The 47,038-nt window shown below is 72.9% G+C and carries 39 protein-coding genes and 2 pseudogenes; 19 read left to right on the top strand and 22 right to left on the bottom strand.

What is annotated here, in order from left to right:
- Nucleotides 1–393 (top strand): IS5 family transposase (locus ACGFZL_RS31230; RefSeq protein ID WP_393696832.1); only part of this gene is annotated, 393 nt, incomplete at its 5' end.
- A 200-nt stretch (nucleotides 394–593) separates the two neighbouring features.
- Here ACGFZL_RS31230 and ACGFZL_RS31225 read toward each other — a convergent pair.
- Together ACGFZL_RS31225 and ACGFZL_RS31220 are read right to left on the bottom strand one after the other, a co-directional pair.
- A complete protein-coding gene (locus ACGFZL_RS31225) occupies nucleotides 594–779 on the bottom strand; it encodes a DUF397 domain-containing protein (RefSeq protein ID WP_393696830.1) in 186 nt (61 codons plus the stop codon).
- Nucleotides 780–787: 8 nt separating this feature from the next.
- Complete coding sequence (locus tag ACGFZL_RS31220) at nucleotides 788–1,618, bottom strand: helix-turn-helix domain-containing protein (protein WP_393696828.1); 831 nt, start codon at nucleotides 1,616–1,618, stop codon at nucleotides 788–790.
- 230 nt (nucleotides 1,619–1,848) lie between these two features.
- Here ACGFZL_RS31220 and ACGFZL_RS31215 point away from each other — a divergent pair, with 230 nt between their 5' ends.
- The gene (locus ACGFZL_RS31215; RefSeq protein ID WP_393696826.1) at nucleotides 1,849–2,265 is read left to right on the top strand and encodes an ATP-binding protein; all 417 of its coding nucleotides are present in this window, start codon (nucleotides 1,849–1,851) and stop codon (nucleotides 2,263–2,265) included.
- Between the two features lie 173 nt (nucleotides 2,266–2,438).
- Here the strand turns inward: ACGFZL_RS31215 and ACGFZL_RS31210 are convergent, their stop codons facing one another.
- From ACGFZL_RS31210 to ACGFZL_RS31200, 3 genes are all read right to left on the bottom strand, one after another.
- The gene (locus ACGFZL_RS31210) at nucleotides 2,439–3,269 is read right to left on the bottom strand and encodes a M55 family metallopeptidase (protein ID WP_393696824.1); all 831 of its coding nucleotides are present in this window, start codon (nucleotides 3,267–3,269) and stop codon (nucleotides 2,439–2,441) included.
- A gap of 82 nt (nucleotides 3,270–3,351) precedes the next feature.
- Entirely contained in the window at nucleotides 3,352–4,119 is a 768-nt protein-coding gene (locus ACGFZL_RS31205) for a class I SAM-dependent methyltransferase (protein WP_393696822.1), read from the bottom strand.
- A 34-nt stretch (nucleotides 4,120–4,153) separates the two neighbouring features.
- Nucleotides 4,154–5,482 carry a helix-turn-helix domain-containing protein gene (locus tag ACGFZL_RS31200; RefSeq protein WP_393696820.1) on the bottom strand — a complete coding sequence of 443 codons (1,329 nt, stop codon included), beginning with the start codon at nucleotides 5,480–5,482 and terminating at the stop codon, nucleotides 4,154–4,156.
- A gap of 255 nt (nucleotides 5,483–5,737) precedes the next feature.
- On the opposite strand from ACGFZL_RS31200, the gene ACGFZL_RS31195 reads away from it, so the two are divergent.
- The 6 genes from ACGFZL_RS31195 to rbsD all read left to right on the top strand — a co-directional run bounded on the left by ACGFZL_RS31195 (nucleotide 5,738) and on the right by rbsD (nucleotide 12,587).
- Nucleotides 5,738–6,499 (top strand): DUF4232 domain-containing protein, encoded by a 762-nt coding sequence (locus ACGFZL_RS31195; protein WP_393696818.1) that lies wholly within the window; start codon nucleotides 5,738–5,740, stop codon nucleotides 6,497–6,499.
- 143 nt (nucleotides 6,500–6,642) lie between these two features.
- Nucleotides 6,643–7,695: a LacI family DNA-binding transcriptional regulator gene (locus ACGFZL_RS31190; protein ID WP_393696816.1), complete on the top strand. Its 1,053-nt coding sequence runs from the start codon at nucleotides 6,643–6,645 to the stop codon at nucleotides 7,693–7,695.
- The gene (locus ACGFZL_RS31185) at nucleotides 7,692–9,248 is read left to right on the top strand and encodes a sugar ABC transporter ATP-binding protein (RefSeq protein ID WP_393696814.1); all 1,557 of its coding nucleotides are present in this window, start codon (nucleotides 7,692–7,694) and stop codon (nucleotides 9,246–9,248) included. Before ACGFZL_RS31190 ends, ACGFZL_RS31185 begins: the two co-directional genes overlap by 4 nt.
- Nucleotides 9,238–11,205, top strand: coding sequence for a substrate-binding domain-containing protein (locus ACGFZL_RS31180; protein WP_393696812.1), 1,968 nt, complete (start codon nucleotides 9,238–9,240; stop codon nucleotides 11,203–11,205). The genes ACGFZL_RS31185 and ACGFZL_RS31180 overlap by 11 nt, the downstream gene beginning before the upstream one ends.
- Nucleotides 11,206–11,298: 93 nt before the next feature.
- A complete protein-coding gene (locus tag ACGFZL_RS31175; protein WP_393696810.1) occupies nucleotides 11,299–12,201 on the top strand; it encodes a ribokinase in 903 nt (300 codons plus the stop codon).
- Entirely contained in the window at nucleotides 12,198–12,587 is a 390-nt protein-coding gene (gene rbsD / locus ACGFZL_RS31170; protein WP_393696808.1) for a D-ribose pyranase, read from the top strand. The genes ACGFZL_RS31175 and rbsD overlap by 4 nt, the downstream gene beginning before the upstream one ends.
- Nucleotides 12,588–12,691: 104 nt before the next feature.
- Here rbsD and ACGFZL_RS31165 read toward each other — a convergent pair whose 3' ends face one another.
- Genes ACGFZL_RS31165 through ACGFZL_RS31155 form a run of 3 tightly spaced genes read right to left on the bottom strand, consistent with a single transcriptional unit; the run spans nucleotide 12,692 to nucleotide 15,908 of the window.
- Nucleotides 12,692–13,573 carry a sugar phosphate isomerase/epimerase family protein gene (locus ACGFZL_RS31165; protein WP_393696836.1) on the bottom strand — a complete coding sequence of 294 codons (882 nt, stop codon included), beginning with the start codon at nucleotides 13,571–13,573 and terminating at the stop codon, nucleotides 12,692–12,694.
- Nucleotides 13,574–13,599: 26 nt separating this feature from the next.
- Entirely contained in the window at nucleotides 13,600–14,760 is a 1,161-nt protein-coding gene (locus ACGFZL_RS31160) for a dihydrodipicolinate synthase family protein (protein ID WP_393696806.1), read from the bottom strand.
- Nucleotides 14,757–15,908 (bottom strand): Gfo/Idh/MocA family protein, encoded by a 1,152-nt coding sequence (locus ACGFZL_RS31155; protein WP_393696804.1) that lies wholly within the window; start codon nucleotides 15,906–15,908, stop codon nucleotides 14,757–14,759. The genes ACGFZL_RS31160 and ACGFZL_RS31155 overlap by 4 nt, the downstream gene beginning before the upstream one ends.
- A gap of 129 nt (nucleotides 15,909–16,037) precedes the next feature.
- Between ACGFZL_RS31155 and ACGFZL_RS31150 the strand changes: the two genes are divergently transcribed.
- Both ACGFZL_RS31150 and ACGFZL_RS31145 read left to right on the top strand, forming a co-directional pair.
- A complete protein-coding gene (locus ACGFZL_RS31150; protein WP_355165716.1) occupies nucleotides 16,038–17,087 on the top strand; it encodes a LacI family DNA-binding transcriptional regulator in 1,050 nt (349 codons plus the stop codon).
- An 82-nt stretch (nucleotides 17,088–17,169) separates the two neighbouring features.
- Nucleotides 17,170–17,970 (top strand): sugar phosphate isomerase/epimerase family protein, encoded by an 801-nt coding sequence (locus ACGFZL_RS31145; RefSeq protein ID WP_393696801.1) that lies wholly within the window; start codon nucleotides 17,170–17,172, stop codon nucleotides 17,968–17,970.
- 17 nt (nucleotides 17,971–17,987) lie between these two features.
- Here the strand turns inward: ACGFZL_RS31145 and ACGFZL_RS31140 are convergent, their stop codons facing one another.
- A complete protein-coding gene (locus ACGFZL_RS31140; protein ID WP_393696799.1) occupies nucleotides 17,988–18,926 on the bottom strand; it encodes an EamA family transporter in 939 nt (312 codons plus the stop codon).
- Nucleotides 18,927–19,026: 100 nt separating this feature from the next.
- On the opposite strand from ACGFZL_RS31140, the gene ACGFZL_RS31135 reads away from it, so the two are divergent.
- The 4 genes from ACGFZL_RS31135 to ACGFZL_RS31120 all read left to right on the top strand — a co-directional run bounded on the left by ACGFZL_RS31135 (nucleotide 19,027) and on the right by ACGFZL_RS31120 (nucleotide 24,806).
- Nucleotides 19,027–19,971 (top strand): LysR family transcriptional regulator, encoded by a 945-nt coding sequence (locus ACGFZL_RS31135; RefSeq protein ID WP_393696797.1) that lies wholly within the window; start codon nucleotides 19,027–19,029, stop codon nucleotides 19,969–19,971.
- Nucleotides 19,972–19,980: 9 nt separating this feature from the next.
- Nucleotides 19,981–20,205 (top strand): hypothetical protein, encoded by a 225-nt coding sequence (locus tag ACGFZL_RS31130; protein WP_393696795.1) that lies wholly within the window; start codon nucleotides 19,981–19,983, stop codon nucleotides 20,203–20,205.
- A gap of 652 nt (nucleotides 20,206–20,857) precedes the next feature.
- The gene (locus ACGFZL_RS31125) at nucleotides 20,858–21,379 is read left to right on the top strand and encodes a hypothetical protein (RefSeq protein ID WP_393696793.1); all 522 of its coding nucleotides are present in this window, start codon (nucleotides 20,858–20,860) and stop codon (nucleotides 21,377–21,379) included.
- 157 nt (nucleotides 21,380–21,536) lie between these two features.
- On the top strand, nucleotides 21,537–24,806 hold the full coding sequence (locus ACGFZL_RS31120) for an RHS repeat-associated core domain-containing protein (protein WP_393696791.1): 3,270 nt from the start codon (nucleotides 21,537–21,539) through the stop codon (nucleotides 24,804–24,806).
- Nucleotides 24,807–25,284: 478 nt separating this feature from the next.
- On the opposite strand, the pseudogene ACGFZL_RS31115 reads toward ACGFZL_RS31120, so the two are convergent.
- Nucleotides 25,285–26,220, bottom strand: a pseudogene (locus tag ACGFZL_RS31115) (IS256 family transposase); the annotation flags it as partial.
- A 282-nt stretch (nucleotides 26,221–26,502) separates the two neighbouring features.
- Between ACGFZL_RS31115 and ACGFZL_RS31110 the strand changes: the two are divergent.
- Nucleotides 26,503–28,341, top strand: coding sequence for a glycoside hydrolase family 3 protein (locus ACGFZL_RS31110; protein ID WP_393696789.1), 1,839 nt, complete (start codon nucleotides 26,503–26,505; stop codon nucleotides 28,339–28,341).
- Nucleotides 28,342–28,395: 54 nt separating this feature from the next.
- On the opposite strand, the gene ACGFZL_RS31105 is transcribed toward ACGFZL_RS31110, so the two are convergent.
- The 7 genes from ACGFZL_RS31105 to ACGFZL_RS31075 all read right to left on the bottom strand — a co-directional run bounded on the left by ACGFZL_RS31105 (nucleotide 28,396) and on the right by ACGFZL_RS31075 (nucleotide 36,599).
- Entirely contained in the window at nucleotides 28,396–29,820 is a 1,425-nt protein-coding gene (locus ACGFZL_RS31105; RefSeq protein WP_393696787.1) for a S28 family serine protease, read from the bottom strand.
- Nucleotides 29,821–29,929: 109 nt separating this feature from the next.
- Nucleotides 29,930–30,331, bottom strand: coding sequence for a hypothetical protein (locus ACGFZL_RS31100; protein ID WP_393696785.1), 402 nt, complete (start codon nucleotides 30,329–30,331; stop codon nucleotides 29,930–29,932).
- Nucleotides 30,332–30,420: 89 nt separating this feature from the next.
- A complete protein-coding gene (locus tag ACGFZL_RS31095) occupies nucleotides 30,421–34,143 on the bottom strand; it encodes an ABC transporter ATP-binding protein (protein ID WP_393696834.1) in 3,723 nt (1,240 codons plus the stop codon).
- Between the two features lie 101 nt (nucleotides 34,144–34,244).
- Complete coding sequence (locus tag ACGFZL_RS31090; protein ID WP_393696783.1) at nucleotides 34,245–34,658, bottom strand: type II toxin-antitoxin system VapC family toxin; 414 nt, start codon at nucleotides 34,656–34,658, stop codon at nucleotides 34,245–34,247.
- Nucleotides 34,655–34,930: a CopG family transcriptional regulator gene (locus ACGFZL_RS31085; protein ID WP_393696781.1), complete on the bottom strand. Its 276-nt coding sequence runs from the start codon at nucleotides 34,928–34,930 to the stop codon at nucleotides 34,655–34,657. The genes ACGFZL_RS31090 and ACGFZL_RS31085 overlap by 4 nt, the downstream gene beginning before the upstream one ends.
- Nucleotides 34,931–34,960: 30 nt before the next feature.
- Nucleotides 34,961–35,821, bottom strand: coding sequence for an alpha/beta fold hydrolase (locus ACGFZL_RS31080; RefSeq protein WP_393696779.1), 861 nt, complete (start codon nucleotides 35,819–35,821; stop codon nucleotides 34,961–34,963).
- Between the two features lie 19 nt (nucleotides 35,822–35,840).
- Complete coding sequence (locus tag ACGFZL_RS31075; protein ID WP_393696777.1) at nucleotides 35,841–36,599, bottom strand: GntR family transcriptional regulator; 759 nt, start codon at nucleotides 36,597–36,599, stop codon at nucleotides 35,841–35,843.
- A gap of 145 nt (nucleotides 36,600–36,744) precedes the next feature.
- Here ACGFZL_RS31075 and ACGFZL_RS31070 point away from each other — a divergent pair, with 145 nt between their 5' ends.
- Nucleotides 36,745–37,185 carry an ATP-binding protein gene (locus tag ACGFZL_RS31070; RefSeq protein WP_393696775.1) on the top strand — a complete coding sequence of 147 codons (441 nt, stop codon included), beginning with the start codon at nucleotides 36,745–36,747 and terminating at the stop codon, nucleotides 37,183–37,185.
- Nucleotides 37,186–37,206: 21 nt separating this feature from the next.
- Here the strand turns inward: ACGFZL_RS31070 and ACGFZL_RS31065 are convergent, their stop codons facing one another.
- Genes ACGFZL_RS31065 through ACGFZL_RS31055 form a run of 3 tightly spaced genes read right to left on the bottom strand, consistent with a single transcriptional unit; the run spans nucleotide 37,207 to nucleotide 41,397 of the window.
- Nucleotides 37,207–38,892, bottom strand: coding sequence for a thiamine pyrophosphate-binding protein (locus ACGFZL_RS31065; RefSeq protein WP_393696773.1), 1,686 nt, complete (start codon nucleotides 38,890–38,892; stop codon nucleotides 37,207–37,209).
- Nucleotides 38,889–39,863: an agmatinase gene (gene speB / locus ACGFZL_RS31060; protein WP_393696771.1), complete on the bottom strand. Its 975-nt coding sequence runs from the start codon at nucleotides 39,861–39,863 to the stop codon at nucleotides 38,889–38,891. The genes ACGFZL_RS31065 and speB overlap by 4 nt, the downstream gene beginning before the upstream one ends.
- Nucleotides 39,864–39,918: 55 nt before the next feature.
- The gene (locus ACGFZL_RS31055) at nucleotides 39,919–41,397 is read right to left on the bottom strand and encodes a sodium:solute symporter (RefSeq protein ID WP_393696769.1); all 1,479 of its coding nucleotides are present in this window, start codon (nucleotides 41,395–41,397) and stop codon (nucleotides 39,919–39,921) included.
- 119 nt (nucleotides 41,398–41,516) lie between these two features.
- On the opposite strand from ACGFZL_RS31055, the gene ACGFZL_RS31050 reads away from it, so the two are divergent.
- Both ACGFZL_RS31050 and ACGFZL_RS31045 read left to right on the top strand, forming a co-directional pair.
- Nucleotides 41,517–43,820, top strand: a complete 2,304-nt coding sequence (locus ACGFZL_RS31050; protein WP_393696767.1) for a helix-turn-helix domain-containing protein — start codon at nucleotides 41,517–41,519, stop codon at nucleotides 43,818–43,820.
- A 78-nt stretch (nucleotides 43,821–43,898) separates the two neighbouring features.
- Nucleotides 43,899–44,687: a phosphatase gene (locus ACGFZL_RS31045; protein WP_393696765.1), complete on the top strand. Its 789-nt coding sequence runs from the start codon at nucleotides 43,899–43,901 to the stop codon at nucleotides 44,685–44,687.
- A 39-nt stretch (nucleotides 44,688–44,726) separates the two neighbouring features.
- Here the strand turns inward: ACGFZL_RS31045 and ACGFZL_RS31040 are convergent, their stop codons facing one another.
- Nucleotides 44,727–45,578: a hypothetical protein gene (locus tag ACGFZL_RS31040; RefSeq protein ID WP_393696763.1), complete on the bottom strand. Its 852-nt coding sequence runs from the start codon at nucleotides 45,576–45,578 to the stop codon at nucleotides 44,727–44,729.
- Nucleotides 45,579–45,766: 188 nt separating this feature from the next.
- Here ACGFZL_RS31040 and ACGFZL_RS31035 point away from each other — a divergent pair, with 188 nt between their 5' ends.
- A complete protein-coding gene (locus ACGFZL_RS31035; RefSeq protein WP_393696761.1) occupies nucleotides 45,767–46,060 on the top strand; it encodes a hypothetical protein in 294 nt (97 codons plus the stop codon).
- A gap of 302 nt (nucleotides 46,061–46,362) precedes the next feature.
- On the opposite strand, the pseudogene ACGFZL_RS31030 reads toward ACGFZL_RS31035, so the two are convergent.
- A pseudogene (locus ACGFZL_RS31030) lies at nucleotides 46,363–46,950 on the bottom strand (cation diffusion facilitator family transporter); the annotation flags it as partial.
- Between the last annotated feature and the right edge of the window lie 88 nt (nucleotides 46,951–47,038).

Raw genomic sequence — 47,038 nt, 5'->3', positions numbered from 1 at the left:
CTCACCGGCGGCAACCGCAATGACTGCACCCAGGCCGAAGCCGTCATCGACGCGATCCGCGTCGCCCGGTCGGGGCCCGGACGGCCACGGGTCCGACCGGACCGGGTCGTGGCCGACAAGGGCTACTCGGCCCGCTCGTTCCGTGCCTACCTGCGCAGACGCGGAATCAAGGCGACCATCCCCGAACGCGCCGACCAACTAGCCGGCCGGGCACGACGCGGCGAACGCCGGTGCGGCTTCGACAAGACCGTCTACCGGCGCCGCAACGTCGTCGAACGCTGCTTCCACCGCCTCAAACAATGGCGCGGCATCGCCACCCGCTACGACAAACACCCCGACCGCTACCAGGCCGCAATCACCCTCGCCAGCACACTCATCTGGCTCGACACATGATCGAAAAGACGCCCCCTAGGGCCGTGTGCTGGCTGTCTGCCGTCGGATCAGCGAATGACAGTTCCACGCCGGAGGACACCCCGAGGCGAGACATCCGGGAGGAGTCCGGACTGACGGTGGCGCTGCCGCTGTGCCCCGGACCGTGTCCTTGCGCGTCGCCTTCAGATACTCGCGCCCTCCCGAGCGACAGCAACGGCTACCTATGAGCGCTTCAGGGCTTCAAGGAAGCAAGTGAAGCCGAGAGTCGGGAAAGTGAGGGTGGCTCGGGTGGGGGCCTTGGAGTCGCGGACGGCGGTTTGGGTGGGGGTGGTGGCGATCTCCACGCACTCGTTGCCGTCGCCGTCGCCCGAGTAGGACGACTTCCGCCAGGTGTGCGAGGTGGTCATGGTGGGACTTACAGCTCCTTCGTCAGCTCGCGGATGAAGTCGCGGGACCGGTCAGGCTCGAGTGATACCGCCTTCACCTTACGGAAGCGCAGTCGGTAGGCGTTGAGCTGGGCTTCGGAATCGAGGAAGACCGAGCCGTGGGGCAGATCCCGCACCACGGTGTCCAGCTTGGGCAGCCGGCCGCCCACGTAGGTCATGGAGCTGGACGCCCAGGCGAACCCGTCCAGGTTGAGGGGGATGACGCGCAGAGTGACGTGGTCCGCCTCGCTCAGTTCCAGGAGCTTGGTGAGCTGCGCCCGGGCGGAGCCGCGGTCACCCACCCGAATACGCAGAGCCGACTCGTGTACGACCAGTTCGTACGGAACGGTCAGACGCTGGCCCGCGATTCGGTGACGCACCCGCATCTCCAGTTCCTCCGGCTCCAGTTCGGGAAGTCTGGCCGAGAAGACCGCACGAGCATATGCCTCCGTCTGAAGCAGACCGGGCACGTAGAGGATCGCTACGTCACGGCGGAAAGAGGCATGGTGGTTCAGCTCGGAGAGGTCCAGGAAGGACGTGGGGAGCAGACCCCGGAACTCCTCCCACCACCCGCGTGAGCGGTCGGTGGCCATCGCCACCAGCGCGTCGATGAACTCCTCGTCCGTGCATGAGTAGTGGGAGGCAAGGCGACGGAGGCGCTGCTCGCTCACACCGGCGAGGGCGGACTCGATATGGGTGATCTGGGTCGGGCTCACTCCGAGCAGGGCCGCCGCCTGACGGGAGTTGAGGCCCGCCGCCTCGCGCAGTCTGCGCAGTTCAGAGGCCAGTCGCAGCTGCTGTGCCGTTGGTTCGCGCCTCAAGGATCTCGTCCACTCCCCGCTCAACGCGCCCTCGGACGCGACCCGTTCGGGGGTCAGATTACGCGACTCGCTTGCGGCGTCTCTATATTTAGATCTACCGTCGGTGACGCGACGCACACCGTGCGAAACCCGGGGCACCGGAAGCGCACCGCTCCGCCCTGCCGTGGCGGGCGCGGCAATGACACCCGCCCCCTCGCTCGACTCCCCCCTTCACCGAACGGAGTTCCCGCATGCCCGAAACCGCACCGGAGCCGGAGCCGTGGGAGTACTGCCTCCACCTCCCCCACGACCTCCGCGCCGTCACCGTCAGCCGCCGGACCCTCCGCCTCATCCTGACCATGCACGGCCTGATCCGCCTCGTCGACGTCGCCGAGCTGCTCGCGACCGAGCTGGTCTCCAACGCCGTACGGCACACCGGGGGCCCCGCCGCGCTGCGCGTGCGCTGGTCGCCGCCGGGGACGCTGCGGATCGGGGCGTGGGACGCGGACCCGCAGCCGCCGGAGCCGCCCGCGGCCTTCGGGGAGGTCGAGGAGGCCGGGCGGGGGCTGGCGTTGGTGCGGGCCTGCGCGGACGTGTGGGGGTGGCATCCGCTGTCTCGGCAGGGGAATCGAGGCAAAATGGTGTGGTGCGAACTGGCGGCGGCTTGACCCTGGCGCAGGGCAGCCCCGCGGCATGGCAGGTATGCGTACGAGCCGACCCCTGATCCTCCGCCCCGGTCTGCACACCGGGCGGTTCCCCTGCTGGTGGGATATTCGCTGGGCGCCGATCTCATGACGGGCGGTGCGCCGGGTGACGCCGGCACGGCGTATCGGCGCGGGGGTCAGCAGTACGGCGGCTGGTTCGTCAGGGATGTGGCGACGCGCATCCACACCCCGAACAACCGGTACAGGTCCGGCAGGAGGCCCTCGGCCCGGACCGTGCGGCTGTCGGTCGCGGTGACGCCGGGGATGCCCAGCAGGGTCGACGCCACGGACGACGACTGCCAGCGGACGGTGAGGGTGTGCGGGGCCGTGTCGGCCTCCGGGGCCCGCAGCGGTACGGAGAGGCACGCCGTGACCGCCTCCTCGATGGCCGCGCGCGCCTCCGCCACCGGGCGGAGTTCCGCCGCGAACCGGTCCCGGGCGTACTTCACGGCGACGGTACGGACCGAGGGGTCCCAGTCGGCCGTCTCCGCGCAGGCGCTGTTGTCGCCGGTGAGGACGGCCACCGGGACGCCGACGGCGGCGGCGGTGGCCTGAGCGAGGCCGATCTCGCCGACGGGACGGCCGTCCAGCCACATGTCCTCGATCTCGTGGCCCATGAAGCTGTGGCTCAGCACACCGAGGGCGCCGGCCCGGGCGTGGTAGCCGACGCAGATCACCGCGTCGTGCTCGGGGGTGAGGCCCTCCAACATGCCCAGTTGCTTGGGGCGGCCGCGGACGAGGCGGGCCGCCGGGTGGAGCGCCTCGGGCAGGAGGTTGCGCATCGGTCCGTGCGCGTCGTTGACCATGATGTCCGTGGCACCGGCCGCGAGGGCGCCCCGCACGGCCGCGTTGACGTCCTCCGCCATCAGCAGCCGGCCGCGCTCGTAGTCCCGTCCGCCGGGCTGGACGTCCTCGGCGTCGACCAGTCCCGTGACGCCCTCCATGTCGGCGGTGATGTAGATGCGCACAGTCTCTTCTCCTCCGTAGCGTTGATCACTTCGGAGACGCGGACCGGCCGGGTTCCGGTTCTGTGGGCGGGCCTTGGGGGCCTCAGCGGGTCAGCGGGGTCTCCTCGGTGAGAGGGCCAGCACCGTGTCGACCTTGCCGGACGGGCGGCGGAGCACCAGGGACCAGTTGGGCGGCGGCTACGAGGGGGGGGCGCTCGGCCATGACGACGACACCCGGGCCGCTGAACTCGTTCGCGGGAAGTCGGAGTTCGGCGACCGGGCGGAGGCCGGCCTGTTCGATCAGGGCGACGAGGGCCTCCGGGCGCCACTTGTGGGTCGTCCAGCGGACCGGGACGTCCCCGTATGCCTCCGTGCGCACCAGGTCCTCGTCGCCGGCATGGGTGCCGGTGACGAGGTGGCCGCCCGGCTTCAGGGCGCGGGCGAACATCGCCAGGATCTGGGGGAGGATCTCGCGGGGGAGGTTGAAGAGGGACCACCAGCCGAGTACGCCACCCAACGACGCATCGGCGAGGTCGAGTTCGGTGGCCGAGGCCACCGAGAAGCGGCACTCGGGGTGGAGGCGCCGGGCGTTCTCGACCATGCGCGGGGAGAGGTCCACGCCGGACACGTCCAGGCCGCGTTCGGCGAGGTAGGCGGTGACCGTGCCGGGGCCGCAGCCGACGTCGAGGACGGGGCCGAGGTCGCCCACGGAGTCGGCGAACGCGTCGATCGACGCCTTCAGCCACGGGTGGCGGCGGATGTCGCCCATACCCGTCGTCGCCACCATGTCGGCGTAGTTGTCGGCGACACGGTCGTAGGACTCGCGGACGGTGTCGAGATCGGCGGGGCGGTCGACATGGTGTGCGCGCATCCGCCCACCCTAGGACTCCAGGGCCGCCGGGGGGCTACTCCTGTTCCACCCGGTCGATCCACTCCCCGCCGCCCAACGGGTAGTCGTAGCCGGGGCGGTCGACGTCCGCGCTGGTGCGGAAGGCCGTGCCGTCGTTGTCGATGTGCACCGAGCCGCGCCGGCCGCCGCTGGACCAGGTCAGGGTGAGGTCCCAGCGGACGTCGTGCGCCTTGGTGCGGGCGACGAGGTAGAAGACCTCCGGGTCGGACTCGCTCACCTTGTACGGGAAGTCGCGCTGGCCGTTCTGCACGCCGACCACGGGGCTGCCGGCGTCCAGGTCCACGCCGAAGGAGGCGGTGCCGACGCCGCCGCCGCAGCCGACGCCCATCGAGTAGTCGTTCCAGGCCAGCGGGGCGCCCTTCGCCAGCACCCGTACGTGCAGGGACTCCAGGACGACCGTGTCCTCGCCCGTCCCCTGCACGGTGAGGGCGACGCGCTGCTCCCCCGAGGAGACCCCGCCGTACGCGGCGGCCCAGCGGGGCGCGTCCTGCTCGGTCGGGGGCGGCGGGCCGACCTGCTCGGGCTCGCTGTCGACCAGGAAGTGCTGGCTGCACGGGGAGTCGTAGACGTACGGGCGGGTCGCGACGCGCACCGGCACGCCGCCGGTCTCCTCGGCGCCGGTGCCGCCCTCGGGGGCGGTGGAGCGCCGGCGGGGCGGGGGCGTGGTGGCGGGGCCGTGGGTCGGGGCCCGCCGGGAGGCGGACGGAGCGGGGCTCGTCGTCGCCGACGCGGACGGCCGGGCGGGCCGCTCCGTGCCGGTGGCCGTCCGGGTGGGCGCCACCGGGGCCGCCGCGCCCGCCGAGGTGCGGTCGCCGTCGTCGCCGCCCGAGCCGGGCAGGCCCACGGCCAGGGCGGCGGCCCCGAGGACGGCGACCGCCGCGGCCGAGGCGATGAGCGCGGTGCGGCGGCGGGAACGGGGGCCGGGGGCAGCGGGCGACTCCGCCGCGCCGGGCGGCGCTTCGTCGGCCGCGGGTTCGACGCCGGTACTCGGCGCGGGCGCCGGCGCCTGGTCCGGTTCCTCCACCGCGGGCGCCGGTTCCGTGCTCCCCGGCGTCCCCTTGCGCCCCCGCGCCGCGTCCGCCAGGATCCACCGGCGGTGCAGCTCGACCAGCTCCTCCGGCGTCGCCCGGCACACCCGGGCCAGCCGCTCGACCGGCGCGTAATCGGCCGGTACGGCGCTGCCGTTGCAGTACCGGTGCAGCGTGGACGTGCTCATGTGGAGCCGCTTCGCCAGCGCCCCGTAGCTCAGACCCGAGCGGTCCTTGAGCGCCCGCAGCAGTTCCGCGAAGCCCTCCGTCTCCGCCCCGCCCGCACCGCTCTCCATCGCTCCCCCGGCTCCCGTCGCCCCTGACAACCCTGCTCCCCTTTCCCGGCCGCACGTCCTCGTACGGCGTCCCCGTGCCGCCCCGCGCGTCCCGTTCGGGCGTTCCAGGGCACCTGCGTCGGGCCTGGTCAAAGCCCGTTTCACCGTTCCAGTGTCCCCCGTTGCCCCGCCGCCGTGGCGGCCGGGACGGAACGCGGGCCAAGCTCCGGTCATCCAAGCAGCACACCCACCGCACCGCCGAAGGGGCTCACCCAGATGACCACCAACCGGAACCTCCGCATCCGCTCCCTCACCACCGCCGCCGGCCTCGGCCTGGCCGCCCTCTCCCTGACGGCGTGCGGCAACGACGGATCGGGCGTCCGCGACGAGGGGCGGGCCACCAACACGTCGTTCGAATCCGCCGCCTCCACCTCGTCCGCCTCCACCTCACCCGAGCCCGCCCCCGCTCCCTCCTCCCAGCACGACGCCCAGCCGACCTCCAGCGGTTCGAAGGCGGAAGGGCAGACGGAAGGGCAGTCGGACAGCAAGGCCGGCGGCAAGGCCGCCACGAAGCCGGGCGGCACCAAGGGCGGCGGCACCACCGGGACCAAGTTCGTCACCTGCCAGGGCTCCAACACCAAGACGGTCGCCGCGCCCCTCACCCGCCCCGTCAACCACCTGCTGCTCACCGTCACCAACACCGGCGGCAACCCCTGCTACCTCTACTACTACCCGGCCGTCCGCTTCGGCGAGGCCCAGTCCGTGCCGCCGGTCATCGAGGACTCCCAGCCGCAGGCCGTCGTCACCCTCGCCCCCGGCGAGTCCGGCTACGCCTCCGTCAACCTCTCCGCCGCCGACGGCAGCGGCGGCAAGGGGCACTGGGAGAAGTCCCTGGCCGTCTACTTCCAGGGCCGTACCGCGTCCCAGAACCCCACCTCCGCCGCCCACCCGGCGCTGCCCGCCAAGGGCGTCTGGATCGACGACTCGGTGGCCGTCACCTACTGGCAGCAGTCGATGGACGACGCGATCAGCTGGTGAGCGCCCGCTGACGCCATCCCCCCGGGGGGCGACCAAGATCCGGTCACGATCGGGTCTCGGTCGCCCCCCACCCCCTTGCCAGCCGCCCGTGGAATCGATTCCAATCCTCCGTGTAATCGATTCCACGAGGAGGTGGAACGGCGATGGCAGGCATCAAGGACGTCGCCGCCGAGGCGGGCGTCTCCGTCGCCACGGTGTCGCGGGTGCTCAACCGGCACCCGTCGGTCAGCGCGAGCGCCCGCGCCCGCGTGCTGGCCGCCGTGGAACTGCTCGGCTACCGGCCCAACGCCGTCGCCCGCTCCCTGCGCACCGACCGGACCGGCACCCTCGGCCTGGTCATCAGCGACGTGCTGAACCCCTACTTCACCGAGCTGGCGCGCGCCGTGGAGGAGGAGGCCAGGGCGCTGGGCTACAGCGTCATCATCGGCAACGCCGACGAGCGGCCCGACCTCCAGGACCACCACGTCACCACCCTGCTCGACCGCCGCATCGACGGCCTGCTGGTCTCCCCCACCGACGGCGGCTCGCCCCGGATGCTGGAGGCCGCGCGGGCCGGGACGCCGATGGTGTTCGTGGACCGGTGGATCCCCGGCGTCGACGTGCCGGTGGTGCGCTCGGACGGGCGGGCGGCCGTGCGCGACCTGGTCGCCCACCTGCACCGGCTCGGCCACCGCCGGCTCGCCATCATCGCCGGGCCCGCCGCGACCACCACGGGCCGCGAACGCGTGGACGCCTTCCGCGCGGCGCTCGCCGAGTACGGGCTGCCGCTGCCGGACGCCTACGTCGGCCAGGGCGACTTCCAGGCCGACAGCGGGCGCCGGGTCACCGAGGGCTTCCTCGACCTGCCCGAGCCGCCCGAGGTCGTCTTCGCCGCCGACAACCTGATGGCGCTCGGCGCCCTCGACGCGCTGCGCGCGCGGGGCCTGCGGGTGCCGGACGACATCGCGCTCGCCGCCTTCGACGACGTGCGCTGGTTCGTGCACACCGACCCGCCGGTCACCGCCATCGCCCAGCCCACCGGCGACCTCGGGCGGGCCGCCGTACGGGCGCTGGTCGACCGGGTCGGGGGCGGGAGCGGCGCGTCCGTGATCCTCCCGGCGCGGCTGGTCGTGCGGCGCTCCTGCGGGGAGCCACCCGGACCCGTACCAGAGCCGTCGCCCGAAGAACCGTCCCCCGTACAAAGGAGTACGCCGTGAGCGACCCGGCGAGCAGCCCGGACGAGTTGCTGCGCATCGAGGGCATCCGCAAGACCTTCCCCGGCGTCGTCGCGCTGGACAGCGTCGACTTCGACCTGCGCCGGGGCGAGGTGCACGTGCTGCTCGGCGAGAACGGCGCGGGCAAGAGCACGCTGATCAAGATGCTCTCCGGCGCCTACACCCCCGACGCGGGCCGTGTCCTGGCCGGTGGCGAGGAGGTGCGCATCCACGGGGCCGCCGACGCCGAGCGGCTCGGCATCGCCACCATCTACCAGGAGTTCAACCTCGTACCCGATCTGACGGTGGCCGAGAACATCTTCCTGGGGCGCCAGCCGCGCCGGTACGGGATGATCGACCGCAAGCGGATGGAGGCCGACGCCGCCGTCCTGCTCGAACGGGTCGGCGTCGACGTGTCGCCGCGCGCCCGGGTGCGTGAACTGGGCATCGCCCGGCTCCAGATGGTGGAGATCGCCAAGGCGCTCAGCCTGGACGCCCGCGTGCTCATCATGGACGAGCCGACCGCCGTGCTGACCTCCGGCGAGGTGGAGAAGCTGTTCGCCATCGTGCGCGCGCTGCGCGCGGACGGCGTCGGCATCGTCTTCATCACCCACCACCTGGAGGAGATCGCCGCCCTCGGCGACCGGGTCACCGTCATCCGGGACGGGCGCAGTGTCGGGCAGGTGCCCGCGTCCACGCCCGAGGACGAGCTGGTGCGGCTGATGGTCGGGCGGTCCATCGAGCAGCAGTACCCGAGGGAGCCCGCCGCCGTCACCGACGGCGAGCCGCTGCTCACGGTGGACGGGCTCACCCGCGACGGCGTCTTCCACGACGTCAGCTTCGAGGTGCGCCCCGGCGAGGTCGTCGGCATCGCGGGGCTCGTCGGCGCGGGGCGGACGGAGGTCGCGCGGGCGGTGTTCGGCGCCGACCCCTACGACCGGGGGAGCGTCCGCGTCGGCGGCGCCCCGCTGCGGCGGCACGACGTCAACGCCGCCATGGCGGCCGGGGTCGGGCTCGTGCCCGAGGACCGCAAGGGGCAGGGGCTGGTGCTCGACGCCTCCGTGGCGGAGAACCTCGGCCTGGTGACCCTGCGTTCGGCCACCCGGGGCGGGCTCGTCGACCTCAAGGGGCAGCACGACGCCGCCACCCGGATCGCCGGGCAGCTCGGGGTGCGGATGGCGGGCCTCGGCCAGCACGTGCGCACGCTGTCCGGCGGCAACCAGCAGAAGGTCGTCATCGGCAAGTGGCTGCTCGCCGACACCAAGGTGCTGATCCTGGACGAGCCGACCCGGGGCATCGACGTCGGCGCCAAGGTCGAGATCTACCAGCTCGTCAACGAGCTGACCGCGGCCGGTGCCGCCGTCCTGATGATCTCCAGCGACCTGCCCGAGGTGCTCGGCATGAGCGACCGGGTCGTGGTCATGGCGCAGGGCCGGGTCGCGGGCGAACTCCCCGCCGCCGAGGCCACCCAGGACGCCGTGATGGCCCTCGCCGTCAGCACCACCCCGACCGACAACGGAACCGGATCCGGAACGGAGGCCCCCCGTGGCCACTGACACGCTCAAGAGCACGCCGGGCGCGCAGGACGCCCGGGGCGGTCTGCGCCGCCTGCTGCTCGACAACGGCGCGCTGACCGCGCTGATCGTCCTCCTCGTCGCCATGTCGGCGCTGTCCGGGGACTTCCTGACCACCGACAACCTGCTCAACGTCGGCGTCCAGGCCGCCGTCACCGCGATCCTCGCCTTCGGCGTCACCTTCGTCATCGTCTCGGCGGGCATCGACCTCTCCGTGGGCTCGGTCGCCGCGCTGTCGGCCACCGTGCTGGCGTGGAGCGCCACCGAGCAGGGCGTACCGGTGGTCTTCGCGGTGCTGCTCGCCGTGCTGACGGGCATCGCCTGCGGCCTGGTCAACGGCTTCCTCATCTCGTACGGGAAGCTGCCGCCGTTCATCGCGACGCTCGCCATGCTGTCGGTGGGGCGCGGTCTGTCGCTGGTCATCTCGCAGGGCTCGCCGATCGCCTTCCCCGACTCGGTCTCCCACCTGGGCGACACGCTCGGCGGGTGGCTGCCCGTGCCGGTGCTCGTGATGATCGTGATGGGGCTGCTCACCGCCTTCGTGCTCGGCCGCACCTACATCGGCCGCTCGATGTACGCCATCGGCGGCAACGAGGAGGCCGCGCGGCTGTCCGGGCTGCGGGTGAAGCGGCAGAAGCTCGCCATCTACGCCTTCTCCGGCCTGTTCGCCGCCGCCGCGGGCATCGTCCTCGCCTCCCGGCTCTCCTCCGCACAGCCGCAGGCCGCGCAGGGCTACGAGCTGGACGCCATCGCCGCGGTCGTCATCGGCGGCGCCTCGCTGGCGGGCGGCACCGGCAAGGCGTCCGGCACGCTCATCGGCGCGCTGATCCTCGCGGTGCTGCGCAACGGGCTCAACCTGCTCTCCGTGTCCGCCTTCTGGCAGCAGGTCGTCATCGGCGTGGTCATCGCGCTCGCGGTGCTGCTCGACACCGCGCGCCGCAAGGCGGGTGCGGTGGCGCCGGCGGCCGGTGCCTCCGGGTCCGCCGGGGACGGGGGCGGGAAGCGCAAGCAGGCGCTGACGTATCTGATCGCGGCCGTCGTGGCGGTGGCCGTGGTGGGCGCGACCTCGCTGCTGCACGGGGGCTCCTCGGGCGGCAAGGACCAGAAGATCGGGCTGTCGCTCTCCACCCTCAACAACCCCTTCTTCGTGCAGATCCGGGCCGGCGCGCAGGAGGAGGCGGAGAAGCGGGGCGTGGACCTGACCGTCACCGACGCGCAGAACGACGCCTCCCAGCAGGCCAACCAGCTGCAGAACTTCACCAGTTCCGGGCTGTCCTCCGTCATCGTCAACCCGGTGGACTCCGACGCGGCCGGGCCCTCCGTCCGCGCCGCCAACAAGTCCGACATCCCGGTCATCGCCGTGGACCGGGGCGTCAACAAGGCGGACACCGCCGCGCTGGTCGCCTCCGACAACGTCGAGGGCGGCAAGCTGGGCGCGAAGGCGCTGGCCGAGAAGCTCGGCGGCCAAGGCACCATCGTGATCCTCCAGGGCCAGGCCGGCACCTCCGCCAGCCGCGAGCGCGGGGCCGGCTTCGCCGCCGGACTCAAGGCGTACCCCGGCATCAAGGTGGTCGCCAAGCAGCCCGCCGACTTCGACCGCACCAAGGGCCTGGACGTGATGACCAACCTGCTCCAGGCGCACCCCGACATCAAGGGCGTCTTCGCCGAGAACGACGAGATGGCGCTCGGCGCGGTCAAGGCGCTGGGCTCCAAGGCCGGCAAGTCGGTCCAGGTCGTCGGCTTCGACGGCACGCCCGACGGTCTGAAGGCGGTCGAGTCGGGCACGCTGTACGCCTCGGTGGCGCAGCAGCCCAAGGAGCTGGGCCGGATCGCGGTGGACAACGCGCTGCGCGCGGCCGGCGGCAAGGCCACCCAGGAGACGGTGAAGGTGCCGGTGAAGGTGGTCACCAAGGACAACGTCGCCGGCTTCGGCGGCTGACCGGGCCGCACACGCAGTACGTTGAGCGAGCAGAGGGCGCAGGGCAGCGGGCATGGCCACCAGGTCAGCTCCAGGCGACACCGGGAGACACGCATGTACGAGTACGACCTCCTGGTCGTGGGGTCGGCCAACGCCGACCTCGTGATCGGCGTCGAGCGGCGGCCGGGGGCCGGGGAGACGGTGCTCGGCTCCGACCTGGCCGTCCACCCGGGCGGCAAGGGGGCCAACCAGGCGGTGGCCGCCGCCCGGCTCGGGGCCCGCACGGCCCTGCTCGCCCGGGTCGGCGAGGACGACCACGGGCGGCTGCTGCTCGACTCGCAGCGGTCGGCCGGGGTGGACACGGTCGGCGTGCTGGTCGGCGACGTGCCGACCGGCGTGGCGCTGATCACCGTCGACCCGTCCGGGGACAACAGCATCGTGGTCTCGCCCGGCGCCAACGGCCGGCTCGCGCCGGGCGACGTGCGCGCCGCGGAGAGCCTGCTGCACGTCTCCCGGGTGGTGTCCGCGCAGCTGGAGATCCCGCTGGAGACGGTCCAGGAGGTGGTACGCATCCTGCCGCCGGAGACCCGGTTCGTGCTCAACCCCTCGCCGCCGCGCCCGCTGCCGCGCGAAGTGCTGGCCGCCTGCGACCCGCTCATCGTCAACGAGCACGAGGCGAAGGTCATCCTCGGCGACGCCAAGGCCGGCGACCGCCCCGAGGACTGGGCGCGGGTGCTGCTTGCCAAGGGGCCCCGCTCGGTCGTCGTCACCCTCGGCGCGGAGGGCGCCCTGGTGGCCTCCGCGGCGGGCGTCCAGCGGGTGGAGTCGGTGCGGGTGGACGCCGTCGACACCACCGGCGCAGGCGACGCCTTCACCGCGGCACTGGCCTGGCGCCTCGGCACCGGCGCGTCCCTGGCGGAGGCGGCGGCGTACGCGGCCCGGGTCGGGGCGGCGGCGGTCACCAGGCCCGGCGCGCAGGCGTCGTACCCGACGGCGGCGGAGGTCGGGGCGCTGTGAGGCGGGGCGGCATACTCAACCGCCACCTTGCCGGTGCGCTGGCCGAGTTGGGGCACGGCGACCGCGTGCTGGTGTGCGACGCGGGCATGCCGATCCCGCACGGACCGCGCGTCGTGGACCTCGCCTTCCGGGCCGGGACGCCCTCCTTCGCGGAGGTCCTGGACGGCCTGCTCGCCGAGCTGGTGGTCGAGGGCGGCACGGCGGCGGCCGAGGTGCGGGAGGCCAACCCGGCGGCGGGCGCGCTGATCGAGGACAGCCTGCCCGCGGTGGAGCTGGTCCCGCACGAGCGGCTCAAGGAGCTGTCGGCGGGGGCGCGGCTGGTGGTGCGCACCGGGGAGGCACGGCCGTACGCCAATGTGCTGCTGCGGTGCGGGGTGTTCTTCTGAGTTCTTCTGAAGGCGGCCCGGCTGAGTTCTTCTGAAGGCGGCCCGTCAGAACCGGAAGGGGGCCCGGCCGTCGGCCGGGCCCCCTCACGTGTTCCCCTCCCTCGTCAGGACTCCGCGATCCCCCCGGATCCCCCCTGCGGCTGTCCCGACGCTGTGTATGACTCGCCTGGTGCGGCAAGGGTTGTAGCGGAATTCAAGATTCTTTGGGCGCGCCGGAAGGTCTCCTCCAGTACCTCCCGTCCCTCGCGTGCCCACAGCTCCTCGTTGAACAGCTCCACCTCGACAGGACCGGTGTAACCGGCCGCCGTCACGTACCCGAGCCAGGCCCCGAAGTCGATGGCTCCGTCGCCGAGTTGGCCGCGTCCGTTGAGGACGCCCGCCGGGAGCGGGGTGGTCCAGTCGGCGAGCTGGAAGGCGTGGACGCGGCCGGCCGCGCCCGCGCGGGCGATCTCGGCGGGGGCCCGGTCGTCCCACCAGAGGTGGTAGGTGTCCACCACGACGCCGACCTGGTGGGCCGGGAAGCGCTCGGCCAGGTCGAGGGCCTGGGTGAGGGTGGAGACCACGCAGCGGTCGGCCGCGAACATCGGGTGCAGGGGCTCGACGGCCAGGCGGACGCCGTGCGACTCGGCGTACGGGGCCAGGATGGTGAGGGCGTCGGCGACGCGTTCGCGGGCGGCGGCGAGGTCCCGCGCGCCGGGCGGCAGGCCGCCGGAGACCAGGACCAGGGTGTCGGTGCCGAGGGCGGCGGCCTCCTCGATCGCCCGGCGGTTGTCGGCGAGGGCCGCCGCGCGGGCGTCGGGCTCAGTGGCGGTGAGGAAGCCGCCTCGGCACAGGGTGGTCACGGTCAGGCCGGCCTCGCGGACCAGCCTCGCCGCCTTCTCGACGCCGTACGCCTGGACGGGCTCGCGCCACAGGCCGACCCCCGTGACGCCGAAGTCCGTGCAGGCTCGCACCAGTTCGGGCAGGGAGAGCTGCTTGACCGTCATCTGGTTGAGGGAGAAGGGGAGAGCGGTCACTGGGGTACTCCGTGCAGGGCGAGCAGGGTGCGCATGCGGTCCTCCGCCAGCTTCGGGTCGGGGAACAGGCCGAGGGCGTCGGCGAGTTCGTAGGCGCGGGCCAGGTGGGGCAGGGAGCGGGCCGCGTGGAGGCCGCCCGGCATCGTGAAGTGGCTCTGGTGGCCGGCCAGCCAGGCCAGCAGGACGACGCCGGTCTTGTAGTAGCGGGTCGGCGGCTGGAAGAGGTGCCGGGCCAGCGGGACGGTGGGGTCGAGCAGGGCGTGGAAGCCGGCCGGGTCGCCGGTGTCCAGGGCGCGGACGGCGGTCGCCGCGAGCGGGCCGAGCGGGTCGAAGACGCCGAGCAGGGCGTGGCTGAAGCCCTCCTCGTCGCCGGCGATCAGCTCGGGGTAGTGGAAGTCGTCCCCGGTGTAGCAGCGGACCCCGGCGGGCAGGCGGCGGCGCAGGGCCACCTCGCGGCCGGCGTCCAGGAGGGAGACCTTGACGCCGTCGACCTTGCCGGGGTGGCCGGCGATGACGTCCAGGAGCACGTCCGTCGCGGCGTCCAGGTCGGCGCTGCCCCAGTAGCCCTCCAGGGCGGGGTCGAACATCGGGCCCAGCCAGTGCAGGATCACCGGCTCGGTGGACTGGCGCAGCAGGTTGCCGTACAGCTCCAGGTAGTCCTCGGGGCCGTAGGCCGCGGCGGCCAGCGCGCGGGAGGCCATCAGGATCGGCTGGGCGCCCGCCTCCGCGACGACGGCGAGCTGCTCCTCGTACGCCTCGCGGACCTCGAAGAGCCCGGCCCCCGGCGGGAGTTGGTCGGTGCCGGCGCCGCAGGCGATGCGGCCGCCCACCGCGCGGGCCTCCGCGGCCGAGCGGCGGATCAGCTCGGCGGCGACCGGCCAGTCCAGGCCCATGCCGCGCTGGGCGGTGTCCATGGCCTCGGCGACGCCGAGCCCGTGGGACCACAGGTGGTGGCGGAAGGCGAGGGTGGCGTCCCAGTCGAGGACGGCCGGGGAGCCGGGCGAGACGTCGGCGTACGGGTCGGCGACGACGTGCGCGGCGGAGAAGACCGTGCGGGAGGCGGCGGGCGGGGCGCCGCCCGGCGGCAGGGCGAGGGGGTCGGTGCGGGGCTCGTAGGGGCGCAGGCGGCCCTGGGAGTCGGGGAGTCGGAGGGTCACAGCTGGATCTCCGGGACGTCGAGGCGGCGGCCCTCGGCGGCGGAGCGCAGGCCCAGTTCGGCGAGTTGGACGCCGCGGGCGCCGGCCAGCAGGTCCCAGTGGTAGGGGGCGCCGGTGTAAACGTGGCGCAGGAACAGCTCCCACTGGGCCTTGAAGCCGTTGTCGAAGGGCTCGTTGTCGGGGACCTCCTGCCACTGGTCGCGGAAGCGCTCGCCGGCGGGCAGGTCGGGGTTCCAGACCGGCTTCGGGGTGGCGGCGCGGTGCTGGATCCGGCAGCCGCGCAGGCCCGCGACGGCGGAGCCCTCGGTGCCGTCGACCTGGAACTCCACGAGTTCGTCGCGGTGGACCCGTACCGCCCAGGAGGAGTTGATCTGGGCGATCGCGCCGCCGTCCAGCTCGAAGACGCCGTAGGCAGCGTCGTCGGCGGTGGCGGCGTACGGCTTGCCGTGCTCGTCCCAGCGGTCGGGGAGGTGGGTGGCGGTGAGGGCTTGGACGGTGCGGACGCGGCCGAACAGTTCGTGCAGGACGTACTCCCAGTGCGGGAACATGTCGGTGACGATGCCGCCGCCGTCCTCCGTGCGGTAGTTCCAGGAGGGGCGCTGCGCGGACTGCCAGTCGCCCTCGAAGACCCAGTAGCCGAACTCGCCGCGCACGGACAGGATCCGGCCGAAGAAGCCGCCGTCGATCAGGCGCTTGAGCTTGAGCAGGCCCGGGAGGAAGAGCTTGTCCTGGACGACGCCGTGCCGGATGCCGGCGTCGCGGGCGAGGCGGGCCAGCGTGAGGGCGCCCTCCAGGCCGGAGGCGGTCGGCTTCTCGGTGTAGACGTGCTTGCCGGCCGCGATGGCCTTGGTCAGGGCCTCCTCGCGGGCCGAGGTGACCTGGGCGTCGAAGTAGATCTCCACGGAGTCGTCCGCGAGGACCGCGTCCAGGTCGGTCGACACGTGTTCCAGGCCGTGCCGGTCGGCGATGGCCCGCAGGGCGGGCTCGCGGCGGCCGACCAGGACCGGCTCGGGCCACAGCACGGTGCCGTCGCCGAGGTCGAGGCCGCCCTCCTCGCGCAGGGCGAGCAGGGAGCGGACCAGGTGCTGGCGGTAGCCCATGCGGCCGGTCACGCCGTTCAGGGCGATGCGCACGGTCTTGCGGGTCACGTCGGTTATCTCCTCGGTCAAGGATCCCTTTGCAGAAAGCGCTTTCTAAGCAGGTCGAAGCTAGCCTGTGCACGGCGGTCCGGACAAGGGGGCGTCTCTTGAGGTCGCTTCAGGTCGGAGGACGAGGACATGACGACGGTGACCCTGGCGGACGTGGCGGCCCGCGCCCAGGTCTCCCCCGCGACGGTGTCGCGCGTGCTGAACGGCAACTACCCCGTGGCCGCGGCCACCCGCGAGCGGGTGCTGGCCGCGGTCGACGAGCTGGACTACGTGCTCAACGGCCCCGCCAGCTCGCTGGCCGCCGCCACCTCCGACCTGGTGGGCATCCTGGTGAACGACATCGCCGACCCGTTCTTCGGGATCATGGCCGGCGCGATCCAGTCGGCGGTGTGCGGGCCCGGCGGCCGGGCCGGCGGGGAGCGCCTCGCCGTGGTCTGCAACACCGGCGGCGACCCGGGGCGCGAGCTGACCTACCTCACGCTGCTGCAACGCCAGCGCGCGGCGGCCGTGGTGCTGACCGGCGGGGCGGTGGAGGACCCGGCGCACCGGGCGGCGGTGGCGGAGAAGCTGCGCAAGCTGGGGGCGGCCGGGACGCGGGTGGTGCTGTGCGGGCGACCGCCGGTGCCGGGGGCGGGCGCGGTGGCGCTGGCCTTCGACAACCGGGGCGGCGCCCGGGAGCTGACCGAGCACCTGCTCGGCCTCGGGCACCGGCGGATCGGCTGCGTCGCGGGGCCGCCCGAGCGCACCACGACCCGGCACCGCCTGGAGGGCCACCGCGCCGCCCTCGCCGCGCACGGCGTCCCCGACGAGCCGCACCGCACGGTGCACGGCGGCTACGACCGGCGCTCCGGCTACGAGGCCGCGCGCGAGCTGCTGCGCCGCGAACCGGCCTTGACGGCCCTGGTCACCGCGAACGACTCCGTCGCGCTCGGCGCCTGCGCGGCCCTGCGCGACGCGGGCCTGCGCGTGCCGGAGGACGTCTCGGTCACCGGCTTCGACGACCTCCCCTTCAGCGCGGACGCCTGCCCGGCGCTGACGACGGTGCGGTTGCCGCTGGCGGAGGCGGGCGCGCGGGCGGGGCGGATCGCGATGGGGCGGGAGGCGGCGCCGGGCGGGGGGACGGAGCTGGTGCGGGGGGAGTTGGCGGTGCGGGGGTCGTGCGGGGCGCCGCGGCCGTGACGCCGGGGGCGGCCTCGGGCGCGTGACGCACGGGGCGGCGGTTGCGGAGTGACCCGTGCCGCAGTGGGTAGGTTCGGTTTCCATGAAGCTGGCGTTCTCCACCCTCGGTGTCCCCGGCCTGCCCCTGACCGACGTCCTGGGGCTGGCGACCGCACACGGCTACCACGGCGTCGAGCTGCGGGCCCATCCCGAGGAGCCGGTGCATCCGGGCATCGGGCCCGAGGAGCGGGCGGCGGCGCGGGCCGCGTTCGAGGCGGCCGGCGTCGAGCTGCTCGCGGTCGCCGGGTACGCGCGGGTCGCCGCGCCCGGGGACGACGCGCCCGTACTGGCCGAGCTGCGCGGCCTGCTGGAACTGGCCCGCGACCTGGGCGCCCCGTACATCCGGGTCTTCCCCGGCGGCGCGGACGAGCAGAGCTCCGAGGAGGCCGACGCGATCGCCGCCCGGCGCCTGGGCACCGCCGCCGAGGAGGCGAACGACCTCGGGGTGCGGATCCTCCTGGAGACCCACGACTCGCACCGCACCGGTGCCGACGCGATGCGCGTCCTCGGCCTGGTCGGCCACCGGCAGGTGGGCGTGGTGTGGGACGTCATGCACACCTGGCGGGGTGGCGAGCAGCCCGCCGAGACGTACGCGGCCCTCGCCCCGCACCTGGGCTATGTGCAGGTCAAGGACATCGCCTCGGGCGAGGACACCACCCCGCTGCCGCTGGGCGCGGGCGTGCTGCCGCTGGCCGAGTGCGTGGACGTGCTCTCCCGCAACGGCTGGGACGGCTGGCTGTGCTGGGAGTACGAGAAGCGCTGGTACGAGGAGGCCGCCCCGCTGCCCGGCCTGCTCGACGCGGGGCGGGAGCACTTGGCGCGGCTGCTGACCGACGCGGCTTGACGGCACCGCCGGTTCGGTCACCGCGTCCCTGATCCGACCGCCGGCGTCGCGGGCTCCGGCGCCGGTACCGGCACGACGGCCTCCTCGGCACCGGCCTCGCGCCGGCCCGGCGTGAGCGTCGTCAGGGCCACGCCGCCGACCAGCAGGGCCGCCGCGCACCAGCGCAGGGGGCTGACGGACTCGCCGAGGAACAGGGCGGCCGAGGACATGCCGAAGACGGGGACGAGCAGCGAGAACGGGGCGACCGTGGACGCCGGGTGGCGGCGCAGCAGCCAGCCCCAGGCGCCGAAGCCGAACACGGTCGCGCCCCAGGCGACGTAGAGCAGCGTGCCCGCGCCCGCCCAGTCGAAGCCGCGCAGCGCGGCGAGGTCGGCGGAGGGGCCCTCGGTGACGAGGGAGAGGGCCAGCAGCGGCAGCACGGGGACCATGGAGACCCACACCATCCAGTTCAGGGCGTCCGGCGGGGCCGCCTTGCGGGTCAGGATGTTGGACAGGCCCCAGCAGGCCGCGGCGGCGATCACGACGAGGAAGGCGCCGAGCGGACCCGAGGCGCCCTCGTCGACGGCCGCCACGCCGATGCCCGCGAGGGCGACCAGCATGCCGAGCAGGCGGGTGCCGGTGGGGCGTTCGCCGAGGGCGACGGCGGCGAACAGGGCGGTGAAGACGGCCTGGATCTGGAGCACCAGCGAGGACAGCCCGGCCGGCATCCCGGCGTCCATGCCGACGAAGAGCAGCCCGAACTTGGCCACACCCAGCGTCAGCCCCACCGCCACGATCCACTTCCAGGCCACCTTGGGCCGGCCCACGAGGAACACGGCGGGCAGCGCGGCGGCCAGGAAGCGCAGGGCGGAGAAGAGCAGCGGCGGGAAGTGGTCGAGGCCGATGTCGATGACGGTGAAGTTGACGCCCCAGACGGCCGCGACGAGGACGGCGAGGAGGAGGTGGGAGGGTCGCATGCGTCGAGGATCACCCGGGGCGACCATGTAGCACCAGCAACGATTGCTGCATGGTTGGATGAAGCGTCTCTTACTGTTGGCCCGACGGAGGAGCCTCCTCGTGCTCGATCTCCAGCGCCTGCGCGCCCTGCACGCCGTCTCCGTGCACGGCACCGTCGCCGCGGCGGCGGTCGCGCTCGGCTTCACGCCCTCCGCCGTGTCCCAGCAGATCGCCAAGCTGGAGCGGGAGACGCGGACGGTGCTGCTCGAACGGGAGGGGCGCGGGGTGCGGCTCACCGACGAGGCACATCAACTGGTCGCCACGGCGGCCGAGTTGCTGACCCTGGTCGAGCGGGCGGAAACCCGTCTGGAAGAGCGCCGCGGAGTACCGTCCGGCCGCCTGACGATCGCCGCTTTCGCCTCGGCGGCGCGCGGCCTGCTGCCCCCCGTCCTGGCCGACCTGGCGGTGCGCCACCCCGCCCTGGACGCCCGGCTCAGCGAGGTCGACCCGCATCTGTCGGTGGACCTGGTGGCCAAGGGCGCCGTCGACCTGGTCGTCGCGCACGACTGGGACATCGCGCCGCTGCCCGCCCCGGCGGGCGTCGAGCACGCGGTGATCGGCGACGACCCGTGCGGCCTTGTCGTACCCGAGGGCCACCCCTTCGCGGGGCGTACGGCGGTGCGGCGCGAGGAGTTGGGCGGGCAGCGGTGGGTCTGCCAGCCGCCGGGCCGGGTCTGCCACGACTGGCTGGTCCGCACCCTGCGCTCCGCCGGGCACGAGCCGGACATCGTCCACCAGGCCGAGGAGAACCCGACCCTCATCGCCCTGGTCGCCGCCGGCCTCGGCATCTCCCTGGTCCCCCGCCTCGGCCGGGGCCCCCTGCCGCCCGGCGTGGTCGAGGTCCCCCTCGACCCGATGCCGGTCCGCCGCCTGTACGCCCTGTGGCGCACGGGCGCGTCCCGCCGCCCGGCCATCGCGGAGACGGTCCGCACCCTGTGCGCCCACTGGCCCCGGGTCTCCCCGCACGCCGGGCCGTCCGGCCAACTGGGTTTAGAACAAGGGTAGTAGGGGTCCATGACCCCATCGAAGCCACTGAAGTACGCCTTGGTCGCGCTCGCTGTGTACGTGGCCGGAGTGCTGTACCTCCGGTTCGGCGCGGATCCCTCTCGTGGATGGCCCGGGGCGATGGGGCTGTCCCTGCTCTGCGCGCCCTTTGTTCTCCTCCTGGGGTGGGTGCGTGAGCGCATGCTGGCGAAGGCCCAGCGGCTCGGCCAGCAGTACAGGGACAAGAACCGGTGACGCCCTCGCGTGTCAGCCCCGGGCCGGCCTCCGGTAAGGCCGCCTCTCGACCGACGCTTCTTGTTGTTCCTCACCACCACGCCTATTTGCGACGTCGGACCAGATGAACGAGGAAGATCACGGCGAGCACCGCGACTCCGACGGCGAAGACGATGCCCAACCAGGGCGGGCCGTCAGGCCCCCCGCCGGGGGCTGAGAGGTCATTCATTTTCGGATCCGCGCATCGTAAGCCATCGCTTCCTGCCGGTATAGCGGTAGGGCTGCTCGGTGCCGCCGGCGGCACGCAAGAGCGTAAGCGCTTGCTGGTGCCCGCCGTCGCAGCAAGCATGCATATGACATACGTCACGCAACGGCGGCGTCCCGAAGAAACCGATATCTACGCGCATCCCACCCCCTGAGCAGCATGGCCAGAGCGCCTCTCGGCCATGGATAACGAGGAACTTCACTTCTGAAACCTTGACTTGACGGAGCGTCATTTAGTGACCGTCTGTATTCCCACCGTTGGAATATGCGGTTCCGGTGGGGCATGTGGTGAGGATGAGAAGGCGCACCGACTGGTGCGCCTTTCATCGCGCAAGTCGCCCGGGAGCCGTTCGGGTGGCTGGGGGCTGTGCGCTTTCACGAGGGGGTTGTGCACGTGAGACGTGCGCGTATGACGATGGCCGCGGCGGTTTCCGGGGCCGCGCTGTCCCTGCTGGGCACCGGGGTGGCCTCGGCGGGGACCGGGCCGGCCGCGACGCCGGAGCAGCGGGCGGCGAACCAGGCGGTGGGGGCCGCGGGGACGGAGGCCGGCAATCCGCTGAGCGCCGTGGCGACGGCGGCGGGGGTCTGCTCGGACGCCGCGCAGATCGGCACGACGGAGTACATCTACCGGGGCACGGAGAAGATCGCCTCGGTCAAGCAGTTCTACTCGGCCAAGTGCGACGAGAACTACGGCTATGTGTGGGCCTGGAAGTCGTTCCTGGACAAGAAGATCAATTTCGACCTGACAGTCGGTGTCTGGGCCTACGAGCGCAACGCGCTGGTGGGCCGTAAGGACGTCTTCGGCACCCACTCCCAGGAGTTCTGGGGCAACGCGGCCAAGACTGCGGACGAGTGCACCTCGGGCGACGGGACGATGAGCATCCCGGGCGACCCGCAGCCGCTGCACACGCGCACGTCAAAGCGCTGCTGACGCAGGTCCCGGCGCCGGCGCGATACCGCCGGCCAGGTACACGTACGACCTCCACCGAGCAGGACGGGGCGGCACCCGTGCAGGGGTGCCGCCCCGGTAGGTCCTGCTCCGCTCCGCTTTCATCCAACGCATCGGAGAGACCTTCGTGAATCCTCGCATGCCCGCATTCAGGCGCCGCAGACACTGGCTGCCGCTGTCCATCCTGGCCGTGGCCACCGCGACCGCCACCATGGCCACCGTCGTACCGGCCTCCGCCCAGCCGGCGACCGCCCCCGCCACCCCCACGGCGGCCAAGCCGGCCCCCTCGCCCCTGGGCACGACGAGGGCCCCGGCGAGCACGGCGCTCAAGGCGACCGACCGCTCCGGTCAGCCGGTGGTCGAGTCGGCCGCGGCCGATCCCGGCTTCTACGCCCTCGGTGTCGGGCAGGTGCCGTGGTCGGAGTTCTTCACCGCGCAGCTGTCCGACGGCGTGAGCGCGCAGGTCAACTACGGCAACGGCAACCTGCTGCTGAGTGTCGACGGCTTCGACATCGCCGACGCCGGCCCGGGCCTGGCCTACGGCAACACCTTCAACAGCCTCAACAGCGCCGGCTGGAACGCCACCTCCGGCGCCGACTACCGCGTCGAGGAGCCCACCCCCAACGGCGTGTCCGTGGAGGGCCCCTCCGGCACGGCCGGCGTCTTCGCCCGCTCCGGCTCGTCCCTCACCCCGGCCAAGGGCTACAAGCAGGACCTGACCGAGGCGTCGGACAAGAAGTCCTTCACCCTCACCAGCCGCCGCACCGGTGAGAAGACCACGTTCTCCCGCTCGGGCACCAGCGGTGCCGCGCGCGTGTCGAAGGTGGAGGACAAGAACGGCAACGCCACCACCATCACCTACTCCGGCAACTTCACCTCGAAGATCACGTCGGCCTCGGGGCGCACGCTGACGTTCACCAACGACGGCAAGCACATCACCAAAGTCGCCGACAACACGGGCCGCTCGATCAGCTACACCTACTCCGGTGATCTGATCAAGACGTTCACCGACACCGACGGCAAGACCACCGTCTTCGACTACGACTCCTCCAGCCGGCTGGTCAAGGTGACCACGGCGGAGGGACGGCAGACGAAGTTCACCTGGGACAGCGACAAGGTCGCCTCCGTCACCCGGGTGGTCACCAACACCACCGGCGCCGGCAACACCACGGCCTTCCGCTGGATCCTGCCCCCCGACAACACCCCCGACGCCGAGGGCGTGGTACGCGTCACCGACCCGCGGGGCAAGAACACGCTCAAGACGGTCGACGGCTCCTGGCGCACCAAGAAGACCGAGGACCCGCTCGGTCACACCCGTTCGAAGTCCTGGGGCCCGGACAACGACATCGCCACCGCCACGGACGCGATGGGCGCGGCCCCGGAGGACGGCAACGTCACCAGCTACAAGTACGACAGCGCCTTCAACCCCACCACCGCCACCCTGCCCACCGGGGCCTCGGCGACGGCGACCTGGGTGAAGAAGGGCAGCGGCTACTTCCCCGAGACGTCCACCTCGGCGTCGGCGCAGAAGACCAGCAACGGCTACGACACCTCGGGCAACCTGCTCACCTCCACGGACTCCACCTCCGGCGGCACCGCCGCCAAGTGGACCTACACCTACAACCCGAAGTCCGGGACGATGACGTGCGGCGGCCTTCCCGGCCAGCGTTGCACGGCAACCGACCCGCGGGACAAGAAGACCAGCTACGACTACGACTCCAAGGGCAACCTGACCAAGGTCACCCCGCCGAGCCCGCTCAAGCCGGTCACCTTCACCTACGACGACCTCGGCCGCCAGAAGACGACGACCGACGGCCGCGGCGTCACCACCACCTACACCTACGACAACCGCGACCGGGTCAAGACGCAGACCTCCGGCTCGGCGACCGCCACGTTCACGTACGACGCGGACGGCAACCTCAAGACCCGCACGGCACCGGGCGGTACGTCGACCTTCGTCTACGACGAGCAGAACCGCGAGCGCAGCCGCACCCTGCCCGGCACGCCCGCCACTTCGCTCACCTACGACGCCACCGGCAACGTCGCCACCGCCACCGACTCCGCGGGAACGGTGACCTACGGCTACGACGACGCCAACGAGCTGACCTCCGTCACCGAGCCCGGCGGCGCGAAGACGACCCACACCTACAACAACAACGGCGAGCGCACCAAGACCACCTTCCCCGGTGGCACGACGCAGGCCGTCACGCCCGACGACTCCAGCCGTCCGACGAAGATCGAGGTGAAGGCGGGCTCCACGACCCTGTCCTCGATCTCCTACGACTACGCAGACGCGGGCAAGGACACCGACAAGATCCGCAAGCGCACCACCGACGGCGCCGCCCTCGCCTACACCTACGACACGATGGGCCGCCTCACCAAAGCCGTGGAGACCAAGAGCGGCTCCACGACGGCCGGCTGGGCCTACTGCTACGACAAGGCCGGCAATCGCACCGGCCGCTCCACGGGCACGTCCCTGCCGAGCAGTTGCGACGACGCGCAGCAGAAGGCCGTCTACAACGACGCCGGCGAGTTGACCTCGTACAACGGCAACGACGGCTTCACCTACGACGGCGCCGGCAACGAGACCTCGGCCGCGAGCCCCACCGGCACCCGCACCGCCGAGACCTGGACCCCCTTCACCCAGCTGGGCGCCTACACGCAGTCCGGCACCACGACCGACCAGACCTACGCGGGCACCGACAACACCCAGCGCCTGAAGGCCGGCTCCACGACCTTCACCAACGCCGCCGTCGGCCTCACCGCACAGAGCGCCTCCGGGGCGGCGACCGGTTTCGTCCGCGAGCCCTCGGGCACGCTGGTGGCCATGAGGAGCGGGGGCAGCAGCCAGTACTACCTCACCGACGCCCAGGGCTCCGTCATCGGCCTGGTCGACGCGAGCGGCAAGCGCACCGCCACGTACTCGTACGGGCCGTACGGCGAGCCGCGCGCCAACACCGGCACCCAGCAGCCCCTCCGCTACGCCGGCACGTACCAGGACCCGACGGGCCTGTACAAGATGGGCGCCCGCTACTACGACCCCAACCTCGGCCGCTTCACCCAGCCCGACCCCAGCGGACAGGAGAACAACACCTACCTCTACGCCACGGGTGATCCCGTCAATGGGAGCGATCCTTCCGGACTTGCCTCGTGCCTCTGGGGGCTGGGAGTCTGCCACTTCAAGCCCATGATTCATGACGCTATACAGGGTGGAGCTGCTGGCGGCGGGGGTGGCGCCGTCGTTGGCTGCGCAGCAGGAGCCCTCGTTGGTGTGATCGGGGGCTATGTAGGGGCTGGAGCAGGTTGCCTTACCGGCGGTGCGACCCTGGGTGGTCAGGGCCTGGTGGTCGGCACCCTCGCAGGAGGCATCTACGGAGCCGTGACCGGCGACGAGTTCACTCTATGGTAGGAGTCCGATGGACCACGTCCCTCAAATCCTGTGGCTGTTCGTTGGCCTCGTGTTCGTAGGAGGAGGGGGTCTCCTCCTACGGAACCACAGAGGTGGCAGACACTGGTGGATCTCCGCATCCGTGCTTCTTATCGGCGCCGGTGTGTGCGCCCTCGCTGCGGCCTTCTACCGTCCAGGCATCGCAGGATTCGTCGTACTGGGTATGGCTGGCACGCTTTGTCGGATAGCAGCTACCAGGAGCGAACCCTAGACCTACTTCTGCACCGACACGTTGGGCCGCTGTGAGGTCTGACGCCAGCTTCGACAGGACGTCGGCCTGGTACCCGGTGACGGGTGACAGGCCGACGTTGGTCGTAATCCACACCGAACCCAGAAGGCCCTCATCCGTTGCGCTGTCGGCCCCACGATTGCAGGCACCACACAGGCGGAACGAGAGAAGGGTCTGTCAAACGAGCGGTGTAACTCGGGTTGTTGAGAGTTACTGTCGGGTTGCGGAGAGTCGGCCGTCGAAGGTGATGTCGAAGGCGTTCAGGGCTGTCTTCCAGCGCATGGTCCAGCGGGCCTGGCCCTTGCCGGTCGGGTCCAACGACATGATCGCCATGTAGAAACACTTCAAGGCGGCCTGCTCGTTCGGGAAGTGGCCTCGGGCTTTACCGCCCGCCGGATCCGCGCGTTCACGGACTCGATCGCGTTCGTCGTGCAGACGATGCGGCGGATCTCGGTGTCGAAGCGGAGGAACGGCGTGAACTCCTCCCACGCGTTTTCCCAGAGCCGGACAATCGCCGGATACTTCCGGCCCCACGCATCGGCGAACTCCGCGAACCGCTCGAGTGCGGCCTCCTCGGTCGCCGCGGTGTAGACGGGCTTGAGGAGCTTCGCGATCTTGTCCCAGCCCTGGCGGGCGGCATAGCGGAAGGAGTTCCGCAGCAGGTGGACCACGCAGGTCTGGACCGTGGTGCGGGGCCAGACGGTCCCCACCGCGTCGGGCAGGCCCTGGAGCCCGTCGCAGACGAGCATGCGGACGTCGTTCACGCCGCGGTTCTTGATCTCGGTGAGGATGCGCATCCGGTGCTTGGCGCCCTCGCCACCGTCGCCGGCCCACAGCCCGAGGATGTCGCGCCGTCCCTCGGCCGTGACCGGCCAAGGCGACGTAGCTGGGCCGGTTGGCGACCGCGCCGCCGCGGATCTTCACGTGGATGGCGTCGATGAAGACCACCGGACAGACGGCGTCCAGGGGCCGGTTCTGCCATTCGGCCATGCCCTTGAGGACCTTGTCGGTGATCGTGGAGATCGTCTGACGGGACACGTCGGCACTGTAGACCTCGGCGAGGTGGGCCTGGACCTCACCGGTGGTCAGGCCCTTCGCCGCGAGCGAGATGACCATCTCGTCGACGCCGGACAGACGCCTCTGCCGGAGTGGTGGTGCTCATAGGAGCTGACCATGCCGGGGAGCGCGTCTGGGCCGCTCTCACCAGCGTGTGCGGACTGGGTCTCACCACGGTCGGAGCTGCCATGCGAAGGCGTTCCTGACCTTCGTCCGCGAGAGGGGGATCGTGAGGCAGCCTCACGATCCCCCTCTCGCCACGGCGCAGGGCTCCGTGAGCACCGGCCGCGCCCCCTTGTCCCACGCCGCTTTTGGCAATAACTTCCCCGCTATCGGTGAAGCCCGGAAGTTTCCTTCAGCCAAGGAGCGCACGTGCCCGACAGCAGCACGGCCCGCACGGCACGCACCCCCCAGCCCTCCCGCCGCCTCGTCCTCGCCGCCACCGCCGGGGTCGCCGCCGCTCTCGCCGCCGGTGGCGGCGCCGAGGCGGCCGGGCGCCCTGACGACGCCCGGCTGCGCGCCCTGATCTCCCGTATGACGCTGGAGGAGAAGGTCGGCCAGCTCTTCGTCATGCGGGTCTACGGCCACTCCGCCACCGCCCCCGACCAGGCCGACATCGACGCCAACCTCGCCGAGATCGGCGTCCGCACCGCCGCCGAGCTGGTCGCGAAGTACCGGGTCGGCGGCATCATCTACTTCGCCTGGGCGCACAACACCCGCGACCCGCACCAGATCGCGGAGCTGTCCAACGGCATCCAGCGGGCGTCCCTGGCGCAGCCGCGCGGCCTGCCGGTGCTCATCTCCACCGACCAGGAGCACGGCATAGTGGCCCGGGTGGGCGCGCCGGCCACGCTCTTCCCGGGCGCGATGGCCATCGGCGCCGGCGGGTCGAAGGCCGACGCCCGCAGCCTGGGCCGGATCGCCGGCGAGGAGCTGCGCGCGCTCGGCATCCGCCAGGACTACGCGCCGGACGCCGACGTGAACGTCAACCCGGCCAACCCGGTGATCGGCGTCCGCTCCTTCGGCGCCGACCCGGACGCCGTGGCCGAGCTGGTCGCCGCCGAGGTGACGGGGTATCAGCGCGCGGGCGTCGCCGCCTGCGCCAAGCACTTCCCCGGGCACGGCGACACCGCCACCGACAGCCACACCGGCTTCCCGGTCATCACGCACACCCGCGCCCAGTGGGACGAGCTGGACGCGCCCCCCTTCCGGGCGGCCATCGCGGCCGGCATCGACGCGATCATGACCGCCCACCTGATGGTCCCGGCCCTGGACGACTCCGGCGACCCGGCGACCCTCTCCCCCGCCATCCTCACCGGCATACTGCGCGAGGAGCTGGGCTACGACGGGGTGGTGGTCACCGACTCCCTCGGCATGGAGGGCGTGCGCACCAAGTACGGCGACGACCGGGTGCCGGTGCTGGCGCTGAAGGCGGGCGTGGACCAGCTGCTCAACCCGCCCGACCTGGACCTCGCGTGGAACGCGGTGCTCGGCGCCGTCCGTGACGGGGAGCTGACCGAGGCCCGGCTCGACGAGTCGATCCTGCGGGTGCTGCGGCTGAAGGCCAAGCTGGGGCTGTTCGGCGAGGTCTACACCACGCCCCGCGACGTCGACCGCACCGTCGGCACCCGCGCCCATCTCGCCGAGGCCGACCGGATCGCCGAGCGGACCACCACCCTGCTGGCCAACGAGGGCGGCCTGCTGCCCCTCAACCGGCGCCGGCAGCCGAAGGTGCTGGTGGTCGGCGCCGACCCGGCCTCGCCGTCCGGCACCACCGGGCCGCCGACCGGCGTCCTCGCCGCCGAGCTGACCCGGCTCGGCTTCACCGCCACCGCGCTGTCCACCGGCACCGCCCCGACCGCGGCCGTCATCGACCAGGCAGTGGCGGCGGCCGGCGGCGTGGACGCGGTGGTGGTCGCCACGTACAACGTCACCGCGACCAGCACCCAGCGCACGCTGGTCAACCGGCTCCTGGTGACCGGGAAGCCGGTGGTCGCCGTCGCGATCCGCAATCCCTACGACGTGGCCCAACTGCCCGGCGTACGTGCCTACCTGGCCGCCTACTCCTGGACGGACGTGGAGGTGCGCGCGGCGGCCCGGGTGATCGCCGGGCGGGTCAGGCCGCGCGGGAAGCTGCCGGTGCCGGTGGTGCGGGCGGACGACCCGGCGACGGTGCTGTACCCGGTGGGCCGCGGCCTGCACTACCGCTGACGGCACACGACGGGGCCCGGCCTCCCCCTGAGGAGACCGGGCCCCGTCACCGTGTCACGGACGCAGCGCCGGCTCGCGCTGCACGTCACGCCGGTCGAGCTTGGCGTCGAACTTGGCCAGCGGCTTGGCCGCCGCCGGGTCCGCCCGCACCGCCGAAGGTGTGACGCCCGCCCAGTCCAGGATGCGGGCGGTGGCCAGCGTCTTCTGGTCGGCGGTCAGACCGGCCACGTTGGCGCCGTGGTTCATGCCGGGCGCGGTGAAGACGTACGAGTCGCGAGCGCCCCAGCCGAGGCCGAAGCGCTCGGCGCCCCACGGGTCGTTCTGCCCGTACACGAACAGCATGTGCTGGGCGTTGTGCCGGACCCAGAAGTCCACGTCGTCCATCACGAAGGGCTGGAAGCGCATCGGGATGGAGCGGGGCACGAAGTTGCGCGGCGGCTGGTAGCCGTAGCGGATGTACCTCTTCTCGATGTGCGGGAAGTGGATCGTCGGCGCCCCGAGCTGGGTGCCCGCCTGGTAGTAGTACGGCGTGTACGTCTCCAGGCCCTGGTCGGTGTAGGCGGAGAAGCCGGAGATGGTGTCGACGGAGGTCCAGATCTCGTCGTCCGTGGCGTGCGCGGCGTCCGCCGGGATGTCGGCGCAGTCGGCGAGGGTGCTGTACTGCCAGAAGCCCCAGACGTAGTCGAGGACGACGGCCTCGTAGGCGCGGTCCAGGCTGCCGATGGTGGTGAAGGTGTAGCCGTTCTCGGCGGCGTAGGTCTCGTACTTCTTCTTCAGCGCCTCCCGCCGCACCAGTGCCTCGCGCTGCACGCCGTTGAGCCTGTCGCGGCACTCCTTGGTGCCGACCGACTTGAAGAAGCGGTCGTAGGCGGAGTCCTCGCTGTTCACCACGTCGTTGGGGGCGACGTAGGCGACCACGCCGTCCATGTCGCGCGGGTAGTACCGCTCGTAGTAGGTGGCGGTCATGCCGCCCTTCGAACCGCCCGTGGAGACCCAGTTCTTGGCGTAGATCGGCTTCAGCGCGGCGAAGATGCGGTGCTGGTCGCTGGCGGCCTGCCAGATGTCCAGCTTGGACCAGTCGGCCGGCTGGGGGCGGGACGGGGTGAAGTAGCGGTACTCCATGGAGACCTGGTTGCCGTCCACGATCTGGGTCGGCTCGCGGCGGCTCGGCGTGGTGGAGACGTTGTAGCCGCCGGTGTAGAAGACCGTCGGCCGGCTCTCGTCCTTGTGCAGCACGGTGATCCGCTGCTGGAAGGTGCCCTTGGACGGGTGCCGGTGGTCGATCGGCTGCGTGTAGTTGAGGACGAAGAAGCGGTAGCCGGGGTACGGCTTCTCCTCGATCAGGCTCATGCCCGGTACGGACAGCAGCCGGTCCTTGATGTCGACGGCCTTCGGCTCGGCGGCGGTGGCCGCGCCCGCCGTGCTGACGGTGCCTATGAGCACCACGAGGGCCAGCAGCCATCTGAGCGCCTTGCGCATGCATCCTCCCTGGGAAACGGATGTCCGCCGGAAGCTATCGGAGCAAGTCGGCGGTGCACCAGGGGAGATGACGAAACGGCTGATCAACGGCCGTGCGCGGGGCGGGGTTTCAGCAGAGGATCCAGCCGGAGCTGACCGTCGACCGGTCGACCCGGCCCCTGACCCACACGCAGCGCTGCCCGGCGTGCACGGTCACCGGTCCGGCCCGGACGGTGAAGCGGCCGTCGTCCACCACCGGGCGGGCGCCGCGCGCCTGCACGCTGACGGACATGTGCCGCCGGCCGCCGGGCCGCTTGGGGAGGGTGGCGGCGCAGACGTAGCTCCCGCGCTTGTGGATGACGACGGTGCCGGTGGCGAAGGACAGGGTGCGCACCTTGCGGCCGGCGCAGCCGGTGGCGGTGGCGGTGGCCGCGTGGGCGCCGGCCGGGGCCAGGACGAGGAGCAGCCCGGCGGCGAGGAACACGGACAGGACCACCGCCAGTCGGCGGCGCGTTGTGCCGGCCCAGCTCACTCTCGCCCTCCCGCGTCATGGTGTTCGGCGTACTGATGTACGGACGCCGCTCCGAGCGCGATGGTTGCACGCCCGCCCCACCGTGGGGTTCAGCGGGTCGCGCCCACCGGCTCCTCCGGCTCGGCGGCGCCGGTGAAGGTGCGCCACAGCCGCGCGTACCGCCCGTCGAGGGCGAGCAGCTCCTCGTGGGTGCCGTCCTCCACGACCCGGCCGTGGTCCATGACGACGACCCGGTCCGCGCGGGCTGCGGTGGTCAGCCGGTGCGCCACGACCAGCGTGGTGCGCCGGCCCGCGAGCCGGTCGGTGGCCTGGTTGACCTGCGCCTCGGTGGCGAGGTCGAGCGCGGCCGTGGCCTCGTCCAGGAGCAGTACGTCCGGGTCGACCAGCTCGGCGCGGGCCAGCGCGATGAGCTGGCGCTGCCCGGCGGAGAGGTTGCGTCCGCGCTCGGCCACCTCGTGGAGGTAGCCGCCCTCCAGGGTGGCGATCACCTCGTGGGCGCCGACCGCCCGCGCCGCCGCCTCCACCTCGGCGTCGGTGGCCTCGGGGCGGCCGTAGGCGATGGCGTCCCGGACGGTGCCGGGGAAGAGGTACGCCTCCTGCGGGACGACGCCCAGGCGGTGCCGGTAGGCGGTGAGGTCGAGGGCGCGCAGGTCCTGCCCGTCGACGGTGACCCGGCCGCCGGTCGGGTCGTAGAACCGAGCCACCAGCTTCACCAGCGTCGACTTGCCGGCGCCGGTCTCGCCGACGAAGGCGACGGTCTGGCCGGCCGGGATGCGCAGGTCGATGCCGGTGAGGGCCTCCTCCCCGGTGCCGTAGGCGAAGTCGACGTCCTCGAAGGCGAGGGCGCCGCGCAGCTCGCGGACCTCCCGGGGCCGCTCGGGCGCCTCGGTGGAGGTCGGCTCGCGCAGCAGCTCCTGGATGCGGCCGAGCGAGACGGCGGCCTGCTGGTAGCCGTCGAAGACCTGGGAGAGCTGCTGGACGGGGGCGAAGAACAGGTCGATGTAGAGCAGGTACGCCACCAGCGCGCCGGTGGTCAGGGTGGCGTCGTCGATCCGGCCGCCGCCGACGATCATGACGGCCGCCGCGGCGGCCGAGGAGAGCAGCTGCACGAAGGGGAAGTAGATCGAGATCAGCCACTGGCCGCGGATGCGGGCCCGGCGGTAGGCGTCGCTGCGCTCGGCGAACCGGCGCCCGCCGTCGTGCTCGCGCCGGAAGGCCTGCACGATGCGCAGTCCGGCGACGGACTCCTGGAGGTCGGCGTTGACCGAGGAGACCCGCTCGCGGGCCAGCTCGTACGCCTTCACGCTGGCGCGGCGGAAGAAGAAGGTGGCGACGACCAGCGGGGGCAGGGTGGCGAAGACGACCAGGGCCAGCTGGATGTCGATGACCAGCAGGGCGACCATGATGCCGAAGAAGGTGACGACCGCGACGAAGGCGGTGACCAGACCGGTCTGCAGGAACGTGGACAGGGCGTCCACGTCCGTGGTCATCCGGGTCATGATCCGGCCGGTCAGCTCGCGCTCGTAGTAGTCGAGGCCGAGGCGCTGGAGCTGGGCGAAGATCTTCAGGCGGAGCGAGTAGAGGATGCGCTCGCCGGTGCGGCCTGTCTTGCGGATCTCGCCGGTCTGCGCGCCCCACTGGGCGACCACCGCGAGCAGCCCGAGCAGCGCCGAGGCCCAGACCGCGCCGAGCGCGGCCTTCGTCACGCCCTGGTCGATGCCGTGCCGGATCAGCACCGGAAGCAGCAGGCCCATGCCGGCGTCCACGGCGACCAGGGCGAGGCTGATCAGCAGCGGTGCCCGGAAGCCGCGCAGCAGGCGGCGCAGGCCGTAGGAGGTCTCGGGGCGGACGGCCTGCGCCTCGTCCACCTCCGGGATGTCGGTGGCCGGGGGCAGCGCCTCGACGCGGGCGAGCAGCTCGGGGGTGGCGGGGGTGCCGGCGGTCGCGGCGTCCCGGGGGACGCGGTCGCCGGCCCAGAGGCGGGGGGTGATGCCGCGTTCGGCGTCGAACTCGGCGTCCAGTTCGTCGCGTACGGAGGTGTCCTCTTCGGGTGCCGTGGCCAGGCGGGCGTGGCCGGGTGAGGCGCCGCCCAGCTCGTCGGGGTCGGTGAGCAGGCGGCGGTAGAGGGCGGAGCGCTCCTGCAGCTCCTCGTGGGTGCCGACGTCGGCGAGGCGGCCGTGGTCGAGGACGGCGATGCGGTCGGCGAGGCCGAGGGTGGAGCGGCGGTGGGCGATGAGCAGGGTGGTGCGCCCGGCCATGACCTCCTTCAGCGCCTCGTGGATGTCGTGCTCGACCCGGGCGTCCACGGCGGAGGTGGCGTCGTCCAGGACGAGGAGGCGGGGGTCGGTGAGGACGGCGCGGGCGAGCGCGACGCGCTGGCGCTGGCCGCCGGAGAGGGTGAGCCCCTGCTCGCCGACGGTGGTGGCGTACCCCTCGGGCAGCTCGCGGATGAACCGGTCGGCCTGGGCGGCGCGGGCGGCGGCCTCGATCTGCTCGTCGGTGGCGTCGGGGCGGCCGTAGGCGATGTTGGCGCGGACGGTGTCGGAGAAGAGGAACGAGTCCTCGGGCACGAGGCCGATCGCGGCCCGCAGCGACTCGGTCGTCAGCTCCCGCACGTCGTGCCCGCCGACGAGCACCGCGCCGCGTGTGACGTCGTAGAAGCGCGGCAGGAGCAGGGAGAGGGTGGACTTGCCGGAGCCGGAGGCGCCGACGACGGCGAGGGTCTCGCCGGCCCGGATCTCGAAGGAGAGGCCGTCCAGGACGGGCCGCTCGGGGTCGTAGCCGAAGGTGACGCCGTCGAACTCGACGGTGGCGGGCGCGTCGGCGGGCAGCTCCTTGGTGCCGTCCTCGATGGAGGGCTCGGTGTCGATCAGCTCCAGGACGCGTTCGGTGCCGGCGCGGGCCTGCTGGCCGACGGTGAGGACGACGGCGAGCATGCGGACCGGGCCGACGAGCTGGGCGAGGTAGGTGGAGAAGGCGACGAAGGTGCCGAGCGTGATGTGCCCACGCACGGCCAGCCAGCCGCCGAGGGCCAGCATGGCGACCTGGCCGAGGGCGGGCACGGCCTGGAGGGCGGGGGTGTAGGCGGCGTTCATCCGGATCGTCCGCAGCCGCCCGGCGAACAGCCGCCGCCCGACCTCCCTGAGCTTCCCGGTCTCCTGCTCCTCCTGCCCGAACCCCTTGACCACGCGTACGCCGCTGACGGCCCCGTCGACCACGCCGGCCACGGCGGCGGCCTGGGCCTGGGCGTACCAGGTGGCGGGGTGCAGCCGGCTGCGGCTGCGGCGGGCGATGACCCAGATGGCGGGGGCGACGGCGAGGGCGACGAGGGTGAGCGGCAGGGACAGCCAGGCCATGATCACCAGCGAGATCACGAACAGCAGGACGTTGCCGATGGTCATGGGCAGCATGAAGAGCAGCCCCTGGATCAGCTGGAGGTCGCTGGTGGCCCGCCCGACGACCTGCCCGGTGGACAGCTCGTCCTGCCGCCGCCCGTCGAGCCGGGCGATGGAGCCGTACATCTCGGTGCGCAGGTCGTGCTGCACGTCGAGGGCGAGGCGGCCGCCGTAGTAGCGCCGGACGAAGGTCATCCCGTAGACGACGAGCGCGGCGCCGACGAGCAGGCCGGCCCAGGTGGCCATGTCGCGGGTCTTGTCCCCGATGACGTCATCGATGATCACCTTGGTGACCAGCGGCACGAGGGCCATGACGGCCATGCCGCCCAGCGAGGACCCGAGGGCGAGCACGACGTCCTTGGGATGCCGCCAGGCATACCCCGCGAGCCGCCGTGTCCATCCCCGTTGCGCGTCCACGCGGGTGCCCTCCGTCATGCCGACCGACCTTTCCCTGCCGGAGGGAGCAACGCGGGTGGGCTGGGATTTCATCCCGCTGCAACAAATTCGGGGCGGTGCGGTCAGACCTTGATGACCGTGACGAGGCCGCCGCAGAGGGCCGTCAGGTCGTCCGGGTCCGAGGTGAGGACGGTGGCCGGGCCCGGCGCCTCGATCGCGGTCGCGCCGACCATGGCGTCGATGGCGTACTTGTGGCCGTGCAGCCCGGCGTCGGCGAGGAGCGCGGAGGCTCTCCGGGCGATGGACTCGGTCACGGGCTCCACGACCAGGCGGGACAGCGTCCACTCCAGGGCCGGGCGGTTGATGCGCGGGTGCACGACTTCCACAAGGGTGGCGGCCGATGTGACCACGCGCAGGTCGTCGGCGCGGGCGAGGGCGAGCCAGCCGGTGAGGACGCGGTCGCGGCGTACGGCCTTGGCGAGCCCTTCGCTGTCCAGCACCAGCGTGCCGCCGGGGGCGGCCGGGGACGGGGTCACGCGGCGTCCGCTCCGCCGCGCGCCTGCTGCTGCCGGGCCTGGAGGAGCTGGTCGCGCAGGACCCGCACCTCCTCCTCGGTCACCGGCCCGTGCTCGGCCTCGGCCACCTGGATGAGGTCGTTGAGGTTGTCGCGCTCGATCTGGCGGGCGACGGCGGCGGCCACGTAGGCGGACAGCCCGGAAGGGCCGCTCCGGGCCTTGGCGGCGTCGGCGATGTCTCGGGGCATGGTGATCGAGTACTTGCCGGTCCCGGTGCCGGTGGGCTCACTCATGCTCCCTATCCTACCGGCGATCCTCCCGCGTCAGCGCTGAAAGAACTCGGCGAGACTGCCGGCCAGGGGCCCCGGTGCCTGCTCGGCCATGTGGTGGCCGGAGTCGATGCCGTGGCCGCGTACGTCGTCTGCCCAACCCCGCCAGATCTTCACGGGGTCGCCGTGCAGCTCTTCGAGGTCGTCACGCGTGGACCAGAGGACGAGGACAGGGCACTCGATCCGCCACCCGGCGGCGCGGTCGGCCGCCTCGTGCTCGGCGTCGAGGGTGAGCCCGGCCCGGTAGTCCTCCAGCATGGCGCGTACGACGTCGGGGTTGCGGGTCGCCGCACGGAACTCGGCGTGGTTCTCCTCCCCCATGACCTGCGGGTCGCCCTTGTACCAGCTGTCCGGGTCGGCGTTGATGACCCGCTCGGGGATCTCGGCCTGGGCGAAGAAGAACCAGTGCCACCAGGCGGTCGCGAACCTCGCGTCGGTGCGGGAGAGGTGCTCGGTGAGCGGGATGCCGTCCAGGAAGGCGACCTGCTCCACGGCCTCGGGGTGATCGAGCACAAGCCGCAACGCCACCCCGACCCCGCGATCGTGCCCCGCGAGCCGGAACCGCTCGTGCCCCAGCGCACGCATGACCCGCACCATGTCCCCGGCGACGGCCCGCTTGGAGTGGGCGGAGTGATCGGCGGTGGGCGCGGGCCCCCTGGACCGCCCGTACCCGCGCAGGTCGGGACAGACGACGCTGAACCCTTGAGCGACCAGCAGCGGGGCAACCCGGTGCCAGGTGGCGGAGGTCCGTGGATGCCCGTGCAGGAGCAGCACGGGCGGCCCGTCCCCGCCGTGCCGGACGAGTATGCCGGCTTCCCCCGTGTCGATGAACGTCTCTTCGAATCCCTCGAACATCGCCCCAGCGTAGGCCGGTTCAGGCGCCGAAGCCGTACTCCAGCACGTACGCGGACGAGTCCAGCACCATCTCGTTCACCTCGACGGCACCCCCGTCGGCGTCGTACGCGGTACGGGCGACGAGCATCACCGGCACCCCAGCAGGCAGCGCCAGCCGCTCCGCCTCGTCCGCGCCGGGCATCCGCGAGCGGACCTCCTCGCGGAACCGCACAGGCCCCCGCCCCAACTCCGCCAGCCGAGCGTAGACGCCGCCGGGACCGGTGTCGGGGCGAGTGATCGGGCTCCCGGCGACGAGGCGGGCGGGCAGGTAGGAGGTCGCCAGCAGCACCGGCTTGCCGTCCAGCGTGTAGCGCCGCCGCCGCACACAGACCCGCTCCCCCTCGGCCAGCCCCAGCACCCCGGCGACCACGCCCGAGGGCTCCTCGTCGCTCACCTCGACGGAGTCCACGACGAGCTCACGCCCGGCGGCATCGGCCTCCCACACCGACCGCCCCGCACCCCACCCCGCACCCGCGAGCCGCTCGACACCACGCCGCCGCACGGGCCTGAAGTCCCGCACGAACACCCCGGCCCCCTTCCGCGCCTCCACGATGCCCTCGGCCCGGAGCACGCCGAGCGCCTGCCGGGCGGTCATCCGGGCGACGCCGTGCGCCGCCATAAGGTCGTTCTCGCCGGGCAGCCGCTCCCCCGGCCCGTACTCACCGGCCTCGACGGCCGCCCGCAGCTCGGCGGCGATGCGCTGGTACTTGGGCTGCCGCCCGGGCTCCCGGCTGCTCATCCTGGCCTCTCCTTTGATCATCTCTAGACATCGTAGGCACCGAGGCTCATCGCCCACAGGCGAACAAGGACTCCTTTCGGCCAACAGTGCTCACATCTCTAGAGATGTGGACCGCGCCGAATCTTTAGCCGCACTGGAGGTCACCATGGCCCTGGAACCCGCACGGTCACTCGAAGCCCCGGAGCCAGAGGCGCGGCAGGTTCGCCAGCAGCTACCGCGCAGCCCACGCAGCCCGCAGCGCGCCCGTGTGTTGTTGCGCCGCCATCTTCGGGAGTGGTGCGTCGAGAGCGACGTCTCGCTTGTCGCCGAACTCCTGCTCTCCGAGTTGGTCACCAACTCACTGCTGCACGCACGCGTACCGACGGGACGTGAGATCGGTGTCCGTGTCGTCTACAACGGCGAGTTGCTGCGGTTGGAGGTCAGCGACGCGAACACCGCGCGGCCGCGGTTGAGGGAGACGACGGACGAGGACGAGCACGGGCGCGGTCTCGCCCTCGTGCAGGCGCTCGCCCTGCGCTGGGGATGCGACCCGCGCCCCTACGGCATCGGCAAGACGACCTGGGCCGAGCTGGCGCTCAAGCAGTGAGCGCCAGCCGTTCCACCAGGGTCAGCCCAAGTGTGTCGGCGCGAACATGCGCAGGACCGCCGGGAGCAGGACCACCGACGGGCCCGGGGTCGACAGGGCCTTGGACAGGTCCGCCTCCAGGGTCTCCGGGGTCGTGCGGACGCCGGGGACGCCGAAGGACTCCGCCAGGGCCACGTAGTCCGGGCGGGTCAGTTCCGTGGCCGTGGGTTCGCCGAAGGCGTCGGTCATGTACTCGCGCAGGATGCCGTAGCCGCCGTCGTCCACGATCAGCCAGGTGACGTTCAGGTCGTACTGGCGGGCTGTGGCCAGTTCCGCGATGGAGTACAGGGCGCCGCCGTCGCCGGAGACCGCGAGGACCGGGTGGGTCGGGTCGGCCGCCGCCGCGCCGAGGGCCGCCGGGAAGCCGTAGCCGAGGCCGCCCGCGCCCTGGGCCGAGTGCATGGTGTTGGGGCGCTTCGGGTCGAAGGCCGACCACGCCCAGTAGGCCAGGATCGTCATGTCCCAGAAGGACGGGGAGGCGGCGGGCAGGGCGCGGCGGACCGAGGAGAGGATGTGCTGCTCCTGGGTCAGGGACTGGGACGCGATGCGTTCGCCGACCTTGGCCAGGACCTCCCGTACGCGGTCCGGTGCCGTCGGGTCCTCGCGCCGATCCGCCGTCTCCAGCAACGCTTGCAACGCCAGGCGGGCGTCCGCGTGGATGCCCAGGGCCGGGTGGTTGGACTCCAGTTTGCCGAGGTCGGCCTCGATCTGGATCACCCGGCCGCGCGGGGCGAACGTGTGGTAGTTCGAGGAGAGTTCGCCCAGGCCCGAGCCGACGACCAGCAGGACGTCCGCGTCCTCCAGGAAGTCCGTCGTGTGGCGGTCCTCCAACCAGGACTGGAGGGAAAGAGGGTGCTCCCACGGGAAGGCGCCCTTGCCGCCGAAGGTGGTCACCACGGGGGTGTTCAGGAGTTCCGCGAGTCGGCGGAGCTTGCCCGTCGCGTCCGCCCTGATCACTCCGCCGCCCGCGATGATCGCCGGGCGCTCGGCGTGGGAGAGCAAGTCTGCGGCCACGGCGGTCAGTTCGACGCGGGGGGCCAGGTCCTCCGGGGTCGCGTCCACCGCCGTGACGACCGGGAGCAGGGTCGGAGACAGCAGCACGTCCTGCGGGATCTCCACCCACACCGGGCCGTGCGGCGCCGTCAGCGCCGACTTCCACGCCTCCGCCAGGGCGGACGGGATCTGCGAGGCCGTACGGACGGTGTGGACGGACTTCACCACGCCCCGGAACGAGGCCGACTGGTCGGGGAGTTCGTGCAGGTAGCCGTGGCGGCCGCCGCCCAGGCCGGCCGACGGGATCTGGCTGCTGATCGCCAACACCGGGGCGGAGGCGGCTCGGGCCTCCTGGAGGGCGGCGAGCGACGTCAGCGCGCCCGGGCCGGTGGAGAGGAGCAGCGGAGCCGCCTCCCCCGTGATCCGGCCGTACGCGTCCGCCGCGAACCCCGCGTTGTTCTCCACCCGCAGCCCCACGTACCGCAGGTCCGAGCGGCGCAGCGCGTCGAACATGCCGAGGGCGTGCTGGCCGGGCAGGCCGAAGACGGTGGTCGCGCCGAGCCCGGCCAGGGTCTCCACGACCAGGTCTCCGCCGTTGCGGCCGGGGGGCGGGTTGAGCGCGGCCTCCGTCTGGGCTGCGGTGGGACGGAGTTCCAGGTCGTGGTCGTGCGTCACTTGGCGCGAGCCTCCGCGATCTGCCGGGACATGATGGTGGTCAGTTCGTACGCCGTGTGGGAGGCGGCGACCGAGGTGATCTCGGCGTGGTCGTAGGCCGGGGCGACCTCGACCACGTCGGCCGAGACCAGGTTGCAGGAGGCCAGGCCGCGCAGGATCTCCAGGAGTTCGCGCGACGTCATGCCGCCCGCCTCCGGCGTGCCCGTGCCGGGCGCGTGGGCCGGGTCGAGGCAGTCGATGTCGATGGAGATGTAGAGGGGACGGTCGCCGATGCGCTGGCGGAGCTGGTCGGCGACCTCGTCGGCGCCCCGGCGGTAGACGTCCGCCGAGGTGACGATGCCGAAGCCCATCTTCTCGTCGTCGGTCAGGTCCTGCTTGCCGTAGAGCGGGCCGCGCGTGCCGACGTGGGAGAGCGCGGAGGTGTCGAGGATGCCCTCCTCCACCGCCCGCCGGAAGGGCGTGCCGTGGGTGTACTCGGCGCCGAAGTACGTGTCCCAGGTGTCGAGGTGGGCGTCGAAGTGCAGCAGCGCCACCGGGCCGTGCTTCTTCGCCACCGAGCGCAGCAGCGGCAGCGCGATGGTGTGGTCGCCGCCCAGCGTCATCAGGCGGGCGCCGGTGCCGAGCAGGTCGTCGGCGGCGGCCTCGACGGTCTCCACGGCCTCGTTGATGTTGAACGGGTTGACGGCTATGTCGCCGCCGTCGGCGACCTGGGCGAGCGCGAAGGGCGACGCGTCCTGGGCCGGGTTGTACGGGCGCAGCAGCCGGGACGCCTCGCGGATGGCGTTGCCGCCGAAGCGGGCACCGGGCCGGTAGGAGACGCCCGAGTCGAAGGGGACGCCGACCACGGCGACGTCGGCCGTGCCGACCTCGTCCAGGCGGGGCAGCCGGGCGAAGGTCGCGGGGCCGGCGTACCGCGGGACGCGGGAGGAGTCGACCGGGCCGCGCGGCGTCGTCTCGTTGCTGCTGCTCATGAACTGCCTTCCTTCTTACGCTTCGTCGCGTATGTACTGCTCGTCCTAGACGACTCTACTGGGGGGCCGGGACGGGTTCGGGTGCGGTTTCGGCCGCTCCACCGGCCGCTCCCCGGCCGGCCAGGCGCTCGCGCCAGACGGCGAGGTGGGCCTCGTCGGTGGGCCGGGTGGCCAGGGAGACGGCGACGTAGGCGACCAGGGAGATCAGCAGGCCGTAGTAGACCGGCTCGTTGGCGAGGATGCCGTAGCCCGCCATCAGGCCGACCACCGCGACGCCGCCCGCCGCGACGGCGGCCAGGGCCCCGGCCGCGGTGCCGCGCTTCCACAGCAGGCCGCCGAGGATGGGCACGAGCAGGCCGCCGACCAGGAGGTTGTAGGCGACGGTGAGCGCCTCGACGACGTCGTTCAGGGCGATGGAGATGGCGATCACGGCCACGCCCATGGCCAGGATGAAGACGCGGTTGCCCTTCACCTCGTCGTGCGCCTCGTCACCCTTCTGACGACCGGCTCCCCGCAGCCGGGACCAGATGTCGTTGTTGGCGACCGTCGCGCAGGCGATCAGCGCGCCGGAAGACGTCGACATCACGGCGGCGAGGGCGGCGGCCAGGACGAGGCCGCGCACGCCCACCGGCAGCTCGTCCTTGACGATGGTGGCGAAGGCGTCGTCGGGGCTGCCGAGCTTGGGGTAGAGCACCCGGGCCGCCGTGCCGATGACCGCGCCGGCCACCGCGTAGACCAGGCAGTACGTGCCGGCGACGGTGCCGCCCCACCTGGCGGTGCGGTCGCTGCCGGCGGTGAAGACGCGCTGCCAGATGTCCTGGCCGATGAGCATGCCGAACGTGTAGATCAGGACGTACGTGAAGATCGTCTCGCCGCCGATGCCCAGCGGGTCGAAGTACGAGGTCGGGAGGGCGTCCTTCATCGCGCCGAAGCCGCCGGCCTTGACCACCGCGATGGGCAGGAGCAGGAGCAGCACGCCGATGGTCTTCACCACGAACTGCACCATGTCGGTGAGCGTGATCGACCACATGCCGCCGAGCGTGGAGTACGCGACGACGATCGTGCCGCCCAGGACGATCGCCAGGGTGCGGTTGACGTCGAAGAGGACGTCGAAGATCGTCGCGTAGGCGATGGTGGAGGTCACCGCGAGCATGAGCGTGTACGCCCACATCACGACGCCGGAGATGACGCCGGCCCGGCCGCCGTAGCGCAGGTCGAGCATCTCGGAGACGGTGTAGACCTTCAGGCGGGCGATGCGGGCGGAGAAGAAGACGGACAGGGCGAGGATGCCGAAGCCGATGGTGACGACCATCCAGGCGCCGGAGAGGCCGTACTGGTAGCCGAGGCCGACGCCGCCGATGGTGGACGCGCCGCCGAGGACGATCGCGGCCATGGTGCCGGAGTACATGGCGGGGCCGAGGCGGCGGCCTGCGACGAGGAACTCGCTCTTCGACTTCGCGCGCCGCATGCCCCACCAGCCCATGGCGAGCATGCCGGCGAGGTAGACGACGATCACGATGTAGTCGACGGCCATGGGGCTCTCCAATCCGGGGTGCCGGAATCCGGTCTGGACCGACCCTAGGTGGCCGGAAAGCGACTGCGAAGTGTACGTTTCCTCCATTCGAGGGGGCCGGAATGGAGGAAGCGCCCACCATGCCCACCCCGCCCAGCGCCGGCGCGCAGGAGGCGGCCGTCGCGCCGCCCACCCCGCCGGTGCCCCTCGCCGCGCTGCTCGCCCGCGAGGACCTGGCCCTGCGGCCGGTCGTGCCGCCCGCCGACCCCGACCTGGTGATCCACGGGGCGCACACCTCGGAGATGGCCGACCCGTACCCGTACCTGCTCGGCGGGGAGCTGCTGCTCACGGCGGGCGTGCACGTGCCGGCGGGGGCGGGGGCCGGGTACTTCGACGCCTACGTCTCCCGGATCGTCGCGGCGGGCGGCGCGGCCCTGGGGTTCGGGGTGGCGCCGGTGTTCGACACCGTGCCGGAGGCGCTGGCGGAGGCGTGCGCGACGCACGGGCTGCCGCTGCTCGAGGTGCCGCCGCGCACCACGTTCTCGGGCGTGGCCCGCGCGGTGTGGCAGCTGATGGCGCGGGCCCGCCTGGCCGAGCTGCGCCGGGTCTCGGAGGCCCAGCGGCAGCTGGCGGCAGCCGCCGCGCGACCCGACCCGGTGCCGTCGGTGCTGCACCGGCTCGCCGTACGCCTGGAGGGCCGGGCGGTGCTGTACGGGCCCGACGGAGCCGAGCTGGCGGCGGCGGGCCGGGAGCCGGCGGAGGGCGTGCGCGGGGCGCTGGCCGAGCTGGCCCGCCTGGTCACCGCCCGCGCCTCCACGACGGCCACCGACACGGCGGCCGGCACCCACCTCGCCGCGTACGCCCTCGGCGCCGGCCAGGCCCTCACCCTCGGCGTGGCCACCCCGCACCGCGAACCGGGCGACCACACCATCGCCTCGGTCGCCGCGGTGCTGCTCTCCCTGCTCACCGGCGAGTCCCGCACCGGCACCGGCGCGGCCCGCTCCGCGGCCCTGGTCCGCGTCCTGCTGGGCGCCCGCCCGGCGGAGGTCGCGCCGCTGCTCGACCCGGCGGACGGCGACCGCTGGCACGTCGTGCACGGCGTCCCGTCCGGCACCCGCCCCGTCGACCCGGTGGCGGCCTCGTCCCTCGGCACGGCCCTGGGGTCGCCGCTGGTGGACGTGAGCGAGGGCGTGGTGCGGGTCCTCGTCCCGGCACCCCCGCCGACGGCCCCCCGGCCGTCCCGGGCCGCCGGCACCGACCTCGCGGATGTCCCGGAGCGGCCCACCGGCTCCGGCACCTCGGGCGCCACCGACCGACCGGACCGGCCGGACAGGACCGGCGTGACCGCCGAGCCGGATCGACCCGGCTGCCCCGGCCCGACCGACGGGTCGAAGCCGCCCGCCGGACCCGACGCAGCCCCCGGCCCGAACCGGCCCGACGGCTCCAACGCACCCGGCAAGCCCGACCAGCCCGACCAGGCCGTTTGGACCGACCAGCCCGGCACGGTCACCGCATCCGGCGGACCCGGCCCGCACGGCGGCGCGGATTCACCCCGCGTACCCGGCCCGAACCGACCTGGCGCCTCAGACGCACCGGGCAGACTCGGCCAGTCCACCGGGGCAGAGCCACCCCACGAAACCGACCTCGCTCCCGGCCCGGACCGGCCCAGCGGACCCGAGGCATCCGACCGGCCCAGCCGGCCCGGCGGATCCGGCCCGCATTCGCCCCGCGCACCCGGCCCCGCCCCCGGCCCGAACCCGCCCGGCGAACCCGAGGCATCCGACCGGCCCAACCGGCCCAACCGGCCCGCCGGGCCGAGCCGGTCCCCTGGGCCGGACCAGCCCGCCACGGTCACCCCACCCGGCGGAACCGGCCCGCGCGACGAAGCGGATTCGCCCCGGGCACCTGGCCCGAACCGGCCCGGCGCCCCAGGCGCACCCGGCAGGCCCCGCCGAACCGACCGGCCCAGCCGGCCCGGCACGGTCGCCGGCCCGCACGCCGCGGCGGAGTCGGCCGGCGCGGCGCAGCCACCCGGTGGGGACGGGCTGTCCGGCTGGGTGCTCGGCGTCAGCGCCCCCGTCTCCCCCGCCGACTGGCCGGAGGCCGACGCGCAGGCCGGGCGGGCGCTGGCGCGGGCGCGGGCCAACCGGGTGCCGGTGGTGCGGCACGGGGGCCGGGGCGGGCTCGCCGGGCTGGTGCCGGAGGGCGATGCCGAGGCGTACGCCCGTACCCTGCTCGCGCCCCTCGCGGACGCCCCCGCGCTCACCGAGACCCTGCGCGCCTGGCTCTCCCTGCACGGCAGCTGGGACCGCACCGCCGTCGCGCTGGGCATCCACCGCAACACCGTGCGGCAGCGTGTCGCCCGCTGCGCGGCGCTGCTCGCGGCCGACCTCGACGACGCGGACGTACGGATGGAGCTGTGGTTCGCCCTGCGGCGGATGTGACCGGCGCCCGGCGTACCGCCCCGTCCAGCGGGCGGTACGCCGCTGACGTCCCGCCGCGGGCTGCCTCACAATGGGGACATGCCGATATCCGGGACACCCAGCCGCGCCGAACTCGTCGAGCACCTCGTGCGGACCCGCATCGCGGGCGACGTCGCCACTCCCCGTGAGAACAACCTCTCCCACTACCGGAAGCTGGCGAACGGCGACCGCCACTACTGGCTCGGTCTGGAGCTGGGCGAGCGCTGGACGGACGAGCAGGACGTGCTCGCGGTGATGGCGGAGCGGGTCGGCGTCAGCGACGACGCCGAGCACCGGTACGGCCAGGACACCATCGACCCGGAGCTGACCGTCGACGCCCTGGAGCGGATGGCCGGCCGGCTGCGCAAGGCGGCCGACGGCGGCCAGCGGGTGCTCCTCGCCACCGGCCACCCCGGCGGCCTGCTCGACGTGCACGGCGCCACGGCCGCCGCGCTGCGCGCCGCCGGCTGCGAGATCGTCGTCATCCCGGACGGACTGACCACGGACGAGGGCTACGTGATGCAGTTCGCCAGCGTGGCCATGCTGGAGCACGGCGCCTCCCTCTGGCACACCCACTCGGGCGAGCCGATGAAGGCGATCCTGACCGCCCTGGAGCGCGAGGGCCGCCCGCTGCCCGACCTGGTCGTCGCCGACCACGGCTGGGCGGGCTGCGCGGGGCAGCACGGCGTCGACTCCGTCGGCTACGCCGACTGCAACGACCCGGCCCTCTTCCTCGCCGAGTCCGAGGGCACCCTCCAGGTGGCGGTCCCCCTGGACGACCACGTGGTCAGCCCCCGCCACTACGACCCGATGACGGCCTACCTGCTGGCCGAGGCGGGGCTCGCCTAACCGTTCGCCGGGTCTCCCGACTCCCTCGATCTTGACCGGCTACAGTGGGCAACTGGGCGAGGAATCGGGGGAGTTCACCATGCGTCCAGGGAAGCAGAGCGGTCGTCTCGTCCTGCCCGTCGGGCTCGCGCTGTGCCTGCTGACGGCCTGCGGCGGCGGGGGCAGGCTCCCGGTCACGGCGCCCACGACGGAGCGCGTGCCCACCGCCGGAGGCGCGAGCGCGCCGGTGGCCGCCAGGACGTACGACCCGCCGCTCAGGTTCCAGGACGGAGAGGGGCACGACGTCGGCCAGGGGCAGTGGTCCGGCCTGCTGGAGGGCACCACCGCGTACGCCGTCTCCGAGGGGGAGGCCCGCGCGGTGAACGCGCTCGACGGCAGGCAGCTGTGGAGCGTGAAGCCCGAGGGACAGCCCATGGACCGCGTCGTCTTCGGCATCGAGGACATCGCCGCCCCCCGCCTGGTCGAGGTCGGCGGGAAGCGCGCCCTGCTCGCCGCGTTCACCATCACCGAACCCGGCTCCGGCACCACCCCCGACCGGCACCTCGTCGAACTCACCGCCATCGCCGCCGACTCCGGCCAGCGGCTGTGGACGACACGGATCGCTCGGCCGGCGGGCCAGGAGGACGGCGAGCTGTACTTCGCCGGCGCCGACGCCGGCACCGCGGTCCTCACCTTCGGCTCCGAGATCGACCCGGTGACGGTCGGCGTCTCCCTGAGCAGCCGCAAGACGGCCTGGACGGAGAAGGGCTTCCAGGCCGCCTTCGTGGACGGCGGCGTCGCCGTCGGCCGGGGCGGCGCCGACCCCGAGGGCGGCGGCGGCACCGGCACCGTGGAGGGCCGCAGAGCGGCGGACGGCACCAAGGCGTGGACGTACCGCAGCGGACTCGACACGGCCGAGGTGAAGCAGGCCGGCGAGGGCCTGTTCACGGCCGTCGTCGACGTGCCCTCCCCGACCGGGGGGGAACACCGCCACGCTGCTCAGCGCGGCCACCGGCAAGGAGCCGGCCGGTCTGGACGCCGCCAAGGCGCTCGGTGCGCCGTCCGGCCTCACCTGCTGGACCGGCGAGGGCACCGCCGTCGTGTGCGACGCCGAGACGGAGTCCACGGAGCAGGTCGTCGCGCTCGACCCCGCGAACTGGACCCGATTGTGGGCCATCTCCGAGGACGACGAGAGCCGGCTGATGCCCAGCGTCTCCGCGGTCTTCCACGGGGCGGTGTACGGCGAGACCGAGAACGGCTACGCGGTCCTCGACGCGCGGACGGGCAAGGACCGGGGGTCGGGCCCCGGCTCCCCGCCCTTCTCCGTGAACGAGTACGCCGGCCTCTTCCGCGCGACCCTCGGCACGATCGAGGTCCACCCGGCGGTCGGCTAACCGGCCCGCGTGGGCGGAGTCGGGTCGAGGTAGACCCGGCGCACGATCGGGAACAGCTCGCGCAGCCGCCGCTCCGCCCGCTCACAGGCCCACTCGACCTCGGCCGCCGTCGACGCGTCCCCTTAGGGCCTGTCTGACAATTCCCGCCTGCCCGGCGACGCCTGGCACGCACGCTCGCCGCGTTGCCGGAGCGCCCACGTGGCTCCGCCACGTGGGCGCTCCGGCGCCTTGCGATCGCACGCACCAGACGCCGCCGGGCCCGCCCTTCGGGCGGACGACGGGAATTGTCAGACAGGCCCTGGATCGATCTTGGCCGCGACCAGCGCCTCCCGCGGCCCCTGCACCAGCGTGGTCAGCTCCAGTACGGCCTCGATGTGCTCCACCGCCGCCAGCTCCGCCCGGATCCGCTCCCGCACGGAGGCCGGCAGGGGGCGGCCGATGAGGAACTCGGCGTTGGAGCGGCCGAGCACCCAGGCGACGTAGAGCAGCAGCGCGCCGATGCACAGGGAGGCGACGCCGTCCCAGACGCCGGAGCCGGTGAGCTGGCCGCCGAGCAGGCCGCCCGCCGCGAGCAGCAGGCCGGCCAGGGCGGCGGAGTCCTCCAGGACGACGGCCTTGACGGCGGTGTCGGGGGTGCGGCGCAGGTAGCGCCCGAAGGAGACCCGGTAGCGGGCGGCCTCGCCGCGGGCCTGCTTCAGGCCGGTGCGCAGGGAGTAGCCCTCCAGGAGGAAGGCGACGGCCAGCACCAGGTAGGAGGCGAGCGGGTCGCCGGGGTCCTCGCCGTGGGTGAGGGTGTGGAAGCCGTCGTAGAGGGAGAAGACCGCGCCGCCGACGAAGGTGGCGACGGCGGCGAGCAGCGCCCAGATGTAGCGCTCGGGCCCGTGGCCTAGGTGTATTGACCCGCAGCGTTGTTCACACGGCTGATCGGTGGCTTGCCTCCGAGTGCGGTGTGGCCGCGGTGGTGGTTGTAGGTGTGCA

Origin of the sequence: Streptomyces sp. NPDC048182 (assembly GCF_043202555.1) — a bacterium.
Lineage (GTDB): Bacteria > Actinomycetota > Actinomycetes > Streptomycetales > Streptomycetaceae > Streptomyces.
The sequence above is the reverse complement of the archived record's forward strand: the minus strand, read 5'-3'. Positions and strand labels throughout refer to the sequence as shown.

What these genes read in the sequence shown, in the direction of transcription:
- ACGFZL_RS31225 (WP_393696830.1), bottom strand. Translation starts at nt 779, where the DNA reads ATGACCACCTCGCACACCTGGCGGAAGTCGTCCTACTCGGGCGACGGC.
- ACGFZL_RS31215 (WP_393696826.1), top strand. Translation starts at nt 1,849, where the DNA reads ATGCCCGAAACCGCACCGGAGCCGGAGCCGTGGGAGTACTGCCTCCAC.
- ACGFZL_RS31205 (WP_393696822.1), bottom strand. Translation starts at nt 4,119, where the DNA reads ATGCGCGCACACCATGTCGACCGCCCCGCCGATCTCGACACCGTCCGC.
- ACGFZL_RS31200 (WP_393696820.1), bottom strand. Translation starts at nt 5,482, where the DNA reads ATGGAGAGCGGTGCGGGCGGGGCGGAGACGGAGGGCTTCGCGGAACTG.
- ACGFZL_RS31195 (WP_393696818.1), top strand. Translation starts at nt 5,738, where the DNA reads ATGACCACCAACCGGAACCTCCGCATCCGCTCCCTCACCACCGCCGCC.
- ACGFZL_RS31190 (WP_393696816.1), top strand. Translation starts at nt 6,643, where the DNA reads ATGGCAGGCATCAAGGACGTCGCCGCCGAGGCGGGCGTCTCCGTCGCC.
- ACGFZL_RS31175 (WP_393696810.1), top strand. Translation starts at nt 11,299, where the DNA reads ATGTACGAGTACGACCTCCTGGTCGTGGGGTCGGCCAACGCCGACCTC.
- ACGFZL_RS31165 (WP_393696836.1), bottom strand. Translation starts at nt 13,573, where the DNA reads ATGACGGTCAAGCAGCTCTCCCTGCCCGAACTGGTGCGAGCCTGCACG.
- ACGFZL_RS31150 (WP_355165716.1), top strand. Translation starts at nt 16,038, where the DNA reads ATGACGACGGTGACCCTGGCGGACGTGGCGGCCCGCGCCCAGGTCTCC.
- ACGFZL_RS31145 (WP_393696801.1), top strand. Translation starts at nt 17,170, where the DNA reads ATGAAGCTGGCGTTCTCCACCCTCGGTGTCCCCGGCCTGCCCCTGACC.
- ACGFZL_RS31140 (WP_393696799.1), bottom strand. Translation starts at nt 18,926, where the DNA reads ATGCGACCCTCCCACCTCCTCCTCGCCGTCCTCGTCGCGGCCGTCTGG.
- ACGFZL_RS31130 (WP_393696795.1), top strand. Translation starts at nt 19,981, where the DNA reads ATGACCCCATCGAAGCCACTGAAGTACGCCTTGGTCGCGCTCGCTGTG.
- ACGFZL_RS31125 (WP_393696793.1), top strand. Translation starts at nt 20,858, where the DNA reads ATGACGATGGCCGCGGCGGTTTCCGGGGCCGCGCTGTCCCTGCTGGGC.
- ACGFZL_RS31120 (WP_393696791.1), top strand. Translation starts at nt 21,537, where the DNA reads ATGCCCGCATTCAGGCGCCGCAGACACTGGCTGCCGCTGTCCATCCTG.
- ACGFZL_RS31105 (WP_393696787.1), bottom strand. Translation starts at nt 29,820, where the DNA reads ATGCGCAAGGCGCTCAGATGGCTGCTGGCCCTCGTGGTGCTCATAGGC.
- ACGFZL_RS31085 (WP_393696781.1), bottom strand. Translation starts at nt 34,930, where the DNA reads ATGAGTGAGCCCACCGGCACCGGGACCGGCAAGTACTCGATCACCATG.
- ACGFZL_RS31080 (WP_393696779.1), bottom strand. Translation starts at nt 35,821, where the DNA reads ATGTTCGAGGGATTCGAAGAGACGTTCATCGACACGGGGGAAGCCGGC.
- ACGFZL_RS31075 (WP_393696777.1), bottom strand. Translation starts at nt 36,599, where the DNA reads ATGAGCAGCCGGGAGCCCGGGCGGCAGCCCAAGTACCAGCGCATCGCC.
- ACGFZL_RS31070 (WP_393696775.1), top strand. Translation starts at nt 36,745, where the DNA reads ATGGCCCTGGAACCCGCACGGTCACTCGAAGCCCCGGAGCCAGAGGCG.
- speB (WP_393696771.1), bottom strand. Translation starts at nt 39,863, where the DNA reads ATGAGCAGCAGCAACGAGACGACGCCGCGCGGCCCGGTCGACTCCTCC.
- ACGFZL_RS31055 (WP_393696769.1), bottom strand. Translation starts at nt 41,397, where the DNA reads ATGGCCGTCGACTACATCGTGATCGTCGTCTACCTCGCCGGCATGCTC.
- ACGFZL_RS31050 (WP_393696767.1), top strand. Translation starts at nt 41,517, where the DNA reads ATGCCCACCCCGCCCAGCGCCGGCGCGCAGGAGGCGGCCGTCGCGCCG.
- ACGFZL_RS31045 (WP_393696765.1), top strand. Translation starts at nt 43,899, where the DNA reads ATGCCGATATCCGGGACACCCAGCCGCGCCGAACTCGTCGAGCACCTC.